The following is a 57,671-nucleotide window of genomic DNA, read 5'->3' as shown; positions in this document are numbered from 1 at the left end:
TCGGCGGGGACGTCGGCGGCCACGTCAGTCGAGCAGCCGGGAGACCGCGGCCAGCCGCGAGTCACCCGCCATCGACGCCAACCACGCCGACCAGCCCGGGCGACGGCGGACGGCGGCCAGCGCGGCGCGGGCGCCCTCCCGGTCGCCCCGGCGGGAGGCGGCCAGCGCGGCGTAGAGGTCGCGGGCGCCCTCCGGGGCGAACAGCGCCAGGGTGTCGTAGTCGCGCTCGTCGTAGGCCCGCTGCAGGTTGCGCAGCATCCGCAGCTGGGCGACCGGGTCGCCGGAGTCGTCGACGCGCAGGTCCATCCGCACGCCGTCGTCCTCCTCCGACGCGGGCTGCCCGCTCACCACGAGCAGCGCCGCCGACTGGCGACCGCGCAGGTCGCCGCCGGCGTCCTGCCCCGCGGCGAGCGCGGCCAGCAGCCGGTCGGGCAGCCCGCCCGCGGCGGCCTCGTAGGCCGCGGCCATCGCCGGGAGCACCTCCGGCGAGGCGAGCATGTTGCCCTGGACGCTCCAGCCCGCGCCGACGACGTGGCCGCTGACCGGGAACGACCCCGGGCCGGTGTCGGCGGCGACGGAACCGTCGGTCGCGAGGACGGCGATCTGCCGGTCGACGTCCTCCGCGGCGTGCGCGGCCCGGCGCACCAGCACCGCGGGCGCGGTGCCCTCGGCCAGCCCGCCGAGGAGCACGTGCCCGAGGCCGCGCGGGCTGCGCGCCTGGACGGCGACCACGCCGACGCCCGGGCGGGCGCTGGGCACCGCCCGGCCGACGGCGAGGATGCAGGACGAGACCGCGATGCCCATGTCCCCGGTGACCGGGTCGCGGGCGACGACCGAGAACGTCACCGGGGGAGCGGTGCCGTGGTCACGACGGGGTCAGACCGTGGCCGGCAGGGCCATCGTGGGCACGTCGCCGGGCACCGCCAGCGGGGCGCCGGTCTTCTCGACGACCTCGTCGGCGGTGACGCCGGGGGCGACCTCGCGCAGCACGAACCCCTCGGGCGTGACGTCGACGACGGCGAGGTCGGTGACCACCCGGTCGACGCAGGCCTTGCCGGTGAGCGGCAGCGAGCACTCCTCGACCAGCTTCGGCGACCCGTCGCGGGCCACGTGCTCCATCATGATGATCACGCGCTTGGCGCCGTGGACGAGGTCCATCGCCCCGCCCATGCCGTTGACCATCTTCCCGGGGATCAGCCAGTTGGCGAGGTCGCCGCGGGGGTTGACCTGCATCGCGCCGAGGATGGCGAGGTCCAGGTGCTTGCCGCGGATCATCCCGAAGCTCATGGCGGAGTCGAAGAAGCTCGCGCCCGGCAGGATCGTGACGGTCTCCTTGCCGGCGTTGATCAGGTCGGGGTCCTCGTCGCCCTCGAAGGGGTACGGGCCGACGCCGAGGACGCCGTTCTCGCTGTGCAGCACCACGTGCACGCCGTCGGGGACGTGGTTGGGCACCAGCGTGGGCATGCCGATGCCGAGGTTGACGTAGGAGCCGTCCTGCAGCTCCTGGGCCACCCGGGCGGCGAGCTGGTCGCGGGTCAGGGTCACTTGTCCTCCTCCATGCCCTCTTCGGTGGCCTCGTCGCCGCCGGCGGCGAGGGGGGCGGGGTCGGCGGCCGCGGCCGGGCGGGGGCGCGTGGTGCGCCGCTCGATCTTCTTCCCCTCGGCGCCGACGACGACCACCCGGTCGACGAAGACGCCGGGCAGGTGCACGTGCTCGGGGGTGATCTCGCCGGGCTCGACGAGCTCCTCGACCTCGGCGATCGTGACCCGCCCGGCCATGCCGGCCAGCGGGTTGAAGTTCATCGCCGACTCGTGGAAGACCAGGTTGCCGTGCCGGTCGCCGACCGCGGCGCGGACCAGGCCGAAGTCGGCGGTCAGCGCGGTCTCCAGCACGTACTCGGTGCCGTCGAAGACGCGGGTCTCCTTCGGCGCGGACGTCTCGACGACGGTCCCGTCGGCGTCGTAGCGCACCGGGATGCCGCCGTCGGCGACCATCGTGCCCACGCCGGTGGGCGTGTAGAAGGCGGGGATGCCGGCGCCGCCGGCCCGCAGCCGCTCGGCCAGCGTGCCCTGCGGGGTCAGCTCGACCTCCAGCTCGCCGGACAGGTACAGCCGGGCGAGCTCCTTGTTGCCGCCGACGAAGGAGCTGATCGTGCGGCGGATGCGGCCGGCGTAGAGCAGCACGCCGAGTGCCTGGTCGTCGACGCCGCAGTTGTTGGAGATGGTCGTCAGGTCCCGCGACCCCTTCTCCAGCAGCGCGTCGATCAGCGCCACCGGGACACCGCAGAGCCCGAACCCGCCCACGGCGAGGACGGCGCCGTCGCCGACGTCGGCCACCGCCTCCCGCGCGCTCGCGACGACCTTGTCCATCAGCTGACCACCGTCTCTCCCGGCGCGGTGGGGCGGCCGCCTCAGGCGGGCCGGCCCAGCTCGCGGATGCCCTCGATCCGGACGCCGAGCGTAGCGGTGACCCGTTCGGCCTCCGCCCGGCCGCGCAGGGCCGAGGGGTCGGGGTGCCGCACGAGCACGAGCGAGGCCCCGGCGGCCAGCGGCGCGAGCAGCCAGGCGACGGGCCCGGCCTCCTCCGCGGTCCGCTCGTCGACCAGCACCCGGTCCCCGGCCGCGAGGCCCAGCCGCCCGGCGAGCTCCTCCGCGGCCCCGGCCAGCGCGCCGAGGGTCAGCTGCAGGCCGCCGGCGGACAGTCCCGGGGAGGCCGGGTCGGGCTGCTGGTACGGGGTGAAGACGTCGCCGTGCCCGCGCACCTCGAGCGCGAAGTCGCGGGCCGGGCCCGCGTACCCGGTCATGCCCATCCCGAGCGGGTGCAGCGACAGGCCCATCAGGTCGGGGAGGTCCTGCTCCTCCAGTGGCGCGAGCCGGTCGTGCGCGGCGAGGACGACGTCGGCGGCGTCGAGGCGGCCGTCGTCCTCGGCGGCGGTGTCGAGCACCGCGGCGCCGCAGCTCCACACGCCGAGCAGCACCGCGGCGGTCTGCCAGTGCACCGGCAGGGCGACGGCGACCGTGCTGCCCGGGCCGACGTCGAACTCGTCCTGCAGCAGGTTCGCGGTCTTCGCCACCCAGTTCGCGAGCGTCGTGGCCGACAGCTCGACGCGCTCGCCGGTGGCGTCGTCGTAGGCGGTGACGAGGGGGGCGGAGGGGTCGCGGCGCAGCGCCGCGGCGAGCAGCCCGGCGGGGTCCGTGGGACGAGTGGGAGGCACGGGGACAGGGTGGCACCGGACCGGACCGGTTCGCCCCGGCGTCGTCCGCGCGCGGATACAGTCGGCCCCCGGAACGCCTGGGCACCTCTCGGGCGCAGCCGGGCCGGACGCGTCGACGTTGCGGACCCCCGATCCCACTGGCCCGCCGTGACCGTGAGCCGTCCGCGCCAGGGAAGAGAGCCGGAACGTGACCGCACACATCGTCGAGGACGCCCCGCCAGCGTCCGTGGCGGAGGTCGAGCCGACCGCGCCGACCGGCCGGTTCCGCCGGGCGCGTGTCGAACTCCTGACCTGGGGGGCCTACGTGGTGGCCCAGGTCGCCCAGCTGGCGGCTCTGCGGTCGCTGGACGCCAGGTTCTTCTGGCTCGACGACGCCCAGTCGCAGTTCGGTCCGATGACCTGGTGGCTCGGGCGCAACCTCGAGGGCGGCCGGCCGCCGCTGATGGACCCCGAGCAGGGGATGGCGGGCAACCTCGCCGCCGACATGCAGTACGGCGTCCTCGACCCGCTGCACTGGGGGTTGCAGGCCCTCGCCGCGCAGACCGACGACTTCCTGACCATGGCCTGGGGATTCGCGCTCCTGTGCGTGCTGCTGCTCGGCTCCGGCGTCCTCGCCCTGCTGCGCCACCACCGCGTCGCGCCGTGGCTGGCCGTCGCGGGCGCCCTGGGTGTGGCGTCGAGCGGCTTCTACCTCTGGTACGGCAGCTCCTGGTGGCCGCTGCTGTGGAGCGTCGCCTGGCTGCCCTGGTTCTGGTGGGCCCTGCAGCGGCGCGGCGTGCTCGGCCCGCTGGTGCTGGGCCTGGCCACCTGGGCGCTGCTCGCGTCGGGCAACCCCTACGTCCTCTTCTTCGCCGGCGCCGCCTACGTCCTGCACCTGGCGGAGCGCTTCCGGGACGGGGGGCTGCCCGCCGTGCTCGACCGGGACGGCTGGACGCACCTGGCCGCCGCCGTCGGCGGTCTGGTCCTGGCCCTGCCGACCCTGCTGACGACCGTGCAGATCTCCGGGGTGATCAGCCGGCTCGGCGCGGACCCGGTCGTCGGCAACGCCGGCTTCGCGGTGCCCAACCTGGTCGACGTGCTGCTCGGCGGCCCCACCCTGATGGCGCAGACCAACGCCTGGGGAGGCGACCTCGGCCTGGTCCCCGCGATGACGACCATGACCATCGCCGTCCCGGTGCTCGCGCTGGTCGACTGGCGGCGGGCGCTGCGTGCCCCGGGCGTGCTCACCGTGCTGGGCGTGGTCGTGCTCGCGGCGGTCTTCACCCAACTGCCGACGACGGTCTCAGTCTTCCGCTACCCGCTGCGCTACGTCGTCGTCCTGCAGGTGCTCCTGCCCGTCCTCAGCCTCGTCGCGGTCACCGCGGCGCCGCACCTGACGCGGCGGCGCTGGCAGCTGGCCGGGATCCTCGTCCTCGCCCAGGTGCTGCTCGCGTGCTTCCGCGCGCCGGTCTTCCTGCGCTGGCACGCGGTGGCCCTGGTCCTCGTGGCCGCGGCGCTGGCCGCGTTCGCGCTGCGGCTGCGGGCGCCGGGGCGGCGGGTCCGCGCGGCCGCGGCGGTCGCGCTCGTCGTCCTGACCTCGCTGCCGGTGCTGCTGGGGGAGCTGATGATGGTGTCGCTGCAGGACCGCGTCGACGTCCTGGAGTCGGCGGACCGCCCCGACGGGATGCCCTTCCGGGCGCTCTACCCGGGGTGGCAACTCGGGACGACCGTGGAGGAGTATCGCGACCGCTCGGTCCTCACCGACGGCTCGGCCACCGTGCTCACCTTCGACCTGCCCGAGGACCTCGGCTGGGCCGACGGCGTGCTGGCCGGCAACGGCAACCTGGCCGCCGACTTCCGGGCGGGCACCGGCTCCTTCGCCGTCTGGCAGCGCCACGTCAACGAGCACTGGTGCCAGGACTTCCGCGGCATCACCTGCGGTGACCCCGGGGAGCTCCTCGAGGTCGAGCCGACCACCGGCGAGGCCTGGATCGACCTGCTCGCCCAGGACACGGTCCTGCTCGACCGCGACGCCCCGGCCGCCCTGCGGGAGCACTTCGAGCGCGCGTGGACCCGCGTGGGGGAGGCAGGCGCCCACGTCGAGTACCGCCGTGACGACGACCTGCCCGGCCGCGTGACCAGCGCCGACGGCGTCGAGGTCAGCCAGCCGGAGGGTGGGTTCCGGCTCGCCTACGCGGACGAGCCGATGGACACCTACCGGGTCTCGACCGGCGCCGAGGGCGGGACCGTCGTCCTGCGCATCCCCGCGTGGCCGGGCCTGGAGGCCACGCTCGACGGCCGGACCCTCCCGCTCGACACCGTGGACGGAGCGGTGCTGCGGGTCGAGGTCCCGGCGGGCACCGACGCGGCCGAGCTCGTCGTACGATACCTGCCGGTCGGGCAGCGCATCCTCCTGCCCGCGGTGGCCATCGGTGCCCTCGCCGTCGTGGGGGCGGCCCTGGCGGCCGGCCGGTCCCGGCGGATGACACCGGCGACGGCGGCCCGCCCGGCGACGGCCGGGGGCGCCCGGTGAGCGGCGGCCGCGTGCGGCACCTGCTGCGGCAGGTGGTCCGCTTCCTCCTCGGCTCGTGCCTCGGCCTCGCCGTCGACCTGGGCGTCTTCGCCCTCGGCGTGCGGCTGGGCGCCTCGCCCGGCGTCGCCAACGTGGTCAGCGCCGCCTGCGCCGTGGTCGTCGTCTACCTGTTCGTGACGAAGTACGCCTTCGCCGCCGAGCGCTCGCGCACCACCTTCGCGCTGTTCGTCGGCTGGTACGCGACCTCGATCGTCGTCTTCTCGGTGCTCATCGAGCTCCTGCACGACGTCACGGGGTGGGACGCCTTCGTCTGTAAGTTGGTGTCGCTGCCGCCGTCGTTCGCGGCCAACTTCGTCGCCAGCAAGCTGCTGTTCCGCGGCCGCCCGGCGCCGCAGCCCGAGCGGGAGCCGGCGCGCGACGGGGCGGGGGCCTGAGGTGGCAGCACGACCGGGCACCGGGACCGACGCACTGGGGGGACCGAACGGCATGACGCGTCCAGGCGGGTCGGTGCAGGCCCTGCTCTTCGACCTCGACGGCACCCTCGTCGACACGCGCGAGGCCAACTACGCGGCCTACCGCGACGCGTTCGCGGAGTCCGGCCACGAGCTGACGCCCGAGCAGTTCGCCGGCACCTGGGGCCGCGACTCGCGCGACTTCATCCCCGACCTGCTGCCGGGCATCGACCCCAGCGGCGTCGACACGATCCGCGCGGCCAAGAGCCGGCTCTACGCCGAGGTCCTGCACGAGACCTCGGCCAACGACGCGCTCATCGCGTTCCTGCGGCTGGTCGCCCCGACCCACCGCACCGCGCTGGTGAGCACCGCCAAGTCCGGCAACGGCCGGCAGATCCTCGACACCCACGGGCTGACGCCGCTGTTCGACGTCGTCGTGTGGGGTGACGAGGTGACCCGCAGCAAGCCCGACCCGGAGGGCTACCTCAGGGCGCTGGAGCTGCTCGGCGCCGACGCGTCGGCGAGCCTGGCGTTCGAGGACTCCGAGACCGGGCGCCAGGCGGCCCTCGCGGCGGGGCTGATGGTCCTCGAGGTGCCGCACTTCTGATGGCTCTCCGGTACTCGCGCGGCCGGCTCGCGCTCATCGTCGTCGCGCTGCTCTCGCTCGCCGGCTTCGTCGTCCTCACCTGGGGCTCGCTCACCGACCTGGCCGACCGGCTGGCCTCCGGCCTGTCCGGCGGCGGCTGGGCGCTGCTGGGCCTGGCCGCCGCGGTGCAGCTGGGCGGGCACGTGCTGCGCGCCGCGCGCACCAAGGTGCCGATCGACAACGTGCGGCGGGGCAGCCTCGCCGGGCAGTTCCGGCACCTGTCGATCGGCTACCTGTTCAACCTCGTCTGGCCGCTGCGCGTGGGCGAGGTCGTCCGCTCCTACCTGGTCGCGAAGACGCTGCGGATCAGCTGGCTGTACACGCTGATGGCCGTCGTGCTCGAGCGGCTCATCGACGTCGTCCTCGTCTCGGTGGCGTTCCTGCTGGTGATCGCGCTGTACGGCGGCCCGATCGCCGGCATCGTGCCGTTCGCCGCCGTCGCCGCGCTGGTCGTCTCGCTGGTGCTCATCGGCTCGTTCGCCGCGCTCGTGCGCGAGAACGCCACGCTCATGCGGCTGGCCTGGCGGATGACGGCGTGGCTCAACACCGACCTCGAGAACCGGGCCCGGTTCAAGCTGTGGTCGGTCATCTTCGGCTTCCAGCGGTTCCTGCGGCAGCGCCGCCAGCTCGCCCGCTACGGCGTGCTGACGCTGGCCTCGTGGGCCTGCTACGTCGCCGCCGCCGCGGTCACCGTCGCCGTCGTCTTCCCGGCGCTGTCGAGCCGCGACGCCGTCATCACCACCGCGGCGCCCGCCGGCGTGGTGAGCCCGAGCATCGGCAACGGCGCCCCCGGCTCCTACGCCGACGGGATCCGCGACTTCGTCACCGGCAGCACCGGCCTGTCCGGCTCCGAGGTGCTGCTGTTCGCCGCCGCCTCCTGGGCGGTCGTGAACGTGCCGGTGATCGTCGTCGCCGTCGTCTCGCTGTTCGTCAACTGGGCCCGGCGCACCAGCGACCCGCTGGCCGGCGCCGAGCTCGCCCCGGCCGACCGGTACGTGAACAAGCTCGGCCGCGACCAGGACATCTCCGGGTCGATGACGCACTTCCTCGACGCCTACTTCCAGCGCCAGCACCTGAGCACGGTCATGCACCGGCTGGAGGTGAAGGGCAACGTCAGCCTGGTCCGCTTCTTCAAGGGCGGGTCGAACGCGGTGACGCTGCTGGCCACCAACGGCTCGGGTGAGCTGTTCGTGAAGAAGATGGTGCCCACCGAGTACGCGCACCGGCTGAAGAACCAGCACGACTGGCTGGCCGAGCGCGCCGACCACGACCAGCTGGTTACCGTGCTGCGCGAGGAGCACGCCGAGGACCACTACTCGATCGACCTCGAGTACCGGCCCAGCAGCGTGCCCCTGCACGAGTACGTGCACGAGAACCCGCTGGCCGAGGGCGCGGCCAAGCTCGCCGAGGTCTGGGACTACATGTACTCGCGGGTCTACCGGCTCGGCGGGCTCGAGGCGCGGCCGGAGCTGCGCGACGACTACGTCACCGAGCGGTTCGTGCTGCGCGTGCGCGCCGCCGCGGACTCGCATCCGGCGCTGGCGGAGGCGCTCAAGGGCGACCGCATCGTCGTCAACGGCACCGAGCTGGACAACTTCGACCGGATCCTCGCCCGTATCCAGGCCAACCCGGCCGCGTGGGAGGACCTGGCCACCTTCCGGGCGTCGTCGCACATCCACGGCGACCTGACGGTCGACAACATCCTCGTCGACCTGCCCACCGACCGGGTGCTGGTCATCGACCCCTCCGACGACAACCAGATCCGCGGCCCGGTCATCGACTTCGCCCGGCACATGCAGTCGCTGCTGTACGGCTACGAGTTCCTCAACGACGACGAGGACCCGGTCGTCCTCGGCGCCGCCGCCGACGGCACCCCGGAGATCACCTACCGCGACGCGCGGTCGGCCCGGTACGCCGAGCTCGCCGACTTCGTCTCCACCGAGGTCATGCCGCGGCGGCTGTCGCAGGCCGAGCAGCGCGCGGTGCTGTTCCACGTCGGGCTCTTCTACGGCCGGATGCTCACCCACCGGGTGGCGATCAACCCCGGCACGGTGCTCAAGTACTACGGCGTCTGCATCCAGGCGCTGAACCGCTTCCTGGAGCAGTACGAGCTGCCCGTGGCTGCCCAGGACGACGACGTCTTCGGCGATGCGCCGAGGGACGGGGAGGTCCTCGCACGGTGAGTCCGGAGCCGCAGAAGGTCGTTGTCGCCATCCCGGCGTACAACTGCGCCCCCCAGATCGGCCGGGTGCTCGACGAGATCACCGACCAGGTGGCCGCCCGGGTCGAGGAGATCTGGGTGATCGACAACCGCAGCACCGACGACACCCTCGAGCGGGCGGTCGAGTACCGGCGCTCGGGCCGGCTGCCGCAGCTGCGGGTGTTCCGCAACCGGCAGAACAACAGCCTCGGCGGCACCCACAAGGTCGCCTTCGAGCACGCCCGGGCCGCCGGGATGACCCACGTGGTGATCCTGCACGGCGACAACCAGGCGAGGAGCGACGAGGTCACGCTGCTGCTCGACCACGCCGCCGCCCACCCGGAGACCCAGACGGTGCTCGGCTCGCGGTTCAGCCGGCACTCGACGCTGCACGGCTACGACGCCAAGCGGGTCTGGGGCAACCGGGTGCTCAACGGCGTCTACAGCGCCGTGGCGCTGCGCTCGCTGCAGGACCTGGGCTCGGGGCTGAACCTGTTCGCGCTGCGCGACCTCGACCCGTCCCGGTACCTGCGCTTCGCCAACCACCTGACGTTCAACTACGAGCTCATCCTCGACCTGGTGGCCCGCAAGGTGCGCTTCGCGTACGTGCCGATCACCTGGCGCGAGGAGGACCAGGTGTCGAACGCGCGCAACTGGAACATCTTCCGGACGGCGCTGCGCAACCTGGCGCTGTGGCGGCTGGGCCGGCCGACGTCGGAGCCCGCGCCGGACCGCGACTACGAGTGGGACGAGGTCTCCTGATGACCACGCTGCAGGTGCTCATGCCGATGGGCGGGCTCGGCACGCGGTTCCGCAAGGTCGGGATCACCACGCCCAAGCCGCTCATCGAGGTCGACGGCGGCCCGATGTTCCAGCGGGCGCTGCGCTCGTTCGACCCGTGGACCGGGGACCAGACGGTCACCGTCGTCGTCCGGTCCGACGACGACGCCGAGCACGGGCTGGCCGAGAAGGTCCTCGCCGCCCAGCCCGACGCGCGGATCGTCATGCTCGACCACGACACCCGCGGCGCCGTCGAGACCTGCCTGGTGGCCCGCGACGCGCTCGACCCCGACCAGCCGCTGGTCATCATCGACTGCGACATCGCCTTCGACAGCGCCGAGTACTTCCGGGTGCTCGCCGACGCCGTCGAGCAGCAGAGCCTCGACGGGCTGCTGCTGTCGTTCTCGTCGGTCCTGCCGCGCTACAGCTTCGCCGAGGTCGGCCCCGACGGGCTCGTCGTCCGCACCGCGGAGAAGCAGGCGATCAGCTCCGACGCCCTCATGGGCGTCTACTCGTTCACCTCGGCGCGGGTGTTCCTCGAGGCCGCCGACCGGCTCATGGCCCGGCAGATCGACGCCGCCATGCCGGAGTACTACGTCTCGCTGGTGTTCAACGAGCTCATCTCGTCGGGCCGGCGCGTGGGCCTCGTGCGCGGCGACTTCTACTGCTTCGGCACGCCCGAGGAGCTCGAGGCCTACCAGCGGACCGGCCTGCCGGTCTGATCTCCCGCACGACCGACCCGGAGGCCCGGTGGCGAACGCCACCGGGCCTCCGCGCGTCCGGGGCGTCCCCGGAGGACGACGGCCCGGCCCGCCGGGAGTGGTGGCCGTGGCCGGCTCCCGGGGGAGGGCCAGCCCCGTGACGCCGGCCCCCGGACGGCACGACGCCCTCGGGCCCGGGTGGGCACGGGGGCGCCGTCGCGGCGTCGGATGGTCAGATGCGGGCGGCGACGAACTGCCCCAGCGACCGCGAGAACGTGGCCGTCAGGTGGCTGCCGTCGAAGTAGACCACGACCCCGCCGATCAGCTCGTGACAGGCCCGCTCGTCGCAGAAGGCATCGGTCAGGTCGAGCACGGACACCCGGTCGTCATGCATCGCGGCGGCGGCCTCGGCGAGCCGATCCGGGGTGAGCCGCACGTCCCGGGGGCCGGCGCACGGGTCGTCGACCGTCCCTGCGGCGGCGATGCAGTCGGGAGCGCTGACCTCGAGGTTGACCAGCTCGGCACCGGTCCGGACGCCATTGGTCGTCGGCACGGCCCGCAGCACGTGCACCTGCTTGCCCGCGTCCGCGAGCCGGTGCAGCGGCGCCTGCACCTCGGCCTGGGGGAATTCGTCGAGCAGGGCCCCCGACTCGTCGACCCACTTGTAGACGTCGGACCGGTAGCTCGTGAAGACACGCGTGATCTCCGGGTCCGCCGCCACCTGCGACAGCGCGTCCTCCTGCCACGCGGCACAGGCGGGAGGCTCCTCGAGCGGCATGTTCGCCCCCAGGAGGTGACCCTCGCCGAAGAGGGGGCAGCCGGCCTTCAGGTACGTGATGACGGCCCAGTCGCGGTCCTCGGCCACCTGCTCGAGTGCCTCGTACATGCTCGCGGTGTGCGAGTCGCCGAAGAGGGCGACCGTCTCCACCGGGTCCTCGCTGCCGAAGCGACAGGTCCGGACCTCGGTGTTCGAGCCGTCCTGCAGGCAGTCCATCCCGGCCGAGCGGTCGGACTTGGCGAAGGTGGTGTCGACGGTGCCGGCCCAGGCGAAGGGATCACCGCAGCCGCGGTCGGCGTCCATGGCGCCGGCCCCGAAGCAGGGGTCGCCGCCCGCCGCGAACTGCGCGGCCGCCGCCCGGGCCTCGTCGACCCGGTGCTGGACGACGAGCCACCCGCCGGCCGACATTGCGACCACCAGCGCCGTGGCCACGGCGGTCGCGAGGAAGGTCGCGCCGTCGCCGCGGCGGGCGAGCGGCGTGCCGGTGCGCACCGGGTCCTCGACCCAGACCTTGGTGGCCCAGGCCAGCCCGACCGTCGCCACCAGGACGGCGATCTTCGCCGTCGTGCCCATCTCGTGGCCCAGAGCGAAGGGCGCGACGACGACGAGGGGCCAGTGCCACAGGTAGGCCGAGTAGGAGACGTCGCCGAGGAAGCGCACCGGTCCGAAGTCGGCCAGCCGCGTGGGGCTCCAGTCCCAGCGCGGGGAGCCGGCCCAGATGACGGCGACCGTGCCCAGCACCGGGACCAGCGCGGCGGTGCCGGGGAACGGGGTGAGCGCGGTGAAGGCGAACGCCGACCAGGCGATGGCGCCGAAGCCGGCCCAGGAGACCAGCGTCCGCAGCGTCTCGCGCCCCTCCGGCGGCGTGGCGGCCAGGAGCGCCAGGAGCCCGCCGAGGCCGAACTCCCAGGCGCGGGCCGGGGTGGTGAAGTACGCGTCGGGCGGGCTCGAGGCCGTCGTCGCGAGCGAGTACAGGAACGAGCCCGCGGTCAGCGCGCCGAAGAGCACGCCGACGGCGAGGCGGCGGTGCATCCCGGACCGGACGGCCACCCAGGCAGCCGCGACGACCAGCAGCGGCCAGACGAGGTAGAACTGCTCCTCGGTCGACAGCGACCAGTAGTGCTGCGCCGGCGAGGCGGCGTTGGTGTGCGCCAGGTAGTCGACGGCGTCGCCGGCGAGCAGCCAGTTCTCGACGTACAGCGCCGACGCGCCGATCTCGCGCAGCCAGCCCTGCCAGTACGTCTGCGGCACCCACACCACGGTGGCGACGGCACTGGCCACGAGCACGAGCAGCGACGCCGGCAGCAGCCGGCGGGCCCGGCGGGCCCAGAACCGGCCGAGCCGGACCCGCCCGGTGCGCTCGACCTCGCGCAGCAGGTGCGCGGTGATGAGGAAGCCGGAGACGACGAAGAACACGTCGACGCCGACGTAACCGCCGGGCACCCGGAGCGGGACGACGTGGTAGAGGACGACCAGCGACATCGCCAGCGCGCGCAGGGCCTGGATCTCGACCCGGAGGCCGGACTGCCTCTCCGGTGGGGCCGGCGGGTGGGAGGTGGCGCCGGGCGGGGCGTCCGCCGACGGTGCCGGGACCGGACCGCCCGTCGTCATCGGTTCCATCGTCCCCAGTCGACCAGACACGCTGCTCTCTCCTGCATCCGGCGGCGCACGCGCGCCCACCCGTTCGGCCCAGGTCGGCGACACCGGCGACCGACGGACCGAATGTAACGAAACGAGTACTGAGAGGAACCGGTCCGACGCGCCCGTCAGCGACACTTGAGAGGTGTCGCGCATCCCCCGTCACAGCTGTCCCGGAACCGCGGTCGCGGTGGCCGCCGTGGCCGTGCTGCTCCTCGCAGCATGCACGTCCCCGGCCGGTCGTGGCACCTCACCGGCAGGGCCGGCGACCGCGGCCGGGAACCCCGCACCCGTGACCCGGTCGGTGCGCCTGGCCGCGGTCGGGGACTCCATCACCCAGGCCGACGGCGACGTGCCCGCCGGCGTCCTGGGCCGGGGTTCATGGTTGTCGACCGCGGTCGGCGGCGACGTCGTGTTCGCCGGCGGGTGGGCACGGGCCGGCGCGACGACGGCGGACATGCTGGACGCGGCGACGGCGGTCGACGCCGACGTCCTCGTGCTCCTGGCCGGTACGAACGACCCCGGCGCGGGACTGTCGGAGGGGCAGACGGCACAGCACCTCCGGGACATCGCCGACGTGGTCGGCGTCGACTCCGTCGTGCTGTCCTCCGTCCCGCCGCGCGACGCCGACCCGGGCGTGGCGGCGGCCACCAACCGGGCGCTCGAGGACCTGGCCGAGGACGAGGGCTGGCTGTTCGCGGACTCCGCGGCGGGCGTTCGGTCGGGGGACCGCTTCGCCTCCGGCATGGCCACCGACGGCCTGCACCCCTCGGAGGAGGGTGCGGCGGTCATCGGGGCGGCCCTGCGGGAGGCCGTCCTGGAGGCCGCGGGGGCTTGATCCCCGGTCGGGTGAGCGCCTTTCGTGACCGGGCGGGGGCTCTGCGTGAACGCCTACGCTCGGGACACATGGGCTCGGGACAGGTGGGGACGACCCGGGCGGCACTGGCCCGGGGTGAGGTGGCACTCCTCGGCGCCACCCGGCGGGCGCTCGGGCGCACGCCGGCGGTGCCGGTGGCGCGCGGGCTGTCGCTGTTCGGTGAGCACGCGGCCGGCTGGCTGCTGCTCGGTGCCGCCGGCTGGCTGCGCGGCCGCGACCGCCGCGACTGGGCGACGGCGACGCTCGGCGTGCTGCTGGCCCACGGCGCCGCGGTCGGCGTCAAGCGGGCCGCCCGCCGGTCCCGCCCGGTGCTCGAGGCGGTGCCCTCGCTGGTGCGCACCCCCAGCACGCTGTCGTTCCCGAGCGCGCACGCCGCCTTGACCGCCGCGGCCGCCGCCGGCTTCGGCCCGCTCGTCGGGCGGCCGGTGATGACCGCCGCCCTCGGCGCGATGGCGGTGTCCCGCGTGCTGCTCGGTGTGCACTGGCCCACCGACGTCGTCGCCGGCGCCGTTCTGGGTACGGCGGTGGCCTCCGGCGTCCGTCGCGCCGCGATCCCAGGGGAGGACCGATGACCAGCGGACCCGAGGCACGGCGGGCCGAGCGCGAGGCCGAGGTGCCGGCGCCCCGCGGCGCCACCGCCGACGCCGCCCTCCCGCCGCCCGGTGAGCTCCCGCCCCGCCCGCCCGGCGCCCGCGGGTCGCTGGCGGTCGGCCTGGTGCGCGCGGTCCGCCCGCGGCAGTGGGTCAAGAACGTGCTCGTCCTCGCCGCGCCGGCCGCGGCCGGGCGGCTGTTCGAGCAGGACGTCGCCCGGGCCACGCTGCTCGCGCTCGTCCTGTTCTGCGCCGTGTCCGCCGGCATCTACCTGGTCAACGACGTCGTCGACGTCGAGGAGGACCGCCGCCACCCGAAGAAGCGCTTCCGGCCGATCGCCGCCGGCATCGTCCCGCGGGGCCTGGCGCTCGGGCTGGCGATCGTGCTGTTCGCCGGGGCGCTGGTGCTCGGCTCGCTGTTCGCGCGCCCGGCCCTGGGCTGGGTGCTCGGCGTGTACGTCGTCATCCAGCTCGGCTACTGCCTGTGGCTCAAGCACCAGCCGGTCATCGACCTGGCGATCGTCGCCTCGGGCTTCCTGCTGCGCACGGTCGCCGGCGGTGTCGCGGCGGGCATCGCCATCTCGCAGTGGTTCCTGCTCGTGGCCGCGTTCGGGTCGCTGTTCATGGTCGCCGGCAAGCGGTACTCCGAGCTGGTCGTCCTCGGCGAGGAGGCCGCCACCCGCAAGTCGCTGCGCGAGTACTCGGCCAGCTACCTGCGCTTCGTGTGGAGCATGTCGGCCGGCGTCACGGTCACCGTCTACAGCCTGTGGGCCTTCGAGATCGGCCGCACCCAGGACGGCATCCCCTGGTCGACCATCTCGATCGCGCCCTTCGTCCTCGGTCTGCTGCGGCACGCAGTGGACCTCGACCGCGGCGCCGCCGGCGCGCCGGAGGAGGTCGTCCTGAACGACAAGGTCCTGCTGCTCATCGGCACCGTGTGGGTGGCCACCCTCGGCCTGGGGGTGTTCCTGTGACCGCCACGCTGCCCGCGCGCGAGGAGCAGCTGACCGGCTGGGGGCGCACGGCCCCCACCCGGGCCAGCGTCACCCCGGTCCGCTCGGTCGACGACGTCGCCGCGGTGGTCGGCGGCTCCGGCCCGCGCGGCGTGCTCGCCCGCGGCCTGGCCCGCAGCTACGGCGACGCCGCGCAGAACGCCGGCGGCGCCGTCCTCGACCTCACCGGCCTCGACCGCGTGCTCGCCGCCGACCTGGTCACCGGTGAGCTCGACGTCGAGGCCGGCGCCTCCCTCGACCGGCTCATGCAGCTGTTCGTGCCGCTGGGCTGGTTCGTCCCGGTCACCGCCGGCACCCGCTACGTGACCGTCGGCGGGGCGATCGCCGCCGACATCCACGGCAAGAACCACCACCGCGTCGGCAGCTTCGGCGCGCACGTCGCCTGGCTGGACCTGGTCACCGCCGACGGGCAGGAGCGGCGGATCGGCCCGGACACCGACCCGGACCTGTTCTGGGCCACGGTCGGCGGCATGGGCCTGACCGGCGTCATCGTCCGGGCCCGGGTGCGGATGAAGCCGATCGAGACCGCCCGCTGCGTGGTCGACACCGACCGCACGCCCGACCTCGACTCGCTGCTGGACCTGCTCACCACCACCGACCACCACTACGACTACTCGGTGGCCTGGATCGACTGCGTGGCCCGCGGCCGGCGGATGGGCCGCTCGGTGCTCACCCGCGGCCGGTTCGCCCGCCGCGACGAGCTGCCGGCCCGTGCGCAGCGCGACCCGCTGCGCTACCGCGGCGACGTGCTGCTCTCGGTGCCGCCGGTGATCCCGGGCGGCCTGCTCAACCGGCTGACGGTCTCGGCGTTCAACGAGCTCTGGTACCGCAAGGCGCCGCAGCGCAAGCGGGACCAGCTGCAGACCATCCCCACCTTCTTTCACCCGCTCGACGGCGTGGGGGAGTGGAACCGCGTCTACGGCCCCGGCGGGTTCGTGCAGTACCAGTTCCTCGTGCCGTTCGGGCAGGAGGACGCCCTGCGCGCCGCGCTCGAGCGGATCTCCGGCTCGGGCACGGCGTCGTTCCTCGCCGTCCTCAAGCGCTTCGGCGAGGGCGACCCCGGCTTCCTGTCCTTCCCGGCGCCCGGCTGGACGCTGGCGCTGGACATCCCGGTCGTCCCCGGCCTCGCCCGGCTGCTCGACGACCTCGACGAGCTCGTGGTCGCCGCCGGCGGCCGGATCTACCTGGCCAAGGACGCCCGCGTCCGGCCGGAGGTCTTCGCCGGCATGTACCCCGACCTCGACCGCTTCCGCGCCGTCCGCGCGCGGGTCGACCCCGACGGGGTCTTCACGTCCGACCTGGCCAGGAGGCTGTCCCTGTGATCGACGCGCTCGGTTCCGTCGGCTCCCTCCTGCTGTTGGGCGGCACGTCCGACATCGCGGTCGCCACCGCCCGCCGCTACCTGCAGGAGCGGCCGCTGCGGGTGGTCCTCGCCGCCCGCGACAGCCCCCGGCGCGCCGCCGTCGCCGAGGAGCTCACCGGCCTCGGCGCCACCGTCGAGGTGCTGACCTTCGACGCCGAGCACCTCGACGACCCCGCGGGCCTGGTGGCCGCCGCGGCCGCGGGCGGGGACGTCGACGTCGCCGTCGTCGCGGTCGGCCAGCTCGGTGACCAGGAGGCGCTGGCCGACGACCCGGTGGCCGCGGCCCGCCTGGCCCGCGTCAACTACGAGGCGCCGGTGGCCGTCGGCACCGCGCTGGCCGCGCACATGCGCCGGCAGGGGCACGGCGTGATCGTCGCGCTGTCCTCCGTCGCGGGGGAGCGGGCCCGGCGCTCCAACTACGTCTACGGCTCGACGAAGGCCGGCATGGACGCCTTCTTCTCCGGCCTCGGCGACGCCCTGCACGGCAGCGGGGTCTCGGTGCTCGTCGTCCGGCCCGGCTTCGTCCGCTCGAGGATGACCGAGGGGCTGCCCGAGGCGCCGCTGGCCACCACGCCCGAGGCCGTGGCCGAGGCGATCGTCGACGGCGTGCGCTCCGGGCGGCACACCGTCTGGGTGCCCGGTGCCTTCCGAGTGGTCATGAGCGGCCTGCGCCACCTGCCGCGCCCGCTCTTCCGCCGCCTGTCCATCTGAGGCGCGGGACGACCGAGGGCCCCTCTCCCGCGCGGGCGAGGGGCCCTCGGTCGTCGGGGACCTAGTTGATGCAGGTGGTGTCGGCGGCGGTGCGGGGCACCTCGGTGGGCGTCGCGGTCGACGGCGCCGGCGGCGTCGTCGCCTGCCCGATCCCGTTGAAGTCGGTGCCCAGGACCAGCTGCACCGTGCCGGTGGACGCGTCGTCGGCGACCTCGGTGGTGGCGCCGGGGATCTGCGCGGCGAGGGTGGTGGCCAGCGCCTCGTCGCCCGCGGCGTGGCGGATGACCGTCGTGTCGTAGTCGCTGGAGTCGGCGTTGCCGGTCGAGCTGACGACGAAGCCGGCGGTCTCCAGCGCGGAGGCGGCCTCGGCGGCCAGGCCGGGGGTGCCCGAGCCGTTGTAGACCTGCACCGTCACCTGCGCCGGCGCGACGGTGACCGGCGCCGCGGGGGCCTCGGCCGCGGGTGCCTCGGGCTCGGCGGACAGGTCCGCGAAGAACGCGTGCAGCTCGTCCTCGTCGGGCAGCTGCAGGATGGAGCGGCCCTGATCGTCGCGGTCGTCGCCGACGATCGGCACGGTCTGGAAGTCGATGCTGTCGGCGGTCACCGACTGCATCTGCTGGGCCAGGTCGAGCAGCACCAGGTCGCGGTCGATGGTCAGCGACTGCGACGCGGCCTCGACGAGCTGGCGCTGCTTGCCGAGGTCGAGCAGCACGTCGTCGGACAGCATCTTGCGCAGCACGCCGCCGATGAAGACCTGCTGGCGGACGATGCGGTCGAGGTCGCCGCGGGGCAGGCCGTGCCGCTGGCGGACGAACTCGAGGGCGTCCGCGCCGGCGATGACCTGCTCGCCCGCGGGGAAGACCGCGCCGGAGTACTCGGAGTCGTCGACGGCCTCGCAGAGGTTGACGGTCACGCCGCCGACCACGCTGGTCAGGTTGAAGAAGCCGAGCAGGTCGACCTCGGCGTAGTGGTCGATCTGCAGGCCGGTCAGCTGGCTGATGGTCTGCACGAGCAGCTGGGCCCCGCCGGCCTGGCGGTCGGCCTCGGGCGCGGCGTCGTCGACCTCGCTGTAGCCGTAGGCGTAGGCGGCGTTGAGCTTGTCCATGCCGTAGCCCGGGATCGACACATAGGAGTCGCGCGGGAAGGAGACGAACGAGGCGCGCGACCCGTCGGCCGGGATGTGCACCAGGATCATCGTGTCGGTGTTGATGCCGGAGTCGGCGCCGGCGGTGAGCTCGGCGAGCTGCTCGGGCGTCAGGGCGGCGCGGCTGTCGTTGCCGACCAGCAGCAGGTTCATCGCCTCGGGGGCGTCCCCGGCCTCGGTGTTGCCGGCCGACGGGATGGCGTCGGTGCGGTTCACCGTCGCCTCGGCCACGCGGCCGAGGTACCAGCCCCAGCCGCTCGCGCCGAGCAGGACGACGGACAGGACGGCGGCCACCCCGCGGGCGACGGCCGCGGCGCGGCCGTTGCGCCGGCGCGGGGCGCGCGGGGCGTCGGGGCCGCGCTCGTCCCGGGCGGCGCGGGGCGCGGCGTCCGCGGCGTCCCGGGTGCGGGGACGGGACGGGCGGCCGGCGCGCGGGTCGAGGCGCGCCGGGAGCGGCCGGCCCGAGGACGCGTCCTGCTCGTTGCGGTCTCGGCTCACGCGACCGAGGTTAGGTGCGGCCGGTGCGGCCGGGCGGCGAGCGACACGGGGGAACGCTCCGTCTCGCCGTCGCCCGCGCCCGTCTGGCACCGGCCGCCCGTCTGGTCGCGCACGACCCCATCCGCCACGGACGTCACACGCCGGGATGATGCCCCCGGTGTCGCCCGACAGGAGGATGTCGCCCATGCGCGTGCTCGTCACCGGTGGAGCCGGGTTCATCGGCTCCCACTACGTCCGGACCATGCTCACCGGCGGCTACGCCGGGTACGAGGACGCCGAGGTCACCGTCTTCGACAAGCTGACCTACGCGGGCAACCCCGCGAACCTGGCGCCGGTGGCCGACTCGCCGCGTTACCGGTTCGTCCAGGGCGACATCTGCCGCGCCGCCGACCTCGACGCCGCGCTGCCCGGGCACGACGTCGTCGTCAACTTCGCCGCCGAGTCGCACGTCGACCGGTCCATCAGCGGCGGGGCGGCGGACTTCGTGCTCACCAACGTGCTCGGCGCCCAGGAGGTGTTCGCGGCCTCGCTGCGCCACGGCGTCCGCCGGGTCGTGCACGTCTCGACCGACGAGGTCTACGGCTCGATCGACGAGGGGTCCTGGACCGAGGAGTCGCTCCTCGAGCCGAACTCGCCGTACTCGGCGGCCAAGGCCGGCGGGGACCTCATCGCCCGCGCCTACGCGCGGACCTACGGCCTCGACGTTTCGGTGACCCGCTGCAGCAACAACTACGGGCCCTACCACTTCCCCGAGAAGGTCATCCCGCTGTTCGTCACCAACCTGCTCGACGGGCAGCGGGTGCCGCTCTACGGCGAGGGCGCGAACGTGCGCGACTGGCTGTTCGTCGACGACCACTGCCGCGGCATCCAGCTGGTCCTCGAGAAGGGCCGGCCCGGCGAGTACTACAACATCGGCGGCGGGCGGGAGCTGTCCAACCGCGAGCTCACCGAGAAGCTGCTCGAGGCCACGGGGCGCGACTGGAGCTCCGTCGAGCACATCGTCGACCCGCGCGGCGGCGGCCACGACCTGCGCTACTCGGTCGACTACTCGAAGACGGCGGAGCTCGGCTACGCGCCGCGGATGTCCTTCGAGGAGGGGCTCGCCCTGACCGTGCAGTGGTACCGCGACAACCGCGCCTGGTGGGAGCCGCTCAAGGCGGCGGCCTGGCGGGCCGGGGCGTGAGCGCGCCGACCGCCTGGCTCGTCACCGGCGCGCACGGGCAGCTCGGCCGGGAGCTGACCGCCCTCCTGGGCGCCCGGTCCGGCGACGAGCTCACCGCCCTCGGCCGCGACCGGCTCGACCTCACCGACGAGGACGGCGTGCGCGCCACCGTGCGGGGCTGGCTGGCGGGCGCCCGCGCGGTTGGCCGCCGGCCGGTGCTGCTCAACGCCGCCGCCTACACCGCCGTCGACGCCGCCGAGACCGACGAGGACACCGCGCTCGTCGTCAACGGGTACGCGCCGGGCTGGCTGGCGGAGGAGCTGGCCGGCGCGGGGCGGCTGGTGCACCTGTCCACCGACTACGTGTTCGACGGGTCGGCCACCGAGCCCTACCCGGTCGACGCGCCGCTGGACCCGCGCTCGGCGTACGGGCGGACGAAGGCGGCGGGGGAGCGGGCGGTCGCCGCGGCCGGTGGCGACGCCACCGTGGTGCGCACCGCCTGGGTCTACAGCCGGCACTCCGCGAGCTTCGTGCGGACCATGGCCGGCCGCGCGGAGGCCGGGGCGGAGGTGTCGGTCGTCGACGACCAGGTCGGCTCGCCCACGTGGGCCGCAGGCCTCGCGGCGGGGCTGGTCGCGCTGGGGGAGCGGGACGAGCCGGCACCGCCGGTGCTGCACCGCACTGACGCGGGCGCGGTCAGCTGGTTCGGCCTCGCCCGCGCCGTCTACGAGGAGCTCGGCGCCGACCCGGCCCTCGTCTCGCCGACGACGACCGCGGCCTTCCCGCGCCCGGCGCCGCGGCCGGCGTGGTCGGTGCTCGACGGCGGCCCCTGGCTGGCCGCCGGGCTGCCGGAGCCGCTGCTGTGGCGGGAGGCGCTGCACCGGGCGCTGGCGGTGCCGGCGGGGGTCTGACCCCGGGGGAAGGGTGGGTCCGCTGTGACCGTTGGTGACGGGACGGTCCCGTCCCGTCACCGGTTCTGGCGCGTCGCCTCAAGGACGGACGGTGCCGTGCCGATGCTCGTGGCGGACAGATGCGCCCTCCTGGGGGCGCGGCCGCCACGACCCACCGGAGGTCCTCCCTCGTGCGCCGCCTACTCGCGGGAACCGCCGCCTTCGTCGCCATGACCGGCACCCTCCTGGTGCTGCCCGTCTACGCCGACCCGGGACCCGAGGCGGTGCCGGTCGAGACCTCGGCCGAGGAGGTGTCGCTCGGCTCGGTCGAGGAGCCCGCGGCCGCGGCCGAGGTGCAGGAGGGCACGACCGAGCCGGTGGCCGGGGTGCCCGACACCGCGCCGGCGCTGACGGTCACCCGCACCGGCGTCGACGAGTTCTCCCTCGTCGGCGTCACCTGGGCCGCCGACCCGGCGGTCCGCGACGTGCGCGCCCAGGTGCGCGTCCAGGACGCCGCCGGCGCCTGGGGTGAGTGGACCGAGCTCGGCGTCGAGGACGCCGCGGTGGGCACGGACGCGACCGCCGACACCGCGCAGCGGGCCGGCACCGCCCCGCTGTGGACCGGCCCGAGCACCGGCGTCGAGGTCGAGGTCGTCACCGTCTCCGGAGCCGCGCCGACCGACGTCCAGCTCGACCTGATCGGCTCGCCGGAGAGCCCGGCCGACGCCCTGCCGGGGACGCCGGACATCCAGGACACCGCGGACGCGGCGCTCGCGATGCCCGACGTCTACAGCCGCGCGCAGTGGGGCGCCGACGAGACCATCCGCAGCTGGGCGCCGGAGTACGCACCCACCATCAAGGCCGCCACGCTGCACCACACGGCGGGCTCCAACAACTACGCCCCCGAGGACGTCCCGGACATCCTGCGGACGATGTACCGGTACCACGCCAAGAGCCTGGGCTGGGGCGACATCGGCTACAACGTCATCGTCGACAAGTACGGCCGGCTCTGGGAGGGCCGCTACGGCGGACTGGCCAGCACCGTCGTCGGCGCGCACGCGGGCGGCTTCAACACCGGGACCTTCGGCGTCTCGATGATCGGCAACTACGACGTGGTCGACACGACGCAGCCGATGGTCGACGCGGTGGCGGCCATCATCGCCTGGAAGTTCTCGCTCTACAACGTCAACCCCAACGGCACGGTCCAGCTGACCTCCGGCGGCAGCACCTCGCGGTACCCCGCCGGTACGAAGGTGACCCTGCCGACGGTCTTCGGCCACCGGGATACGGGCAGCACCGCCTGCCCGGGCCGGTACGGCTACGCCAAGCTCCCCGAGATCCGCGGCAAGGTCGCCGCGCAGGTCGGCTCCGCGCTGCCGCTGGTCTCCCAGCGGTACGACACCGACGCCGCCGCCCGGGCGCTGCTCGGCGCGCAGACCACCGCCCCGACCCGCACCCCCGACGGCCGGGGCGCCTACGCCCACTACGCCAACGGCTCGATCTACGCCAGCGGCGCCACCGGCGCCCGCATCCTGCGCGGCCCGATCCGCGACAAGTGGGCCTCGCTCGGCTGGGAGAACGGCAGCCTCGGCTACCCGACCACCGACACGACCGCCACGCCCGACGGCCGCGGCCTCTACCAGCACTTCCAGAACGGCTCGATCTACTGGTCGCAGGCCACCGGCGCGCGCACGATCGGTGGCGCCATCCGCGACCGCTGGGCCTCCCTCGGCTGGGAGAACGGCAGCCTCGGCTACCCGACCTCGGACTGGACGACGACGCCCAATGGCCGCGCCCAGTACGTGCACTTCCAGAACGCCTCGGTCTACTGGTCGCAGGCCACCGGCGCCCGGGTCCTCGCCGGCCCCGTCCTCGAGGCGTGGGGGCGCACCGGCTGGGAGAACGGCCGCCTCGGGCTGCCGACGACCGACGTCACGGAGATCTCGGGCGGCGCCGGTCGTTTCGCGCACTTCCAGGGCGGCTCGGTCTACTGGTCCCAGGCCACCGGTGCGCACACCATCGGCGGGGCCGTCCGTGACCGCTGGGCGGCGTCGGGCTGGGAGAACGGCCCCATGGGCTACCCCGTGTCGGACTGGACGACGACCCCGAACGGCGCAGCGCAGTACGTGCACTTCCAGCGTGGCTCGGTGTACTGGTCGCAGGCCACCGGCGCGCGCTGGCTCGACGAGCGGATCTACCCCGCGTGGGCGGCGAGCGGCTGGGAGCACAGCTCCCTCGGCCTGCCCGTGTCCGACACGGCGGTGACGCCGGACGGCGGCGCCACCTTCGCCCACTTCCAGCGCGGGTCGATCTACGCGACCGCCGACCACGGCACCTCGGTGCTGAGCACCGACGTGGCCGCCGCCTGGGGCCGTAGCGGCTGGGAGCGGGGCCCGCTCGGCTACCCGACCGCCCCGCCCGCCGGGACCGCGGCCACCCAGCCGGCCGGCGTCACCATGCAGCGCTTCGAGGGCGGCACCGTCTACGCCACCGCGGACACCGGTGCCCATGCGGTGTCGGCCGAGTTCGAGGCTGCAGTCGCCGTCGGCGGCGGGACCGGCGTGCTCGGCTACCCGATCGCCGACGCGGGCTCCGCGCCCGACGGCCGTGGCCGCTACCAGCACTTCCAGCACGGCTCGGTCTACGGGACCCAGGCCACCGGGGCCCACGTCGTGCGCAGCTCGGTGTACGACCTCTGGGCCCGCACCGGCTGGGAGAAGGGGGCGCTGGGCTACCCCACCTCACCCAGCAGGGCGACCCCGGACGCGCAGGGGCTCTACGGGCACTTCGAGGGCGGATCCGTCTACTGGACCCGGGCGACGGGGGCGCACGTCCTCCGCGGCGCCGTCCTCGCGGCGTGGGCCGCACAGGGCTACGAGCGAGGCGCCCTGCGTTACCCGACCACCGACGTCACCACCACCCCGGACCGCAAGGGCAGCTACGCCTACTTCCAGGGCGGAGCCGTCTACAGCAGCGCCGTGGGCGGCACCCGCGTCCTGCGCGGCGCCGTCCTCGACGCCTGGGCCCGCACCGGCTGGGAGCAGGGCCGCCTCGGCTGGCCCACCTCGGACACCGTCGCGCAGCCCGGCGGCGGCACCCGCACCTCGTTCGAGCACGGGACGATCACCGTGTCCGCCTCCGGCGCGGCGACCGTGACCGTCCGCTGACCCGCTCGCCGTCCCCCGAACCGCCGACGAGCGCCCCGGCCGGGGCGCGGAGGAGAACCGTCATGACCCGTTCCACCACGACCCGCCGGACCCTCGCGGCGGTCGCTTTCGCCGCGGTCTGCGCGCTCCCGGCCTGCTCGTCGGGGGAGGGGACGGGCGAGGCCGGCGCGTCGACGTCGGCGACGAGTGCAGCCGCCGAGAGCCCGTCCGTCCCGGACGAGGAGGTCGCGGAGGTCACCGATGCGCCTGTCGAGGACGAGGACAGCGAGCCGGTGGCCACCGATGCGCCGGTCCAGGAGACCACCGTCGCGATCTCGAACGCCTACTGGGACCCGGCCGAGGCCGCGCTCTTCGCCGCAGGCTTCGTCAGTCCGGTCGTGGAGGACGGCGGCACCTGCACACTGCTGGTGTCGCGCGACGGCAGCACCGTCCGGGCGACCGTCGAGGGTGTCGCCGACGCCACCACCACCGTCTGTGACAGGCTGGTGCTGCCCGGCGACGAGCTCCGTCCGGGCACCTGGTCGGTCGTCCTGCAGTACGAGTCCGGCGCGACGTCCGGCGAATCGGCGGCGGTCGACGTCGAGGTGCCGGAGTGAGCCGCGCCCGCCGGGTCCTGGTCGCCCTCCTCACCGCCGCCTGCTGCGCGGCCGTCCTGGCCGGCGTCCTCACCACGTCCTCGGCGCCGCGGCTCCAGGAGGCCGCGGATCCGAGTCAGTTCCGCCCGGGCAACATCATCAGCGACCAGCTGTTCTTCGACGGCAACGCGATGTCGGCCCCGGCGGTGCAGACGTTCCTCAACCAGAAGAACCCGAACTGCGTCGTCGGGTCCGCGGGGCTGCCCTGCCTCAAGGACTACCGGCAGGACACCTGGACGCGGCCCGCCGACGCGAACTGCCCCGGCACGTACGTCGGCGCCCCCGGGGAGACCGCCGCGACGATCATCGCCAAGGTCGGCCAGGCCTGCGGGATCAGCCAGCGGGTGTTGCTCGTGCTGTTGCAGAAGGAGCAGAGCCTCGTCACCGGCACCCGGCTCACGGCCAGCCAGTACCAGAAGGCGACGGGCTACGCCTGCCCGGACACGGCACCCTGCAACGAGCAGTACTTCGGGTTCTTCAACCAGGTGTACATGTCCGCTTGGCGCTACAAGTGGTACGCCGCCCGCCCCGGCTACCTCGGCCGAGCGGTTGGTGCCACGGTCAACATCCAGTGGAGCCCGAACGCGTCGTGCGGCAGCGCCCGCGTCCTGCTGGAGAACCAGGCCACCGTGGGGCTGTACAACTACACGCCCTACCAGCCCAACGCGGCGTCGTTGGCCGCCTACCCCAACCAAGGCGATGGTTGCTCGAGCTACGGCAACCGCAACTTCTGGTTCCAGTTCACCAACTGGTTCGGCTCCACGCAGGTCCCCGGTGCCAGCGAGGTGACCGCCCGGTACGCCGAGACCGGTGGGCCGTCCGGTCGGCTGGGCGCGACCCGGGGAGACGTCGTCTGCGGACTGCGCAACGGCGGCTGCATGCAGAATTACACGAACGGCGCCATCTACTGGTCCCCGGCGACCGGGGCGCGCGTCGTGTGGTTCGGCGCCGTCAACGACAAGTGGGCCTCCTACCGCTGGGAGGGCGGCCCCGTGGGTTACCCCGTCGGCGACGGCCTGTGCGGGCTCGCCGGTGGCGGGTGCTTCCAGGCCTTCGAGGGCGGCTCGCTCTACTGGTCGCCGGCCACGGGGGCGCACTTCATCACCGCCGTGATCCGGGACAAGTGGGGGGCGCTGGGCTACGAGTTCGGCTCCCTCGGCTACCCCATCAACGACCAGACCACGACCCCGAACGGCGCCGCCCAGTACGTGCACTTCCAGCGCGGCTCGATCTACTGGTCGGCGGCCACGGGGGCGCACGTCCTCTCCGGCGCCGTCTACGACCGGTGGGCGGCGAGCGGCTGGGAGAACAGCCCGATCGGCCTGCCCGTGAGTGACGTGGCCACCACGCCCGACGGCGTCGGGACCTTCGCCCACTTCCGGTCCGGGTCGATCTACTCGACGTCGGCCACCGGCGCCCGCGTCATCCGCGGCGAGGTGTACGCCAGGTGGGCGGCGAGCGGCTGGGAGAACGGCCCCCTGGGTTACCCGATCAGCGACCAGGCGACCACCCCCGACGGGGCCGCGCAGTACGTGCACCTCCAGCGGGGCTCGATCTACTGGTCGGCCGGGACGGGAGCACATGTCCTGTCCGGTGAGGTGTACGACGCGTGGGCCGCCGCCGGCTGGGAGCGCAGCGCGCTCGGGCTGCCCACGAGCGACGTGGCCACCACCCCGGACCGGCGGGCGAGCTACGCTCACTTCAAGGACGGGTCGGTCTACGTCACCTCGTCCGGCACGTGGACGCTGCCTTCGACGGTCGTCGCCGTCTGGTCCCGCGCCCGCTGGGAGCACGGCGACCTCGGGTTCCCGACCGGAGCCGCGCAGACCACCGACGGCGTGACCACCCAGCCGTTCGAGGGCGGCCGGGTCGTCGCCGACGGAACCGAGGGCGGCGCGGTGCTGACGGCGCTGCTGCCCGCGTACGAGGCGGCCGGCGGGCCCGCGGGGGCGCTCGGGGTCCCCACCTCGGCCACCGGGACGACGCCGGACGGCAGGGCGCGCTACCAGCACTTCCGCGGCGGTTCGCTGTACGCGACCGGCACCGGCACCCATGTGCTCCCCGCTGCGGTCATCACCGCCTGGGGGCGCAGCGGCTGGGAGCGGGGCCCGCTGGGCTACCCGGTCGCCGCCGCACAGCTGACGGGGGACGTCACCGCACAGCGCTTCGAGGGCGGCGTCGTCTACGCCACCGCGAGCGGGAGCGGCGCGGTCACGACGCCGATGGTCGCCGCCTACGACGCGGCCGGCGGCCCGGCGGGCACGCTCGGCCTGCCGACGTCGGCCACCGGCCGGACCCCGGACGGGAAGGCCACCTACCAGCACTTCCAGGGCGGGTCGGTCTACGTCACCGCCACCGGCCCCAAGGTGCTGCCGACGGCGGTCGTCGCGGTGTGGGCGCGCAGCGGCTGGGAGGGCGGCTCGCTCGGCTACCCGACCGGGGCGGCCCAGACGGCCGGCGGCGTGACGTCGCAGGCGTTCGAGCGCGGCACCGTCTACGTCTCCGGCGGGCGCGGGTTCGCCGTGCAGGCCGCGCTGGCGGGCGCCTACCAGGCGGCCGGCGGCCCGGCCGGGACGCTCGGCGTGCCGGTCTCCGACACCGGGCGGACCCCGGACGGGAAGGCCACCTACCAGCACTTCGAGGGCGGCTCGATCTACTCGACCGCCACCGGCGGTGCGCGGGTCCTGCCGACGGCGTTCCGCGACGCCTGGGCGCTGAGCGGCTTCGAGCGCGGCCCGCTGGGCTACCCGGTCGCCGACGTCCGGACGACGCCGGACGGCCTGGGGGAGTACCAGCACTTCGAGGCCGGGTCGGTCTACCGGACGCGGGCCACCGGCGCCCACTTCCTGTACGGCACGGTGCTCGAGGCCTGGGCCCGCGGCGGCTGGGAGACCGGCGTCCTCCGCTTCCCCACGACCGACGTCACCGTCACCCCCGACGGGCAGGGCCGCTACGCCTACTTCCAGGGCGGCGCGGTCTACAGCAGCCCGGCGGGCGGGACGCGCGTCGTCCGCGGCGCGGTGCTCGACGCGTGGGGGGCCACCGGCTGGGAGCAGGGCCGCCTCGGCTACCCGACCGGTGACGCGCAGGCCGTGGCCGGCGGCACCCGGCAGACCTTCCAGAACGGCACGATCACGGTGAACGGCGCGACGGGTGAGGCGACTGTGCAACCCCGTTGAGATGTGACGGACGGGTCGCCCCGGGGCAGCACTGCGCTCCCCGGGGCGATCTGCGTCCACAGGTAGCGTGGTCGCCATGACTGCGACGGCCGCCCCCGGCGTGCGCAGCTGGCGCAGGGCCGTCGACGACCTGTCGGACGGGTGGCGGCAGCGCCAACTGTGGGGCCACCTCGGCTGGCAGGACATCCGCCAGCGCTACCGCCGATCCGTCCTCGGACCGGTGTGGATCACGATCAGCATGGCGGTCACCGCCATCGCGCTGGGCATCCTGTACTCGGGCCTGTTCGACATCGAGCTGGCCCGGCTCCTCCCGCACGTCCTCGTGGGCTTCGTCGTCTGGAACTTCATCAGCGGCTGCATCAACGAGGGCTCCGAGGTCTTCATCGCGAACGAGGGCCTCATCAAGCACCTGCCCTCGCCGCTGTCGGTGCACGTGTACCGGCTGGTGTGGCGGCAGATCCTGTTCTTCGCGCACAACCTGCTCGTCTACGTCGTGATGCTGGTGGTCTTCCCCCAGCCGCTGAAGTGGACGGTCGTCTACGCGATCCCGGCCTTCGTCCTGCTGGCGCTCAACGGCGCCTGGGTGGCCCTGGCGGTCGGCACGATCACGGCCCGCTTCCGCGACATCCTGCCGATCACGCAGAGCATCGTGCAGCTGGCGTTCTTCCTGACGCCGATCGTCTGGATCTACGACGAGCTCGTGAACAGCCCCAACCCGGCGATCGCCGAGCGGGCGCGGCTGGCGGAGTTCAACCCGTTCCTGCACTTCGTGGAGATCATCCGCCGACCGCTCCTGGGCCAGGACCAGGTCTGGCGGCACTGGATCGTCGTCCTCGTCATCACCGTGGTCGGCTGGGCGCTGACGATGCTCGTCCTGCGCCGCTACCGGTCCCGCGTCTCCTACTGGGTGTGAGCGTGTCAGAGAGCCCGAACAGTCCGATCGGCATCGTCACCAAGGACGCGTGCGTCGACTTCCCGATCTTCGACGCCAAGAGCCGGTCGCTGAAGAAGACCGTCGTCGGCCTGGTCGGCGGCAACGTCGACAGCAGCCGCAAGGTGCCGGTCATCGAGGCGCTGCGCGACATCACGGTCTCCCTCGAGCACGGCGCCCGTGTCGGCCTCGTCGGCCACAACGGCGCCGGCAAGTCCACGCTGCTGCGGCTGCTGTCGGGCATCTACGAGCCCACCCGCGGCATCGCCGAGGTCCGCGGCCGCGTGGCCCCGGTCTTCGACCTGGGCGTCGGCATGGACCCCGAGATCTCCGGCCTCGAGAACATCATGATCCGCGGCCTGTTCCTCGGGATGACCCGCAAGCAGATGCAGGAGCGGGTCGACGACATCGCCGAGTTCACCGAGCTCGGCGACTTCCTGCACATGCCGCTGCGCACCTACTCCACCGGCATGCGGGTGCGCCTCGCCCTGGGCGTCGTCACCAGCATCGACCCGGAGATCCTGCTGCTCGACGAGGGCATCGGCGCCGTCGACGCGGCGTTCCTCGAGAAGTCCAAGCAGCGGCTGGTGTCCCTGGTCGAGCGCTCGGGCCTGCTCGTCTTCGCCTCGCACTCCGACGAGTTCCTCCGCGAGCTGTGCGACACCGCCATCTGGATGGAGCACGGCCGGATCAAGCAGCAGGGCACCCTCGAGGACGTGCTGCGGGCCTACAAGGGCCTCCCGGCGTGACGGCGGCCGCCCCGGCCGCCGGCGAGCGCGTCGTCGCCGTCGTCGTCACCCGGCACCGCCGCGAGCTGCTCGCCGAGAGCCTGGCGGCGCTGGCGGCGCAGAGCCGGCCGGTCGACCACGTCGTCGTCGTCGACAACGGGCCGGACGAGTCGGCCGCCGACGTCGTGGCCGCCAGCGGCCTGCCCGCCACCCACCTGCCCAGCGAGCGCAACCTCGGCGGGGCCGGCGGCTTCGCCTACGGGATGCTGCACGCCCTCGCCCTGGGCGCTGACTGGGTCTGGTGCGCCGACGACGACGGCCGCCCCGCCGACGGCACCGTGCTCGCCACCCTGCTCGACGCCGCGCGGCGGCACGGGCTGGCCGAGGTCAGCCCGCTGGTCACCGACATGGCCGACCCCGACCGGCTGGCCTTCCCGCTGCGCCGCGGGCTGCGCTGGCGGTGGCACCGCAGCGACTTCGCGGGCCTGGACCTGCTGCCGAGCTACGCCTCGCTGTTCAACGGGGCGCTGTTCCGGGCCGAGGCGCTCGACGTCGTCGGCGTGCCCGACTACCGGCTGTTCTTCCGCGGCGACGAGACCGAGATCCACCGCCGGCTGCTGCGCGCCGGGCTGCCGTTCGGCACCTGCACGCAGGCCGCCTACCTGCACCCCGAGGGGACGACGGAGTTCGCGCCGATCCTCGGCGGGCGCCTGTCGGCGCAGTACCCGGCCAACGAGGTCAAGCGGTTCTTCACCTACCGCAACCGCGGCTACCTCATGGCCCAGCCCGGCATGCGCTGGCTGCGGCCGCTCGAGACCGTCCGCTTCGGCTGGTTCTTCCTCGTCTCCCGCCGCGACCCGGCCGGCTGGAGGGAGTGGCGCCGGCTCACCCGCGCCGGCCGCCAGGAGCGGCTGACCCGCCCCGCGTAGCCCCCGGCGCCACCGCACGACGGCGCCACCGCACGCCGGGGCCACCGCACGGACGAAGGGCCCCGACCGGATCTCCGGTCGGGGCCCTTCGTCGTCGTGCCGGGGACTACACCCGCTCGTAGCCCCACTGCTCGAAGGCGCTGCTCCAGCTGTCCATGGAGGTCAGGTCGCCCGCGGCCTCCTGGTAGCGGCGCTGCAGCTCCGGGAACTCCGCCGACATCCGCCGCAGGTACCGCGCCGACGTCGCCGCCAGCCGGCGGAACGTGGCCGGGTCGCGACGGCGGAAGGTGACGCCGCGGCCGTCGGCGGTGCCCACGGTGGCGCTGTCGAGCCGGGAGAGCAGGAACCAGCGGGCGTCCTGGAACGCCAGGTTCAGCTGCGGGGTCTCCAGGTTCGCCTCGTCCACCGGCCGGGCGTTGTGCACCAGGCCCTTGACCAGGGTCTTCGCGATCGACACCGGCGACACCGGGATCTTGCGGAAGCGCACCGCCTTCGCCGTCGGCATGGACGGCAGCGGCAGGTCGGCCGAGGAGGGCAGCACCTGGCCGTCGGAGTGCGTCGCGCGCACCTCGCGGGCCCGGACCACCGACTGCGGCATGCCGCCGAACAGCCCCTCCGGCCCGGCGAGGAAGTCGCGGTAGGCCAGGTGGTGCAGCTCGACGGTCGAGTACTGCAGGTTGATCAGGAACCGCAGGTCGGCCTTGAGCATCTCGCGGAACAGCTTGCCGCCGTGCTTGTGCGGCGAGTGCAGCGCCGCGGCGACCAGCCGGTTGCGGATGTGGAAGTACGCCTGCCAGTCGCTGGCGTCGTCCTTGTCACCCCAGGAGAGGTGCCAGATGGCCGTGCCGGGCAGCGACGCCGTCGGGAAGCCGGCGGCGAAGGCGCGCAGGCCGTACTCGGCGTCGTCCCACTTGATGAACACCGGCAGCGGCATGCCGATCCGCTCGGTGACGGCGCGGGGGATCAGGCACATCCACCAGCCGTTGTAGTCGACGTCGATGCGCCGGTGCAGGTCCGGCGACTCGCGCAGCGACTCCTTGCCGAAGTCGTGGTGGTACTCGGTGTTCGGCGCGTTGGTCCAGAAGAACGTCTCGCGGTCGACGATCTCGCCCATGCTGTGCAGGATCGAGCGGTTCTGCAGGGCCAGCATCTGCCCGCCGACGAGCATCGGGCTCTTCGCGTAGGCGGCGAAGGCGCGGGCCCGCAGCAGGCTGTCGGGCTCGATCATGATGTCGTCGTCGAGCAGCACGACGTGCGTGGCGTCGCTGCGGGTGAAGGCCTCGTGCATGGTGCGCGCGAAGCCGCCGCTGCCGCCGAGGTTGGGCTGCTCGACCACGCGCAGCCGGTCGCCCAGGGACGCCTTGACCTCGGCGTAGCCGGCGGCGTCCTTGACGTGGTTGTTGCCCTGGTCGGCGATGGTGACCAGCGCGAGCCGGTCGAGCACCGCGGCGTCCTCGACCAGCGCGCGGGCGGCGGCCAGGGCGTCGACCGGGCGGTTGTAGGTGCAGATGCCGACGGCCAGCCGCGGCTCCTCGGCCGGCGCCTGCGGGGCGTACCAGCCGGCCTCGCGGACGACGGTGTCGGAGTCGGCGGTGACGTCGAACCAGTACCAGCCGCCGTCGATGAACGGTGCCAGGTCGAGCTCGAACTCGAGCGTCCGCTCGTCGTCGCCCTCGTGGGAGACGCCGGTGACGTGCATCGACTCGCCGTCGGCCTTGGAGCGGTGGACGTCGATGCGGCAGCTGCCGGCGACGGTCACCCGCAGCACGATCGAGCCGAGCACGCTCCAGCGCCGCCAGTAGCTGGCCGGGAAGGCGTTGAAGTAGGTGGCGAAGGAGACCTCGGAGCCGGCGGTGATCGTGCCGGAGTGGCGGCCGTCCTGCCGCACGCGGACCGGCGCGTTCTCCTCGTCGAGGTAGAGGCTGCGGACCTTCAGCGGGTCGGCCGGCCGCGGCATGAGGACGCGCTGGACGAGCGTGACGGCCTTGTCCGGCGTGAGGTCGGTCTCGGCCGGCTCGCTCACGGCGTCGGGCTTGACCGGCGCGTCGGCGACCTGGGGTGCGGTGGTCGTCATGGGGGAGTAGTCCTCTGTGTCGACGTCGGAGCGGTCAGTCGTCGAGGCGGCCGTCGAGCGAGCCGCCCTCGTCGAAGAACGGCCGGATGCGGTTGTCGAACATGCTCAGCGCCGAACCGATCGCCATGTGCATGTCCAGGTACTTGTAGGTGCCCAGCCGGCCGCCGAAGAGCACACGCTTCTCCGCGGCCTCCTGCTTGGCCAGCTCCCGGTAGCGCTCCAGCTTGGCGCGGTCCTCGGGGGTGTTGATCGGGTAGTACGGCTCGTCGCCGGACTCGGCGAAGCGCGAGTACTCGCGGACGACGACCGTCTTGTCCTCGGGGTAGGACCGCTCGGGGTGGAAGTGCCGGAACTCGTGGATCCGGGTGAAGGGCACGTCCTCGTCGGCGTAGTTCATGACCGAGGTGCCCTGGAAGTCGCCGATCGGCAGGACCTCGGTCTCGAAGTCCAGCGTGCGCCAGCCGAGCTCGCCGGCCTCGTAGTCGAAGTACTTGTCGATCGGGCCGGTGAAGACCGTCGGCACGTCGGCCGGCAGCTCGTCGCGGACGTCGAAGTAGTCCGTGGAGAGGCGGACCTCGATGTTCGGGTGGTCGGCCATCTTCTGCAGCCACGCCGTGTAGCCGTCCTTGGGGAGGCCCTCGTACGTGTCGTTGAAGTACCGGTTGTCGAACGTGTACCGCACCGGCAGGCGGGCGATGACGGCGGCGGGCAGCTCGGTCGGGTCGGTCTGCCACTGCTTCTTCGTGTACCCGCGGATGAACGCCTCGTAGAGGGGGCGCCCGATCAGCGAGATCGCCTTCTCCTCGAGGTTCTTCGCCTCGGCGGTGTCGATCTCGCCGGCCTGCTCGGCCACGAGGGCCCGGGCCTCGCCGGGGGAGAAGCTCTTGCCGAAGTACTGGCAGATGGTGGCCAGGTTCATCGGCAGCGAGTACGTCTGCCCCTGGTAGATCGAGTACACCTTGTGCTGGTAGCCGGTGAACTCGGTGAACTGGTTGACGTACTGCCAGACCCGCTCGTTGGACGTGTGGAAGAGGTGGGCGCCGTACCGGTGGATCTCGATGCCGGTCTCGGGCTCGGGCTCGGAGTAGGCGTTGCCACCGATGTGGTCACGTCGGTCGAGGACGAGCACGCGCTTGTCCAGCTGGCTGGCCACCCGTTCGGCAACGGTCAGTCCGAAGAAGCCGGAGCCGACGACGACGAGGTCAGGTCTCGCTGAGGTCACGGGGACCGACGGTACCCGGGAGGTCGCCCGCAGCCACGTCGACGGATGTGGTGTCGGGGGCGTCGGTTACGGATGTGACGAACCCGTCCGGTCTGGGTGACGGTCAGGGCGCCACGAGGGAGAACGAACCCGACCCGCGCCACGCGGAGGTCACCGGCCAGTCGCCGTCGGGGCGCCCGCCCTCGTACACCAGCGCCCGGTCCGGCTCGGCCGCCGGCGGCCGGTCGAGGTTGGCGAAGTTCAGCCGCAGCAGCAGCCGCATGACCGTGCCGGCCTCCTCCTGCCGCTGGTCGATCTGCGGCAGCAGCGTCCCGCGGTCGGAGAACGGGTCGACGATGTCGCACCGGCACGCGTAGGCCAGCGTGCCGATCTCCCCGGGGCTGCGGACGACGTCGTCGCCCACCTCGGCGCGCAGGTCCTCGCCGATCGCCAGGTACTGCTCGGCGGTGGCCCAGTTGGTGGTGATCGGCGTCATCTCCCACGGCACGCCGCGCTGCAGGGCGAAGGCGGCGTCGACCAGGAGCAGCGCGGCCGCCACGGCCGCGGCCAGCAGCGCCACGGGCCGGCGCCGCGCGGGGGCGGGGGACCCGTCGGCCGCGGGGGCCGGCCGGCGCCCGGCGGCCGCGGCGCCGAGGAAGGCCGCGGTGACGGTCAGCGCGCCGACCGAGGGCGCGTAGTACCAGTGGAACGGCGGCGGGGCGAGCAGCGAGTAGGCCACGGCGTGCAGCACCCCGGCGGCGCCGAGCGCCACGACCGGGCCGAGACCCGCCCAGCGGGCCCGGCGCCGCACGAAGGGCCAGACGACGAGCGCCAGCAGGCCGGCCAGCGCCGGGATCGCGGCGAGGACCGTCGCCGCCGGGTAGCGCTCCAGGTAGAGCTGCCAGCCGTTGGCGAAGTCCCACGGCCCCCACGCGCCGGTGGACACCGTCTTGATGACCAGCGTGTCGGGGACCAGCGCGCCCAGGGCCACCCAGCTGAAGACGTACCAGGGCGCGGCCACCAGCAGCGCCGTGCCGAGGACGACGTGCGTGCGGCGCAGCAGCCCCGGGGTGGCCAGCAGCAGCACCAGCGGGACGACGGCGAGGTCGACGCGGGTGAGCACCAGCAGGGCGGCCAGCGCGCCGAACAGGACGGGCCGCCGCTCGGCCGCGGCCACCGTCGCCCAGACCGCCAGCGTGAGCGCCAGCGTCATCTCCATGCCGACGATCGCGAGGAACAGCGGGGACAGCAGCAGCAGCGCCGTCGCCGCGACCGCCGCGCCGCGGGAGAGGTCCAGCCGCCGGGCCAGCCGGGCCAGGCCCAGCGCCTGCAGCGCGGTCAGCACGACGAACACCACGCCGAGGCCCCACACCGGGTCGCGGACCACGAAGGCGGCCAGGCCGAGGACCAGCACGTTCAGCGGCGAGGTGGCGCTGTTCGCCGTGCGGAACGGGGTCAGCCCCCAGTGGAACTCCTCGGCGAGGTTCCGCGCGTAGGACAGCGTGATGTAGGCGTCGTCGATGAGGCTGGCGCGGACCAGCAGGAAGCACAGCGCCGCGACGACGGCGGCCCCGCCGGCCAGTAGCAGGTCCGGCCGTTCGGTGCGCCGCCGCCGCAGCGGGGCGGGCGCTGTCGCGGACGAGGCTCCCGCCTCGGACGTCTGCACGGAGAGCTCCTCGGGACGCACGCGTGCCCAGGACCGGTGGTCGCCGGTGCGTCGTGGGCCGGACGTGCCGACCCTACGGGGAGTCGGCCACCCCACGCTCGGGTGCTCCCGCCGCAGCGGGGGCACGAGGATGCCGTGCCGTCCGTCGCGCTCCCCGCGACCGCGGGGCCGCGGCGGTACCCTCGGTGTCCGGCGGTGACACGGTGCGCATGCGGGCACACCGGGCGTCGTGAGGCCTCCCGTGTCCGACCCGGGAGCCCGACGGCCGCCGAGTGCGGGAGGGTGATCCACGCCGCCCGCGCCGAGGAACGGAGTTGCCGTGTCGAGGTCTGCCCTCAGGCCGGGCCGGGTGCCGGTCCCGTGACCGCCGTCGAGATCCCCACCGAGCCCTCGACCGGGGCGGGGGCAACGGCCCGGCACCCCCTCGCACGGCCGTCGAGGGTAGTCGCGCCGGTCGCCGTCTACTGGGTGGTCCAGATCGCCCAGATCGCGGTACTGCACCGCCTGGTGCCGCGGTTCTTCTGGCTGGACGACTCGCAGGCGCAGTTCGGCCCCATGGCGTGGTGGCTCGGCAGGAACGCCCAGGGCGGGGTCCCGCCGCTGGCCGACCCGGACCAGGGCCTCGGCGGCAACGTCACCGCGGACATGCAGTACGGGTCGTTCGACCCGCTGCACTGGTCGCTCGCGTGGGTCCTGTCCCGGTTCGACGACGTGCTGACCATGGCCTGGGTGTACGGGGCCGTCTGCATGCTGCTCCTGGGCACCGGGGTCCTCGCCCTGGCGCTGCACCACCGCGTCCGGCCGGCCCTCGCCGTCGCCGGCGCCCTCGGCGTCGCGTCGAGCGGCTTCTTCCTCTGGTACGGCAGCTTCTGGTGGCCGTTGATGTGGGGGTCGGCCTGGTTGCCCTGGCTGTGGCTCGGGCTGTCCGTCCGCGGTGCACGGGGGGTCCTCCTGACCGGCCTGGCGACCTGGGCCGTCCTCGCGTCGGGGAACCCCTACTCGGTCCCCTTCGCCGCCGTCGTCGTCCTGGCCCAGCTCGGCGAGTACCGCCGGCGCTCCGGGAGCTGGCGGGAGCTCGTGCGGGACCGAGTCGCCCGGGCACAGACCGGCGCCCTCGCCGGAGGCGCGGTGATCGCCCTGCCGACGCTCCTGAACGGCGTCCAGATGGCGGGCTGGGTCGACCGGCAGGACCCCGAGCCCGTCCTCGGCAACGCCGGTTCCGCGATCCCCAACCTCCTCGACGTCGTGCTGGGCGGCCCGACCCTGCTCGGGCAGACCAACGCCTTCAACGGCCCCATCGGGCTCGTGCCCGCGACCTCGACGTTCCTCCTCGCCGTCCCCCTGCTGGCGCTCGTCCGGTGGCGCGAGGCGCTGCGGCGGCCGGGCGTGCCGACGGCCCTCGCGCTGACGGTGGCCGGCGTGCTGGCGACCCAGCTCCCGACCGTCGTCGGGTTGTTCCGCTTCCCCTTCCGGTACCTGGTCGTGGTCCAGATCGCGCTCCCGCTCCTGGCGCTGCTGGCCGTGACGGCGGCCCGGTCGACATCGCGGACCCGCGTCGCCCTGGCGGCAGGCCTGGGGCTGTCCCAGGTGGTGCTGGCGGTGCTCCGGGCCCCGGCCCTGTGGCCCTGGCACCTCGCGGGCCTGCTGCTCGTCAGTTTGGCGCTGACCGCCCTGCTCGTCCGCGTCCGGGCGACGCGGCGCCTGGTCGCCGCCGGGGCCGCCGCAGTCCTGGTCCTGCCCTCCGCAGCGGCGGTGGTCGTCGCCGAGCGGATGATGGTCGACGTCCAGGTCCGGGTCACCGCCGAGCGCGGGCTGGCCGGCTCGCCCTCGCTGCCCTACCGGGACATCGGCGCCCCCGGGTTCTCGGGTGCCGAGGCGATGGGGCGGACGGTCGCGGAGTACCGGGACCGGTCCCTATTCACCGGGCGGACCGTGACCGTCTACGCCTTCGGGAGCTTTCTGGGCGTCTTCGGGCCGGACCGCGGGTGGAGCGCCGGCTTCTTCGCCGGCAACGGCAACTTGCTGGCCGACGCCAGGGTCGGGACCGGCTACGTGACGTCCCTGCACCGGGGACTGGGGCCGGTGTTGTGCACGAGCTACGTCGGGTCAGTCGGGTGCCCGGACACGTCCCGGGCGCTGGCCACCGTGCCGGGGACCTCACGGCCCTGGATCGACGTGCTGGCCTCGGACACCGTCTATCTCTCCGAGGGCGCACCCGAGGAGGTCCGCGCCTGGTTCGACCGGGAATGGGACCGCGGGCAGGGGACGGGGCCGTGGTCGGTCTACGAGCGGCCGGCTGACGAGCGGCACCCGGGACGCGTGGCGGAGGCGGACGGCGTCGAGGTGGCCGACACGGGCTGGACGTCGGACCTTGCCCGGATCGGCCGGCCCCAGGACAGCTACGTCGTGAGCACCGGGGACGAACCCGGGACGGTCCTGCTGCGCGTGCCCTACTGGCCGGGCTACCGGGCCACCGTCGACGGCCGCCCCGTGGAGGTCCGCGCCCTCGAGGACGCCCTGGTACAGGTGTCCGTCCCGGCCGGTGTGCGGTCGGGTCGCCTCAACGTCGTCTTCGCGCCCGTCGGTGTGCGCCTGCTGTGGCCCGCGCTCGCCGCGGGCGTCGTGATCGTCGTCCTCGACGCGTCGGCGCTGTGGTGGGTGTCCCGGCGCAGGCGAGCTGCGCACGGCCCGGCGGCCAGCTAGGGAACGCGCTCCAGGTAGATGGTGGCCGGCCCGGTGGCGGGGGAGTCGGTGGGCCAGGTGATCGCGCCGTCCGGCACCGGGCCCTGCGTCCAGCGCAGCCGCCACTCGGGCGTCAGCGGCCGGTCGCCGCGGTCGAGGCGGGCGAAGTTGGCGTCGAGCAGCGCGCGCATGAGCGGCCCGGCCTGCTCGGTGCGCTCCTCGACGAGCCCGACGGCGATGCCCCGGTCGGAGAAGTAGTCGACCATCTCGCAGCCGCACGCGTAGGCCAGCGTGCCGATCTCCCCGGGCGCCTCCACGGTCTCGTCGCCCACGATCGCGGCGACCTCCGCGCCGATCTCCCGGTACTCCTCGGGCAGGGCCCAGGCGCCGAAGTAGACGGGGCGGTCCCACGGCACCGGGCGGTCGCCGGAGGTGACGGCCAGCAGGGCGACGGCCAGCGCGGCCAGGCCCAGGGGGACGGCGTAGCGGACGGCGCGCACCCGCGGCGCGGGCAGGAACAGCGCCGCGCCGAGGACCCCGGCGGTGGCCAGCGCGACCGTCGTCGGCACGTAGTACCACTGGTACGGCGGCACCTGGAGCAGCGAGTACGCCGCGTACCAGGCGAGCCCGCCCACCACGAGTCCGGCCAGCGGGCCGGCGACGCCCGGGTGCCGGCGGCGCACCCGCGGCACGGCCAGGGCGACCGCGACGGCGAGACCCGCGAGCGCCGGGACGAACGCCAGCGACAGGTGCAGCACGCCCCGGTCGAGCCAGAGGGTGAACGGGCCGTTGGCGAAGGTGAAGTCGCCGAACGAGCGCTGCAGGGTCTTGATGACGAAGGTGTCGGGGATCGCCGAGCCCAGGACCGTCCAGCTGAACGCGAACCAGGGCAGCACCACGGCGGTCGCCAGGACCGGCGCGCGCCAGCCGCGGACGGCCGGGGTGAGCAGGAACACCGCGGCGACGATCACGCCGAGGTCGAGCCGGGTGAGCACCAGCACGCCGGCGAGCAGCCCGAACGCGACGGGACGCCCGGCCACCGCCGCCCAGGTCAGCCCCGCGAGCAGGGCGGCGATCGGCAGCACCTCGAGGCCGATCGCGGAGTTGACGAACGGGTTGGCGAGCACCACGGCCAGCAGCGCCACCGACCACGCCCCCGAGCGGCCCAGGCGGCGTGCCGTGGCGGCGGTGGCGCCGGTGAGCAGCGCGCACCAGGCGACGGTGGCGATCCCCAGGCCCAGCACCGGCCGCACGTCGCCGGTGACCAGCGACACCAGCCAGGTGACCGCCGCCAGCGACAGCACGTTGAACGGCGAGGTGGCGCTGTTGGCCGTCTCGGTGGGGATCAGGCCCCAGTGCAGGTCGGCCGCCACGTTCCGGACGTAGGAGAGGGTGATGTAGGTGTCGTCGATCAGGGCGCGGGAGACCACCAGGAAGAACAGGCCGCCGGCCACCGCCCCGACCGCGGCCCAGCCGAGCACCGGCCGCCGGTCCCGCCGGCCCGCAGGGGGTGCGGCGGACGCGTCCCCGGTGCGCTCGTGCTCGGTCGGCGGCGCGCTGCTGGCCACGCTGGTCCCCTCGGTCGGTCGTCGTCGTGTCGCGCGTGCCCTGTTCCCTGTGCACCCCGGGTGTCGGGCCGACCCCGGAGCTCGGCCTCTAGTGTCGGGGACATGAGCGCCGAGCACGCGGGGCCGCTGCGCGTCGTCGCCGTCACCTACTCCCCGGGCGAGGCGCTCGAGGGGTTCGTCACCTCCCTGGCCGAGGCCACCACCCGGCCGGTCGAGGTCGTGCTCGCCGACAACGGCTCCACCGACGGCGTCCCCGAGGACGTCGCCGCGCGCCACCCGCAGGTGCGGCTGCTGCGCACCGGCGGCAACGTCGGCTACGGCGCGGCGGTCAACGCGGGCCTGGCCGGGGCGGCGGGCCGCTACGCCCTGGTCGCCAACCCCGACGTCCGCTTCGAGGCCGGCGCCGTCGACGAGCTGCTCGCCGTCGCCGCCCGCTGGCCGCGCGCGGCCACCGTGGGCCCGGCCATCCGCACCCCCGAGGGGGAGCTGTACCCGTCCGCGCGCGACCTGCCGCGGCTGTCCACCGGCGCCGGGCACGCGCTGCTCGGCTGGGCGTGGCCGGGCAACCCGTGGACGGCGCGCTACCGCCGCGAGCGGGAGGCGCCGCGCGAGCGCACGGCCGGCTGGCTGTCGGGCTCGTGCTTCCTCGTCGACCTCGAGGCGTTCCGCGCCGTCGGCGGCTTCGACCCCGGCTACTTCATGTACTTCGAGGACGTCGACCTCGCCGAGCGCCTCGGCCGCGCCGGCTACCTGCACGTCTACGCGCCGTCGGCGGTCGTCGTCCACGAGGGCGGGCACGCCACCCGCCGCGAGCCGCACCGCATGCAGCGGGTGCACCACACCAGCGCGCTGCGCTACCTCGCCGGGCAGTACCCCGGCCGCCGCAACGCCCCGCTGCGGGCGGCCCTGCGGGCCGGGCTCGGCGGTCGCATGCTGGTCAGCTACGTGAGCGGCCGGGTGGCCGCCGGGGCTCGGTTCCAGCGCCGGGCCGACGACGTCGGCCGCGGGACGAGGAGGAACGGCACGTGAGGCACGCGGTCATCATGGCCGGCGGCTCGGGCACGCGGCTGTGGCCGCTGTCGCGGGCGGCCCGGCCCAAGCAGCTGCTCGACGTCGTCGCCGAGCCCGGCGGAGGGGCGCACAGCCTGCTCGCCGAGGCGTTCGAGCGGCTGGAGGCGGTGCTGCCGGCCGAGCGGATCTGGGTGTGCACGGCGGCGCGCTACGGCGAGCAGGTGCGCGCGGCGCTGCCCCGGCTGCGCGCCGACCGGCTGGTCCTCGAGCCGGTCGCCCGCGACACCGCCAACGCCGTCGGGCTGGCCGCCGCGCTGGTGGCCGAGGCCGACCCCGATGCCGAGCTCGCCGTGGTCAGCGCCGACCACGTCATCCGCCCGGTCGAGCGCTTCGCCGCCACGCTGAGCACCGCCTTCGACGCGCTGGCCGCGCGGCCGCGGGCGCTGGTCACCCTCGGCATCACGCCGACCGCCCCGGCCACCGGCTTCGGCTACGTCCGCCGCGGCCCGGCGACCGAGGTGCCCGGCGTCGCCGAGGCCGCCGCGTTCAAGGAGAAGCCCGACCGCGCCACCGCGGAGGGCTACCTGGCGTCGGGCGAGTACCTGTGGAACTCCGGCATGTTCGTCTGGCGGGCGCGCACCGTGCTCGACGCGCTCGCCGACCACCTGCCCGCCTCCGCCGAGGGGCTGGCCCGCGTGGTGGCCGCGCCGGCGGGGCCGGAGCGCGACGCCGTCCTCGCCGAGGTCTTCCCGACGCTGCCGAAGACCAGCGTCGACTACGCGGTGCTGGAGCCCGCGGCCACCGAGCCCGGCCGGGTGCTCGTGGCGGACCTGGACGTCGAGTGGCTCGACGTCGGCTCGTGGCCGGCCCTGGCGCAGACGCTGGCGGTCGCGGGCGACAACGCCGTCTCCGGCCTCGCGGTCGCCCTCGACAGCGCGGGCAACATCGTGCTGAGCGACGAGCCCGACCACCTGGTCGCGTTGGTCGGCGTCCGCGACAGCGTCGTCGTCGCGACCCGCGACGTCACGATGGTCTGCCCGGTGTCCGACGCCGAGCGGGTCAAGCAGCTCCTCGCCGCCGTCGAGGAGCGCTTCGGTGCCCGTTTCAGCTGAGCGACTGCGCTGGTGACGTGCGGATGCGGCGCACTCCGCTGACGGGATGCGCCGTCACCGCACATCACCGCGCCGGCACGCGCGCGCGTGTGCGCGGACGCCGGATCCCCACTCCCGGACTGTGGCGTCCGCGCACACACTCGGCACGCAGGGCCGCGGGCACCCGGTGCCGGGTCCGCGCCGCCGCGTGGTGGGATGCCGACATGCAGAGCTTCGACGTCGCAGCTGTCGTGTCCGGCGGGGCCTCGGGCCTCGGGGAGGCCACCACCCGCGCGCTCGCCGCGCGCGGTGCCGCGGTCACCATCGCCGACCTCAACGAGGAGCGCGGGGCCGCGCTGGCCGGCGAGCTGGGCGGGCACACGACGTTCGTGCGCACCGACGTCACCGACGAGGCCCAGGTCGCCGCGGCCGTGGCCGACGCCACCGGCAAGGACCGGCCGCTCCGGATCGCCGTCAACTGCGCCGGCATCGGCTGGGCGCAGCGCACCGTGGGCAAGGGCAACACCGCCCACGACCTCGAGCCGTTCCTCCGCACGGTCCAGGTGAACCTGGTCGGCACCTTCAACGTGCTCCGCCTGGCCGCCGCGGCGATGGCGGCCACCGAGCCGGAGGAGGACGGCGAGCGCGGCGTCGTCGTCAACACCGCCTCCATCGCGGCCTTCGACGGCCAGATCGGCCAGATCGCCTACGCCGCGTCGAAGGGCGGCATCGTCGGCATGACCCTCCCGGCGGCGCGCGACCTGGCCAGCGTCGGCGTGCGCGTGTGCACGATCGCGCCGGGCCTGGTGGACACCCCGCTGCTCGGCAGCCTGCCCGAGGAGGCGCGGACCGCGCTGGCGGCCGGCATCCCCTTCCCGAAGCGCCTGGGCCGCCCCGACGACTTCGCCCGGCTGGCGCTCGGCATCATCGAGCACGGCTACCTCAACGGCGAGACCATCCGGATGGACGGCGCCCTGCGCATGGCGCCCCGCTGACGGGGGCCGCTGCTCCTCTCCCTCTTCCCCGGAGAACCGCGTGACCACAGCACTGCCGGCCCCGACCCCGCCGGCGCACCACCCCGCACCGGCCCCCGCCGGCGCGGCTCCCGCCGATGCGGCCCCGACCGGCGCCGACTTCGCCGACTGCTGGCGGCCGGACTGGACCTTCGACCTGAAGGCCGTCCTCCGCCCGCACCAGCGCAGCGCGAGCGACCCGACGATGCGGTGGGACGGCGACGCCGTCTGGCGCACGACCACCACGCCCTGCGGGCCGGCGACCGTCCGGATCACGCACCGCGGCGGCGAGGTGCAGGTGCTGGCGTGGGGACCGGGCGCGGAGTGGGCCGGGACGGCGGTGCCCGGGTGGCTCGGCGCGCAGGACGACCCGGCCGGTTTCGACCCGAGCGGCCACCCGCTGCTGCGCGAGATCGCCCGGCGCACGCCCGACCTGCCGCTGAGCCGCACCGGCCGCACCTGGGACGCCCTCGTCCCCGCCGTGCTGGAGCAGAAGGTCACCGTCATCGAGGCGCACCGGGTGTGGCGGGCGCTGCTGCGGCTGGCGGGCGAGCCCGCCCCCGGCCCGGCGCCTGAGGGCATGCGGGTGCTGTTCTCGCCGCGCCGGATGCTGGAGATCCCCGACTGGGAGTGGCACCGCGCCGGCCTCGACGGCGCGCGGCGGCGGGCGCTGCGGCACGTCGCCTCGGTGGCCCACGCCCTGGAGCCCGACGGCGGCTGCGACTCCCCGACGCTGCAGCGGAGGCTGCGCACCGTCCCCGGCATCGGCGTGTGGACGGCGGCCGAGGTCGTGCAGCGCACGCTCGGCTGCCCCGACACCGTCAGCTACGGCGACTACCACCTCAAGAACCTGGTGGGCTGGTCGCTGGCCGGCCGCAAGACCGACGACGACGGGATGATGGTGCTGCTCGAGCCCTGGCGCGGGCACCGGCAGCGGGTCGTCCGGCTGCTGCACCTGGGCGGCAGCATGCCGCCCCGCCGCGGCCCCCGGACGGCGCCGACGGACTACAAGCGGATCTAGCGGTCCTCGAGCAGGCGGAGCAGGTAGTCGCCGTAGCCGCTCTTGCCCAGCGGCTCGGCGGCGCGGCGCAGGCCGTCGTCGTCCAGCCAGCCCTGCCGCCAGGCGACCTCCTCGATGCAGCCGATCTTGAGGCCCTGCCGCTCCTCGACCACCGAGACGAACTCCGTCGCCTGACGCAACGAGGCGAAGGTCCCGGTGTCCAGCCAGGCCGTCCCGCGGTCCAGCACGGTGACGGTGAGCCGGCCCTCGCGCAGGTAGTGCTCGTTGACGGCGGTGATCTCCAGCTCACCGCGGGCGCTGGGCCGGATCGAGCGGGCCACCTCGACCACCGAGGACTCGTAGAAGTACAGGCCCGGCACCGCGTAGGAGCTCTTCGGCCGGGCCGGCTTCTCCTCGATGGACAGCACGCGACCCGACGGGTCGAACTCCACGACGCCGTAGTCGGCCGGGTTGGCCACGTGGTAGGCGAACACGTGCCCGCCGTCGGGCTCGGGCAGGCGGCCCAGCGCCGTCCCGAGGCCCGCGCCGTAGAAGATGTTGTCGCCGAGGACCAGCGCGACCGCCTCGTCCCCGACGAAGTCCGCGCCGATGAGGAACGCCTGCGCGAGGCCCTCGGGGCGCTCCTGCACCGCGTACTCGATCCGCATCCCGAGCCGGCCGCCGTCGCCGAGCAGGGCGCGGAACGCCACCTGGTCGCCGGGGGTGGTGATCACCAGCACCTCGCGGACGCCGGCCATCATCAGCGTCGAGAGCGGGTAGTAGACCATCGGCTTGTCGTAGACGGGCATCAGCTGCTTGCTGACCGCCTGCGTGATCGGGAACAGGCGGCTGCCGGTGCCCCCGGCCAGGATGATCCCCCGCATGACGGCGGACGCTACCGAGAGCGGGCTGGTCAGGCGCGCGGGGAGCCCAGCCACAACCTCCCGACGAGGGAGGAGCCGCCCGGCGTGCCCACCGGCTCCCAGCGGGTCGACCAGCCCTCGGCGTGCAGCTGGACGACGACCGCGCCGACCAGCGCGCCGAGGTTGAGCGCCGCCGTCGTGGTGGCGCGCTCGGTCAGGTGCACGTCGACGGCACCGTCGCCCTCCCCGCCGTGCCGCAGCACCACCGGGAACTCGGGCAGCGCGGCGCTGGCCACCCGGAACGCCTCGGCCACCGCCTCGCGGTCGCCGGGCCGCGGCACCAGGTCGGCGGCCGGCCGGCGGGTGGCCACCAGGTCGCGGCTCCCGTAGGGGAACAGGTCGCCGGGACCGAGCCGGACCAGCGGCCGGGTGCCGGCGTCGTCGGCGGGCCGCGCGAACGGCAGCCCCCGGACGACGGCGACCGGCACCCCGCCGAGCTTGCCCTTCACCAGGTCGGCGGCCGAGGCGAGCTCGTCGACGACGGCGACCTGCGTGGTCTCCAGCCGGTTGCCGTGCGCGTCGACGTCGCCGCGGTGGTCGGTCAGCGCGGCGATCCCGGCCGACCCCACCGCGACGTCGGTGAGCCCCTCCCGCCAGGTGCGGCCGAAGGTGTCACTGACGACCACCGCCACGTCGACGCCGAGCAGCTCCCGCAGCCGGGCGCGCAGGCCGCGGGCGGAGGCGTCGGCGTCCTCGGGGAGCAGGACGAGGGAGTCGCCGGGCACGTTCGAGGCGTCGATGCCGGCCGCGGCCACCACCCAGCCGTGCCGGGTCTCGACGATCTTCAGCGGCCCGCGCCGGGCCACCACCCGCACGGTCTCCTCGTCGATGGCCCGCTGGCGCACCGCCTCGCGGTCGGCGCCCGGGGGCACCGGCACCACCCGGCCCTCGACCTTCGACACGACCTTCGACGTCACGACGACGACGTCGCCGTCGGCCAGCCACGGCGCGGCGGCGGCCACGGCGCCGGCCAGGTCGTCACCGGCGGTGAACTCGGGCAGCCCCGGGACTGGGTGGACGGAGATGCCGACCGTCCCCTCCGCAGGGACCCGTCGCGCGCTCGCCGGCGGCGGGGGGCGGAGGGGTCCCTCGTCAGACACCCGCGGCGTCCAGGGCGGCGCGGGCCATGGCGGCGGTGGTCTCCGGGGAGTCCATGAGCAGCGGGACGGCGCGCACGTCGACGCCGGGCACCTCGGCGCGGTCGCCGGTGTGCACCAGCCAGGCGTCGAGCAGGCCGCCGTCGGAGCGGGCGCCGTAGTGCCGGCCCACGCCCTCGGCGCTGACCTCGACGCCGACCACCGGCAGGCATCGGTCGGCCATCCCGCGCACCACGGCGCCGCCGACGATCGGGGACAGGCCGACGATCCGGCCCGGGGTGGCCAGCAGGGCCTCGCGCAGGCCGGGCACGCCCAGGATCGTGCCGATCGAGACCACCGGGTTCGACGGCGCCAGGAGGACGGCGTCGGCGCGGGCCAGGGCCTCGGCCACGCCCGGCGCCGGGCGCGCGCGCTCGGCGCCGACCTGCACGAACGCGTGCGCGTCGAGCTGCGCGCGGTGGCGCACCCACCACTCCTGGAAGTGGATGGCGCCGCGGCGGCCGGTGGCGGGGTCGTCGACGACGACGTGCGTCTCGACGCGCTGGTCGCTCATCGGCAGCACCGTGACGCCCGGCTCCCAGCGGGTGGCCAGCGCGGCGGTGACGTCGGAGAGGGGGTAGCCCGCGTCGAGCATCCGGGTGCGCACGAGGTGGGTGGCGAGGTCGCGGTCGCCGAGGCCGAACCAGGTGGGCTCGGCGCCGTAGGCGGCCAGCTCCTCCTTGACCGTCCACGTCTCGCCGGTGCGGCCCCAGCCACGCTCCGGGTCGATGCCACCGCCCAGCGTGTAGACCACGCTGTCGAGGTCGGGGCAGATCCGCAGGCCGTGCATCGTCACGTCGTCGCCGGTGTTGACCACCGCGGTGACCGACCCCGGCGGTGCCACGTCCCGCAGTCCGGTGAGGAAACGGGCTCCTCCGACACCTCCGGCGAGGACGACGATCTCCACGAAAGTCATCGTGCCCCATGGGCACTTGTCCACTGTTCGACGGGCGTGTTGCGTAGGTGCACGAGAACTGACGAACGATCCGTGACGCGTGGGACGGGTGTGGTCAACCGCTTACACCGGGCGATGTTGACGCTCGGGCAACGACACGCGTGTAATTCCGGCGGTGTGAGGCGCAGGGAGCGCCGGGAGGAACCCGGTGACCCGCGCTCCGGACGACAGCGAGAGGGGACGCATCGTCATGGCAGAGGTCTCGTGGCTGAGTGACTACGTCAGCGGAGCCGAGCGGCCCGGCCGGGGTGCCGGCGCCGCCGACCAGGGTCTGATGGGCATGCTCGGCATGGGCCTGACCGACGACATCGCGTCCTGGCAGGAGCGCGCGCTGTGCGCCGAGACCGACCCGGAGGCGTTCTTCCCCGAGAAGGGCGGCTCCACCCGCGAGGCGAAGAAGATCTGCACCGGCTGCGAGGTCAAGGCCGAGTGCCTCGAGTACGCGCTGGCCAACGACGAGCGGTTCGGCATCTGGGGCGGGCTCTCCGAGCGGGAGCGCCGCCGCCTGCGCCGTCGCGCCATCTGACGAAGGACCTCCCTGCCCCCCACCGCTCGCGAGCTCGCGGCGGGCCCCTGCAGGGAGGCCGTTCCAGCCCCTCACCGGCCCCCGGCGGCACCGCCGCCGGGGGCTGCGGCGTCCCTGTGGTCGGATGAGCGGGTGGGGGACGCGCACACCCGGGTCACACGCGGCCGGGCGGAGGTCGTGCGCGAGCTGCACGCCGCCGTGCCGCTGGCCCGCGACCTCCGGGCGCCGCTGACCGCCTCGGCGCCCTGGCTCACCACCGTCCTGTCGGTGCAGTCGGCGCACCGCCGGCCCCGGCTGACGCCCGTGGCGGTGGTCGCCGGGCCGCGCGGGTCCGGCGGCCCCGACGGGCTGGCGCTGCTGGCGCTGGCGACCGCGGGCCCCGTGGTCACCGCGACGCTCCTCGGCGACGGGCTGCCCGTGCCCGGCGGCCGCCCCGCCGCCCGGCTGCTGGCCCGCGACGACGACGCCGCCGACCGGCTCGCCGCCGGGATGCTCGGCGTGCTCACGGCGCTGCGCCGGCCCTGGCGGATGCGCCTGACCGGGCTGCCGCTCGGCGACCCGACCGTGCGCGCGCTGGTGCGGCGGCGGCCCGACGCCGTGGTGGCCAGCGCCCGCAGTGCGCGCCTGGTCGACGACCTCGACGCCCTGCCCGCCGATGCCCTGCCCACCGGCGGCCTCGTCCGCAGCCGGGACGCCCGCGACCTCGACGCCGCCCTGCCCGGACTGCTCGCCGGGGTCCGCGACCGCCGCACCACCGACCTGGTCCGCGCCGCCGCCCGGCTGCACGCCGCGGCCGGCCGGCTCGAGGTGGCCACCGTCCGCGACGGCGGCCGGCTGCGCGCCGGGCTGCTCACCCTCCTCGACGGCGGCGACCGGCTGCCCTGGTGGGGACGTTCCGAGGTCGGCGGGCTGCGCGAGGAGCGGGGCGCGCCGCTGGTCGGCGTGTCGCTCACCGGCCGCGGCAGCGTCGTCCGGGCGGTCGTGGACCGGGTGGTCCCGCTGCTGCCCGGGGGCTCTCCACCCGCCCGGCCCCTCAGCCGGCCGGCCGGAACCGGCTGAGCAGCGGGTCGGGCAGCGAGTCCGCCCGCTCGGTGCCGAGGAACAGCGTGCCCTCCGCCGGCGCCTCGCCGTCGCGCGGCGGCCCCGCCGGGGCGACGGTGACGCTCAGGTCGTAGACCCGCCCGGTGTAGGCGGGCGGGGTCCCGGTGGGCCGCGTGTAGGTGGGGAAGCGGCCGGTCAGCCGGAGGGCGTCGCCGTCGCGGGTGACCCCGAGCGCCGGCGTCGGCAGGTCGGCGTACTCGACGCCGGTGGCCGCGCAGCCGGCGGCGGCCGGGTCCTCCGGCGCGGTGCTCCCCAGGCAGTTCCAGGTGACCAGCCGCAGGTGCGCCAGCGCCGCGCCGCTCTCGCCCGCGGTGACGCTGACGGCCGGGTAGCCGACGCTCACGCCGACCGCGCGCCGCTCGAGCACCAGGCCGCCGAGGGCCAGCCGGGCGCTGACGCCGCCCTCGCCGAGGGGCACCGACCGCGCGGCGAGCAGGCCGGCGCCGCGCTCGCCGGGCAGCGGGTCGGCCGGCGGGAGCGGCAGGTCCGGCGCGGCCGGGGCGGGCGCCGGCGGCGGGGGAGCGGCCGTCGCGACCGGCGGGGGAGCGGCCGCGGGGGCGGGGTCCTCGCGGGCGGCCAGGGCCACGCCGGCCAGGACGGCGACCAGCGCCAGCGCCGCCGCGGCCAGCGCGGCCACCGCGCGGCCCGCGTCGCCGTCGTCGTCCGGCCCGGCGAGCGGCGGCTCGGGCGGCGCGGCCACCGGCGGCCGGGGCGTCCCGGGCGGCGCCTCGTGGAAGGCGGGGAGGTCGTCCTGCGCCCAGCGGGAGGCCGGGGCGGGCGCGGGCGCGGCCGTGCGCTGGGCCGGGCGGCCCGCCGGCCGGGTGCGCGCCAGGAGCACCGCGGCGGCGGCCAGCCCCGCCAGCGCCAGGCCCAGCACCAGCCAGGCGGCGACCGGCGCGGTGGACTCCATCCCGCAGAGCATCGCAGGGCGCCGCGGCCGGATCAGCCATCGCGGCCGGGCGGGGCGCCTGACACGATCCCGCTGTGGCAGACAACGGATCGACGTCGTCCGGTGTCCGCGACCGCGTGACCTCGCTGCTCGCCGAGCTGGGGGTGACCCAGCCCGTGACCGCGGTCGCCGACCTCAGCGCCCGCCTGGGCGTGGTGCAGGGGGTGCTCGCCGACCGCGTCCTCGACCTCGCCGTCACCGAGAGCGGCCGCCGCCGGCTGCGGGCGGAGCTGCGCGGCCGGCGCTGGGCCGAGGAGCGGCAGGTCGGCGTCCCCGAGGTGCTCGCCGCCGCCGACGACGGCCGCTGGCTGCTGTCCCGCCGCGTGCACCCCGGCGTCTCCGGCGGCCAGCATTGGACGGCCGCGGCGGTGGAGACCGCCGTCCGCATCGCGCCGCTGCCCGTCCCGCCGGGACAGCCGTGGTCCCCGCCCGCGGGGCCCGCGCTGCGCCGGGCGCGCGCCACCGTCGGCGACACCGGCCGGCTGCTGCGCGGCGGCCTGCGGATGGGGGAGCTGCGGGCGGTCCGCGCGGCCGCGGCGCAGCTGCCGCTGTCGGAGGTCGGGCACGGCGACTACCGCGCCGCGAACGTCGTCCTCGACGCCGACGGCGCCGACGAGGGGGACCGGGTCGTCGTCCTCGAGTGGTCGGGCGTGCGTGCGGCCCCGCGGCACCGCGACCTGCTCACCCTGTGGGCGACCACTCCCGACGCGCAGGACCGTGCGCAGGTCGGCGAGGTGGTGCTCTCGCGCACCGCCGGCTGGGAGGAGCCCGACGTCGGCCTGCTGTGGCACGCCGTCGCGCTGGAGCAGCTGGTCGCGCGGCTCACCCGCGCCGACCGCGGCGACGGGCTCGACGCCGCCTTCGCCCGCGCCCGCCTCGACGAGGCGCGCGGGATGGCCGAGGAGCTGGGCAGCCCGGTCGAGCGCTGACCGCCGGGGCCTCAGCCGGTGGGGTCGATCTCCTCGGGGTCGCGGCCCAGCAGCACCGCCACCTGGTCGACGACGACGTCGCGGACGAGGTCGGCCAGGTCGTCGCGGTCGTGCGCCCGGATCTCCAGCGGCCGCCGGTAGACGACGATCCGCGGCGGGACCTCCCGGCCGTCCTCGCGGTGCGCCGGCAGCACCCGGGCCAGCGGCACCGTCCCGTCGTCGAGGACGTCGGGGTCGAGCACCACCTCGTCGGGGCTGGTGTGGTCGACCCACGGCACGTCCTCGACGGCGAACTCGACGCCGGCGAGCTCGCGCTCCCAGCGGCGCTCGATGTCCTCGACCGCGTCGAGCACCAGGTCGTCGAACTGCTCGGCGCGGCTGCGCGAGAGCGGGACCTCCTCGGGCACGAGGCGCCCGCGCAGGCCGCGGCCGTGGCGGTCGCGGCGGGAGCGGGATCGGCCGGGGGAGGGTCGCGGGGCGGGTCGGCTCATGGCGCGCCGAGCGTACGGCGCGCCCGCGGGGGCGGGCAGCGCGCGCGGGACACGGCGCGCGGGACACGGCGCGCGGGACACGGCGCGGGCCTGCGCCGACCCGGTCCCGGGGCGCGCGGGGACGTCGGGTTGGATGGGAGAGGTGGTGCGCCGGGCCGGTGCGCCTGCTCGCCGGACCCCGCGGGCGCGGCTACTGTGCCTCGCGTGAGGAACCGGTGGTGAGGCAGTCACGTCGCTGCTCGCGCAGCGGCTGCGCGCAACCGGCGGCGGCGACCCTGACCTACGTGTACGCCGAGTCGACCGCCGTCGTGGGTCCGCTGGCGACGTACTCGGAGCCGCACAGCTACGACCTCTGCGAGTTCCACGCCGAGCGGCTGACCGTGCCGCGCGGCTGGGAGGTCGTCCGGCACGAGATCGACGTCGAGGACTCCGGCCCGACCGGCGACGACCTGCTCGCGCTGGCCGACGCGGTCCGCGAGGCCGCCCGTCCCGAGCCCCCGCGCAACCCGGCCGACGACGGCCGCGGCACCCGGCGCGGACACCTCCGGGTGCTCCCCGACCTCGACTAGGCGCGTTCGCCCGGGGCTCCGGATAGGGTCGTCCGGCACCGGGGTCGGCCCGGGGCGAGGCCGGCGCGAGGGTGGGCTGTGGCGGATCTGTCGTCGATCATCAAGGCCTACGACGTCCGGGGCGTGGTCCCGGACGAGTGGGACGAGGACGTGGCGCGGCGCATCGGCGCCGCCTTCGCCGAGTTCGTGGTCACCGAGAGCGGTGCCACGACCGTCGTCACCGCGCACGACATGCGCCCCTCGTCGGTGCCGCTGTCGCGCGCCTTCGCCGAGGGCGTCCTGTCCCGCGGCGTCGACGTCGTCGAGGCGGGGCTCGGCTCCACCGACCTGCTCTACTTCGCCGCCGGCTCGCTCGACGTGCCCGGCGCGATGTTCACCGCCAGCCACAACCCGGCGCAGTACAACGGCATCAAGCTCTGCCGCGCCGGCGCCGCCCCCGTGGGGCAGGAGTCCGGGCTGGCCACCATCCGCGAGTGGGCCGAGGTCGACTCCTACGACCGCGACCCCGGCCGCACCGGCGGGGTCACCCAGCGCGACCTGCTGGCCGAGTACGCGGCCCACCTGAACCGCCTGGTCGACCTGTCGGCCGTCCGGCGGCTGCGGGTCGTCGTCGACGCAGGGAACGGCATGGGCGGGCACACCGTCCCGGTCGTGCTCGACGGGCTGCCGCTCGACGTCGTCCCGCTGTACTTCGAGCTCGACGGCACCTTCCCCAACCACGAGGCCAACCCGCTGGACCCGGCCAACCTGGTCGACCTGCAGGCGGCCGTCGTCCGCGAGGGCGCCGACATCGGGCTGGCCTTCGACGGCGACGCCGACCGCGTGTTCGTCGTCGACGAGCGCGGCGAGCCGGTGAGCCCCTCGGCGGTGACCGCGCTGGTCGCCGTCCGGGAGCTGGCCAAGGGCCACGGGACGACGGTGATCCACAACCTGATCACCTCGCGCGCGGTGCCCGAGATCGTGCGCGAGCACGGCGGGCAGCCGGTGCGCACCCGCGTCGGCCACTCGTTCATCAAGGCCGAGATGGCCCGCACCGACGCCGTGTTCGGCGGCGAGCACTCCGCGCACTACTACTTCCGCGACTTCTGGCGCGCCGACACCGGCATGCTCGCCGCGATGCACGTGCTGGCCGCGCTCGGCGAGCAGTCCCGGCCGCTGTCGGAGCTCACCGCCGCCTACAGCCGGTACGCCGCCTCCGGGGAGATCAACTCCCGGGTCGACGACGCCGCCGGGCGCACCGCGGCGGTCCGCGAGGCGTTCGAGGCCGAGGGCGCGACCTTCGACGAGCTCGACGGGCTCACCGTCGACCTGCCCGACGGCTCGTGGTTCAACCTGCGGGCGAGCAACACCGAGCCGCTGCTGCGGCTGAACGTGGAGGCGCCCGACGCGGCGCGGATGGCAGAGCTCCGGGACCGGGTGCTCGGGATGGTGCGCGCATGACGCAGGGGACGACCCAGGGGCCGCTCGGCCTGGACCCGGTGCTGCTGGGGATCCTCGCCTGCCCCGACACCCACCACGCGCCGCTCACCGTCGACGAGGCGGCGGGCGAGCTGCTGTGCACCGAGTGCGACCGGGCCTTCCCCGTGCGCGACGGGATCCCGGTCCTGCTGCTCGACGAGGCGCGCCACCGCGGGGGGAGCGGGGGAGCATGACCTCGCCGGAGCTGGCCGAGGAGGTCCTCGACGACCTCGACGTGCTGCGCGCCCGCGACCCGCGCGGGCTGCTGCCGGCCGTGGCCGGCGCCGGCGCGCAGGTGCGGGAGACCTCCCGGCTGGTCGACGAGGCGGGCCTCGGGCGGGTCGCCGGCGGCGGCCGTCCCCGCGGGCTGGTGGTCGTCGCCCGGCGCGAGGGCGCGGTCGCGGCGTCGGTGCTGCGCGCGCTGCTCGGCCCGGCGAGCCCGGTCACCGTCGACGTCGTCCCCGGCCCGGACCTGCCGGTGTGGACCGGCCCGGCCGACATCGCCGTCGTCGCCACCCGCACCGGCGCCGGCCGGTACGCGGTGACCCCGGCCTACGAGGCCGCGCGCCGCGGCGTGACGCTGCTCGGCATCGGCGCCGAGGACGCGCCGCTGCGGGCCGCCTGCTCGACGGCGCGGATGCCCTACGTCCCGCTGCCGGGTACGCGGGTCCGGCACACGACGCTGTGGTCGCTGCTCACGCCGATGCTGCGGCTGGCCACCGAGCTGGAGCTGGTCCGGCCCGAGGTGGCCGACCCCGAGGCGATCGCCGCCGCGCTCGACGAGGTCGCCGTGGAGTGCGGCCCGGCGCAGGAGTCCTTCGTCAACCCGGCGAAGACCCTCGCCCTCGAGCTGCTCGACGCCCTGCCGGTCATCGCCGCCGAGGGCCCGATGGCCGACACCGCCGCCACGCGCTTCGCCGACCAGCTGGCCACCCTCGCGGGCCTGCCGACCAGCGGGTTCCGGCTGCCCGACCAGCGGGTGGCGGCCTGCGCGGTGCTCGGCGGGCCGCTGGCCACCCCCGACGCCGACGACTTCTTCCGCGACCGCGCCGAGGACACCGGCCGGCGGCTGCGGCTGCTCACCATCCGCGACACCGACGCCGCCTCGCACGACGGCGCGGGGGAGCGGGAGCCGCGCTCGGCGCCGGAGGCCCTGGCCGAGGTGCTGCGCACCGCCGCGGCGAACAACGTGCCGGTGAGCGGGCTGGCCGAGCACGGCGAGCCGGAGCGCTGGGGCCGGCTGCCGCGCCTGGCCCGCCAGCTCGCCGTCGCCGACTTCGCCGCCGTCTACCTGGCGCTGGCGCTGGACCAGGAGCGCGCGCAGCGCCGGTGACGTCCACCGGCCCGTGTCCCCGGCGCCCGGCCGGGGTACCGGCTCGCGATCGACCGTGCAGCGCACCCGACTGCTGACCGACTGGAAGGACCTCCCGTGGCCGGTGGACTCGTGGCCCTGTTCGACGACGTGGCGCTCATCGCCCGCGCCGCCGCCTCCTCGATCGACGACGTGGGGGCCGCGGCGGGCAAGGCGAGCATGAAGGCCGCCGGTGTCGTCGTCGACGACACGGCCGTCACGCCCCAGTACGTGCAGGGGATCAGCGCCGAGCGCGAGATCCCGATCATCCGGCGCATCGCGATCGGGTCGCTGCGCAACAAGCTGCTGATCATCCTCCCGGCGATCCTGCTGCTCAGCGAGTTCCTGCCGTGGCTGCTCACCCCGATCCTCATGGTCGGTGGCGCCTACCTCTGCTACGAGGGCGCCGAGAAGATCTGGCACCGGCTGCGCGGCCACTCGGCCGCGCACGGCGACGCGGAGAACCACCCGCCGGACGAGGACACGCTCGTGCGCGGCGCGGTGCGGACCGACCTGATCCTGTCGGCGGAGATCATGGTGATCTCGCTCAACGAGGTGGCGAGTGAGGGCTTCTGGTCCCGGGCGGCGATCCTCGTCGTCGTCGCCGTGCTCATCACCGTCCTCGTCTACGGCGTGGTCGCGCTCATCGTGAAGATGGACGACGCCGGGCTGCGGCTGTCGCGGTCGGACAGCCGGGGCGTCGCCGGCTTCGGCCGGGGCCTGGTCAAGGCGATGCCGCGGCTGCTGGCGGCGCTCACCGTGATCGGCACGGTGGCGATGCTGTGGGTCGGCGGCCACATCCTGCTGGTCGGCACCGACGAGCTCGGCTGGCACGCCCTCTACGACGTCGTCCACCACTGGGAGGAGGCCGCGCACGAGGCGACCGGCGCCCTCGGCGGCGTCGTCGGCTGGCTGGTGAACACCCTGGCCAGCGCGGTCGTCGGTCTCGTCGTCGGGGCGGTGGTCGTGGCCGTGCTGAGCCTGACGCTGCACCGCCGGAAGGGTCACGGGGCCGAGGGCGCGGCCGCCCACTGAACGGGTGGCGCGTCACCCAGCCCGACCGGGTGATGTGGCGGGAGAGACGGGTGGGACGGGCCGATCCGGGCCGGTCCGCCGCTAGCCTGCTCGGTGATGTGGCAGCTGAGCAGCGCGGTCCGGAACTACCCCTGGGGTAGCCGCACCGTCATCCCCGAACTCCTGGGCCGGCCCAGCCCGGCCGCGCAGCCCGAGGCCGAGCTGTGGATGGGCGCGCACCCCGACCAGCCCAGCGTGCTGCCCGACGGCAGCCCGCTCGACGCGGCGATCTCCGCCGACCCCGAGCGGCTGCTCGGCCCCCCGGTGGTCGAGCGCTTCGGCGCCCGGCTGCCGTTCCTCATGAAGGTGCTGGCCGCCGACGCGCCGCTGTCGCTGCAGGCGCACCCGACGATGGCGCAGGCCCGGGCGGGGTTCGCGGCCGAGGAGGCGGCCGGGATCCCGAAGGACGACCCGACGCGGACGTTCAAGGACCCGTGGCACAAGCCCGAGCTGCTGCTCGCGCTCACCACCTTCGAGGCGCTGTGCGGCTTCCGGCCGATCGAGGAGTCGCTGCACTGCCTGGCCAAGCTGCAGCTGCCCGACCTCAAGCCGACGATCGCGGCGCTGGCCCGCGGCGGGCTGCAGGCGGCCATCCCGCAGCTGCTGGCCCTGTCGGGCAAGCGGCGCACACACCTGGTGGAGGTGGTGGCCGAGCGCGCCGCCGGCTTCGTCGCCGCGCACGACCCGGAGTTCATCAACACCTACCGGTGGGCCGCCACCCTCGCCGAGGCCTACCCCGGCGACCCGGGCGTCGTCATCTCGCTGATGTGCAACCACCTCAAGCTCGCTCCCGGTGAGGCGGTGTTCCTGCCCGCCGGGAACCTGCACGCCTACCTGTCCGGGGCCGGCGTCGAGGTGATGGCCAGCTCGGACAACGTGCTGCGCGGCGGCCTGACCAGCAAGCACGTCGACCTCGCCGCGCTGATCGAGGTCCTCGACTTCTCCGACGGCAAGATCCCGGTCCTGCACCCGGTGCTCGGCCCCGGCGGGCTGCGCTACCCGGTGCCCGTCGACGACTTCGACCTCACCCGCGTCCAGCTCGACGAGCAGGCCGGCCCGCTCACGACCCGCGGCCCGCAGGTCGTGCTGTGCACCGAGGGCCGCGCGGTGCTCGCCGGTGCCGACGGCGAGGTGGTGCTCGAGCGCGGCTCGTCGGCGTTCGTGCCGGCCGGCGCCCCGGTCACCGCCCGAGGCCCCGCCGTGCTCTACCGGGCGACGACGAACCTGCGCTGACGCGACAGGACCTGCGCCGACGACCGGCTGACCGGGGCCGCGTGTCGCGGCGGGGGAGGGTCCGCCGGCCGACGTAGCGTCGGTCGTGCCCTCCCCGTCGTCCCGCCGCGCGCTCGCCGCGCTGGGCGTCGCGGTGGCCCTGACGTCGGGCTGCGACCTGGTCACCGGTGCCGCGCCCGCCCCGGTGACCGGCCTGCCGGGCAGCGCCCTGGAGACCCTCGCGACGGTCGACGTCCGCGGCCGCGGCCCCCGGACCGGCTACGAGCGGGACGAGTTCGGCGACGGGTGGGTGGACGCCGACCGCAACGGCTGCGACACCCGCAACGACGTCCTCGCCCGCGACCTCACCGGCGAGACGTTCGTGCCGGGCAGCCGCGACTGCGTCGTCGCCACCGGCACCCTCGACGACCCGTACTCCGGTCGCACCATCGCGTTCCGCCGCGGCGAGGGCACCAGCGAGGCGGTGCAGATCGACCACGTCGTCGCCCTGTCCGACGCCTGGCAGAAGGGCGCCCGGCAGTGGGACGACGCGCGCCGGACGCAGTTCGCCAACGACCCGCTCAACCTGCTCGCCGTCGACGGCCCGCTCAACATGCAGAAGGGGGACGGCGACGCCGCCACCTGGCTGCCGCCGGACCGCTCCTACCGCTGCGCCTACGTCGCCCGGCAGGTGGCGGTGAAGGCCACCTACGGCCTGTGGGTGACCCAGGCCGAGCGCGACGCGATGGCCGCGGTGCTCGGCACCTGCCCCGGCGAGCCGCTGCCGGGCGGGCAGCCGCTGCCCGCGCAGGAGACGCCGCAGGGGCCGTTCCCCGACTGCGCCGCGGCGGGGGGGGGCGGGGCCGCGGCCCCCCCCCCGGCCGCGCCGGGCGGGCGCCCCCCCCACCACTCCGACCGCCACGGGGGCGCCTCGGAGTCCTTACCCGCGCGCT

50 protein-coding genes (1 of these 50 running past the window's edge) are annotated in these 57,671 nt (G+C 75.0%); 34 read left to right on the top strand and 16 right to left on the bottom strand.

Going from position 1 to position 57,671, the window contains the following annotated elements; genetic code table 11:
* The 5 genes in view from ACI78R_RS11665 to ACI78R_RS11645 are tightly spaced (at most 41 nt apart) and all read right to left on the bottom strand, a layout consistent with a single transcriptional unit that may run on beyond the window.
* Positions 1-23, bottom strand: the 5' portion of a protein-coding gene (locus ACI78R_RS11665) for a GtrA family protein (RefSeq protein ID WP_073421522.1). 421 nt of this gene lie to the left of the window's left edge; the window shows 23 of its 444 coding nt (coding positions 1-23); its start codon is at positions 21-23; its stop codon lies beyond the left edge, outside the window.
* Between the two features lies 1 nt (position 24).
* Positions 25-846: a DUF1028 domain-containing protein gene (locus ACI78R_RS11660; protein WP_073421523.1), complete on the bottom strand. Its 822-nt coding sequence runs from the start codon at positions 844-846 to the stop codon at positions 25-27.
* Positions 847-876: 30 nt separating this feature from the next.
* Positions 877-1,545 carry a CoA transferase subunit B gene (locus ACI78R_RS11655; protein WP_336027924.1) on the bottom strand — a complete coding sequence of 223 codons (669 nt, stop codon included), beginning with the start codon at positions 1,543-1,545 and terminating at the stop codon, positions 877-879.
* A complete protein-coding gene (locus ACI78R_RS11650) occupies positions 1,542-2,369 on the bottom strand; it encodes a CoA transferase subunit A (protein ID WP_457040839.1) in 828 nt (275 codons plus the stop codon). Before ACI78R_RS11650 ends, ACI78R_RS11655 begins: the two co-directional genes overlap by 4 nt.
* Positions 2,370-2,410: 41 nt before the next feature.
* On the bottom strand, positions 2,411-3,214 hold the full coding sequence (locus tag ACI78R_RS11645) for a TIGR03089 family protein (RefSeq protein ID WP_457040838.1): 804 nt from the start codon (positions 3,212-3,214) through the stop codon (positions 2,411-2,413).
* Between the two features lie 187 nt (positions 3,215-3,401).
* On the opposite strand from ACI78R_RS11645, the gene ACI78R_RS11640 reads away from it, so the two are divergent.
* The 6 genes from ACI78R_RS11640 to ACI78R_RS11615 are packed head-to-tail and all read left to right on the top strand — an operon-like array spanning position 3,402 to position 10,526.
* A complete protein-coding gene (locus ACI78R_RS11640; protein WP_457040837.1) occupies positions 3,402-5,726 on the top strand; it encodes a hypothetical protein in 2,325 nt (774 codons plus the stop codon).
* The gene (locus tag ACI78R_RS11635) at positions 5,723-6,160 is read left to right on the top strand and encodes a GtrA family protein (protein WP_457040836.1); all 438 of its coding nucleotides are present in this window, start codon (positions 5,723-5,725) and stop codon (positions 6,158-6,160) included. The genes ACI78R_RS11640 and ACI78R_RS11635 overlap by 4 nt, the downstream gene beginning before the upstream one ends.
* Positions 6,161-6,212: 52 nt before the next feature.
* On the top strand, positions 6,213-6,785 hold the full coding sequence (locus ACI78R_RS11630; protein ID WP_336027915.1) for an HAD family hydrolase: 573 nt from the start codon (positions 6,213-6,215) through the stop codon (positions 6,783-6,785).
* Entirely contained in the window at positions 6,785-9,007 is a 2,223-nt protein-coding gene (locus tag ACI78R_RS11625) for a lysylphosphatidylglycerol synthase transmembrane domain-containing protein (protein WP_457040835.1), read from the top strand. Before ACI78R_RS11630 ends, ACI78R_RS11625 begins: the two co-directional genes overlap by 1 nt.
* On the top strand, positions 9,004-9,786 hold the full coding sequence (locus tag ACI78R_RS11620; protein WP_457040834.1) for a glycosyltransferase family 2 protein: 783 nt from the start codon (positions 9,004-9,006) through the stop codon (positions 9,784-9,786). The genes ACI78R_RS11625 and ACI78R_RS11620 overlap by 4 nt, the downstream gene beginning before the upstream one ends.
* Positions 9,786-10,526, top strand: coding sequence for a glycosyltransferase family 2 protein (locus ACI78R_RS11615; protein WP_457040833.1), 741 nt, complete (start codon positions 9,786-9,788; stop codon positions 10,524-10,526). Before ACI78R_RS11620 ends, ACI78R_RS11615 begins: the two co-directional genes overlap by 1 nt.
* Positions 10,527-10,737: 211 nt before the next feature.
* On the opposite strand, the gene ACI78R_RS11610 is transcribed toward ACI78R_RS11615, so the two are convergent.
* Positions 10,738-12,894, bottom strand: coding sequence for an acyltransferase family protein (locus ACI78R_RS11610; protein ID WP_457040832.1), 2,157 nt, complete (start codon positions 12,892-12,894; stop codon positions 10,738-10,740).
* 319 nt (positions 12,895-13,213) lie between these two features.
* Between ACI78R_RS11610 and ACI78R_RS11605 the strand changes: the two genes are divergently transcribed.
* From ACI78R_RS11605 to ACI78R_RS11585, 5 genes are all read left to right on the top strand, one after another.
* Positions 13,214-13,759: an SGNH/GDSL hydrolase family protein gene (locus ACI78R_RS11605; protein WP_457040831.1), complete on the top strand. Its 546-nt coding sequence runs from the start codon at positions 13,214-13,216 to the stop codon at positions 13,757-13,759.
* A gap of 68 nt (positions 13,760-13,827) precedes the next feature.
* The gene (locus ACI78R_RS11600; RefSeq protein WP_457040830.1) at positions 13,828-14,370 is read left to right on the top strand and encodes a phosphatase PAP2 family protein; all 543 of its coding nucleotides are present in this window, start codon (positions 13,828-13,830) and stop codon (positions 14,368-14,370) included.
* Entirely contained in the window at positions 14,367-15,362 is a 996-nt protein-coding gene (locus ACI78R_RS11595) for a decaprenyl-phosphate phosphoribosyltransferase (RefSeq protein ID WP_083628804.1), read from the top strand. Before ACI78R_RS11600 ends, ACI78R_RS11595 begins: the two co-directional genes overlap by 4 nt.
* Positions 15,359-16,723, top strand: a complete 1,365-nt coding sequence (locus ACI78R_RS11590; RefSeq protein WP_073421534.1) for an FAD-binding oxidoreductase — start codon at positions 15,359-15,361, stop codon at positions 16,721-16,723. The genes ACI78R_RS11595 and ACI78R_RS11590 overlap by 4 nt, the downstream gene beginning before the upstream one ends.
* On the top strand, positions 16,720-17,475 hold the full coding sequence (locus ACI78R_RS11585; protein ID WP_457040829.1) for a decaprenylphospho-beta-D-erythro-pentofuranosid-2-ulose 2-reductase: 756 nt from the start codon (positions 16,720-16,722) through the stop codon (positions 17,473-17,475). The genes ACI78R_RS11590 and ACI78R_RS11585 overlap by 4 nt, the downstream gene beginning before the upstream one ends.
* Positions 17,476-17,536: 61 nt before the next feature.
* Here the strand turns inward: ACI78R_RS11585 and ACI78R_RS11580 are convergent, their stop codons facing one another.
* Positions 17,537-19,117: an LCP family protein gene (locus ACI78R_RS11580; protein WP_457040828.1), complete on the bottom strand. Its 1,581-nt coding sequence runs from the start codon at positions 19,115-19,117 to the stop codon at positions 17,537-17,539.
* Positions 19,118-19,301: 184 nt separating this feature from the next.
* On the opposite strand from ACI78R_RS11580, the gene rfbB reads away from it, so the two are divergent.
* The 8 genes from rfbB to glfT1 all read left to right on the top strand — a co-directional run bounded on the left by rfbB (position 19,302) and on the right by glfT1 (position 30,738).
* The gene (rfbB, locus tag ACI78R_RS11575; RefSeq protein WP_073421537.1) at positions 19,302-20,300 is read left to right on the top strand and encodes a dTDP-glucose 4,6-dehydratase; all 999 of its coding nucleotides are present in this window, start codon (positions 19,302-19,304) and stop codon (positions 20,298-20,300) included.
* Entirely contained in the window at positions 20,297-21,190 is an 894-nt protein-coding gene (gene rfbD / locus ACI78R_RS11570; protein WP_457040827.1) for a dTDP-4-dehydrorhamnose reductase, read from the top strand. Before rfbB ends, rfbD begins: the two co-directional genes overlap by 4 nt.
* Positions 21,191-21,399: 209 nt before the next feature.
* Complete coding sequence (locus tag ACI78R_RS11565; protein WP_457040826.1) at positions 21,400-24,336, top strand: N-acetylmuramoyl-L-alanine amidase; 2,937 nt, start codon at positions 21,400-21,402, stop codon at positions 24,334-24,336.
* 62 nt (positions 24,337-24,398) lie between these two features.
* The gene (locus ACI78R_RS11560) at positions 24,399-24,932 is read left to right on the top strand and encodes a hypothetical protein (protein ID WP_457040825.1); all 534 of its coding nucleotides are present in this window, start codon (positions 24,399-24,401) and stop codon (positions 24,930-24,932) included.
* Positions 24,929-28,150: a hypothetical protein gene (locus ACI78R_RS11555; protein ID WP_457040824.1), complete on the top strand. Its 3,222-nt coding sequence runs from the start codon at positions 24,929-24,931 to the stop codon at positions 28,148-28,150. The genes ACI78R_RS11560 and ACI78R_RS11555 overlap by 4 nt, the downstream gene beginning before the upstream one ends.
* Before the next feature lie 76 nt (positions 28,151-28,226).
* Positions 28,227-29,063 carry a galactan export ABC transporter permease subunit Wzm/RfbD gene (gene wzm / locus ACI78R_RS11550; protein WP_073421972.1) on the top strand — a complete coding sequence of 279 codons (837 nt, stop codon included), beginning with the start codon at positions 28,227-28,229 and terminating at the stop codon, positions 29,061-29,063.
* Positions 29,064-29,065: 2 nt separating this feature from the next.
* Positions 29,066-29,830: a galactan export ABC transporter ATP-binding subunit Wzt/RfbE gene (wzt, locus tag ACI78R_RS11545; protein WP_245794688.1), complete on the top strand. Its 765-nt coding sequence runs from the start codon at positions 29,066-29,068 to the stop codon at positions 29,828-29,830.
* Positions 29,827-30,738 carry a galactofuranosyltransferase GlfT1 gene (gene glfT1 / locus ACI78R_RS11540; protein ID WP_457040823.1) on the top strand — a complete coding sequence of 304 codons (912 nt, stop codon included), beginning with the start codon at positions 29,827-29,829 and terminating at the stop codon, positions 30,736-30,738. Before wzt ends, glfT1 begins: the two co-directional genes overlap by 4 nt.
* A 106-nt stretch (positions 30,739-30,844) precedes the next feature.
* On the opposite strand, the gene ACI78R_RS11535 is transcribed toward glfT1, so the two are convergent.
* From ACI78R_RS11535 to ACI78R_RS11525, 3 genes are all read right to left on the bottom strand, one after another.
* Positions 30,845-32,812, bottom strand: a complete 1,968-nt coding sequence (locus ACI78R_RS11535) for a glycosyltransferase (protein ID WP_457040822.1) — start codon at positions 32,810-32,812, stop codon at positions 30,845-30,847.
* A gap of 34 nt (positions 32,813-32,846) precedes the next feature.
* The gene (gene glf, locus ACI78R_RS11530) at positions 32,847-34,034 is read right to left on the bottom strand and encodes a UDP-galactopyranose mutase (protein WP_139253018.1); all 1,188 of its coding nucleotides are present in this window, start codon (positions 34,032-34,034) and stop codon (positions 32,847-32,849) included.
* Between the two features lie 103 nt (positions 34,035-34,137).
* Positions 34,138-35,679 carry a hypothetical protein gene (locus ACI78R_RS11525; protein WP_457040821.1) on the bottom strand — a complete coding sequence of 514 codons (1,542 nt, stop codon included), beginning with the start codon at positions 35,677-35,679 and terminating at the stop codon, positions 34,138-34,140.
* 468 nt (positions 35,680-36,147) lie between these two features.
* Between ACI78R_RS11525 and ACI78R_RS11520 the strand changes: the two genes are divergently transcribed.
* Positions 36,148-38,382, top strand: a complete 2,235-nt coding sequence (locus ACI78R_RS11520; RefSeq protein WP_457040820.1) for a hypothetical protein — start codon at positions 36,148-36,150, stop codon at positions 38,380-38,382.
* Here ACI78R_RS11520 and ACI78R_RS11515 read toward each other — a convergent pair.
* Entirely contained in the window at positions 38,379-39,929 is a 1,551-nt protein-coding gene (locus tag ACI78R_RS11515) for a hypothetical protein (protein ID WP_457040819.1), read from the bottom strand. The genes ACI78R_RS11520 and ACI78R_RS11515 overlap by 4 nt on opposite strands.
* 102 nt (positions 39,930-40,031) lie before the next feature.
* Between ACI78R_RS11515 and ACI78R_RS11510 the strand changes: the two genes are divergently transcribed.
* From ACI78R_RS11510 to ACI78R_RS11495, 4 genes are all read left to right on the top strand, one after another.
* Positions 40,032-40,958: a glycosyltransferase family 2 protein gene (locus ACI78R_RS11510; protein WP_457040818.1), complete on the top strand. Its 927-nt coding sequence runs from the start codon at positions 40,032-40,034 to the stop codon at positions 40,956-40,958.
* The gene (locus tag ACI78R_RS11505; protein WP_457040817.1) at positions 40,955-42,052 is read left to right on the top strand and encodes a mannose-1-phosphate guanylyltransferase; all 1,098 of its coding nucleotides are present in this window, start codon (positions 40,955-40,957) and stop codon (positions 42,050-42,052) included. Before ACI78R_RS11510 ends, ACI78R_RS11505 begins: the two co-directional genes overlap by 4 nt.
* Positions 42,053-42,255: 203 nt before the next feature.
* Entirely contained in the window at positions 42,256-43,026 is a 771-nt protein-coding gene (locus tag ACI78R_RS11500) for an SDR family NAD(P)-dependent oxidoreductase (RefSeq protein WP_454554377.1), read from the top strand.
* A gap of 40 nt (positions 43,027-43,066) precedes the next feature.
* Positions 43,067-44,065: a DNA-3-methyladenine glycosylase family protein gene (locus ACI78R_RS11495; RefSeq protein ID WP_457040816.1), complete on the top strand. Its 999-nt coding sequence runs from the start codon at positions 43,067-43,069 to the stop codon at positions 44,063-44,065.
* Here ACI78R_RS11495 and rfbA read toward each other — a convergent pair.
* From rfbA to cofD, 3 genes are read right to left on the bottom strand one after another with little or no spacing between them, the layout of a single operon-like run.
* Positions 44,062-44,928, bottom strand: coding sequence for a glucose-1-phosphate thymidylyltransferase RfbA (rfbA, locus tag ACI78R_RS11490; protein WP_457040815.1), 867 nt, complete (start codon positions 44,926-44,928; stop codon positions 44,062-44,064). The two genes, ACI78R_RS11495 and rfbA, sit on opposite strands and share 4 nt — an antisense overlap.
* Positions 44,929-44,957: 29 nt before the next feature.
* The gene (locus ACI78R_RS11485; RefSeq protein ID WP_457040814.1) at positions 44,958-46,067 is read right to left on the bottom strand and encodes a coenzyme F420-0:L-glutamate ligase; all 1,110 of its coding nucleotides are present in this window, start codon (positions 46,065-46,067) and stop codon (positions 44,958-44,960) included.
* Positions 46,060-47,019 (bottom strand): 2-phospho-L-lactate transferase, encoded by a 960-nt coding sequence (gene cofD, locus ACI78R_RS11480; RefSeq protein ID WP_336027862.1) that lies wholly within the window; start codon positions 47,017-47,019, stop codon positions 46,060-46,062. Before cofD ends, ACI78R_RS11485 begins: the two co-directional genes overlap by 8 nt.
* Before the next feature lie 313 nt (positions 47,020-47,332).
* Here cofD and ACI78R_RS11475 point away from each other — a divergent pair, with 313 nt between their 5' ends.
* Positions 47,333-47,584, top strand: a complete 252-nt coding sequence (locus ACI78R_RS11475) for a WhiB family transcriptional regulator (protein WP_175562932.1) — start codon at positions 47,333-47,335, stop codon at positions 47,582-47,584.
* A gap of 177 nt (positions 47,585-47,761) precedes the next feature.
* Positions 47,762-48,643, top strand: a complete 882-nt coding sequence (locus tag ACI78R_RS11470; protein WP_457040813.1) for a GNAT family N-acetyltransferase — start codon at positions 47,762-47,764, stop codon at positions 48,641-48,643.
* Here the strand turns inward: ACI78R_RS11470 and ACI78R_RS11465 are convergent.
* On the bottom strand, positions 48,618-49,595 hold the full coding sequence (locus ACI78R_RS11465) for a hypothetical protein (RefSeq protein WP_457040812.1): 978 nt from the start codon (positions 49,593-49,595) through the stop codon (positions 48,618-48,620). The two genes, ACI78R_RS11470 and ACI78R_RS11465, sit on opposite strands and share 26 nt — an antisense overlap.
* 74 nt (positions 49,596-49,669) lie before the next feature.
* Here ACI78R_RS11465 and ACI78R_RS11460 point away from each other — a divergent pair, with 74 nt between their 5' ends.
* Positions 49,670-50,563: a hypothetical protein gene (locus tag ACI78R_RS11460; RefSeq protein WP_457040811.1), complete on the top strand. Its 894-nt coding sequence runs from the start codon at positions 49,670-49,672 to the stop codon at positions 50,561-50,563.
* An 11-nt stretch (positions 50,564-50,574) separates the two neighbouring features.
* On the opposite strand, the gene ACI78R_RS11455 is transcribed toward ACI78R_RS11460, so the two are convergent.
* Positions 50,575-51,054: a metallopeptidase family protein gene (locus tag ACI78R_RS11455; protein WP_073421555.1), complete on the bottom strand. Its 480-nt coding sequence runs from the start codon at positions 51,052-51,054 to the stop codon at positions 50,575-50,577.
* A 158-nt stretch (positions 51,055-51,212) separates the two neighbouring features.
* Between ACI78R_RS11455 and ACI78R_RS11450 the strand changes: the two genes are divergently transcribed.
* The 7 genes from ACI78R_RS11450 to ACI78R_RS11420 form a co-directional block, all read left to right on the top strand.
* A complete protein-coding gene (locus ACI78R_RS11450) occupies positions 51,213-51,623 on the top strand; it encodes a DUF3499 domain-containing protein (protein WP_336027857.1) in 411 nt (136 codons plus the stop codon).
* Positions 51,624-51,701: 78 nt separating this feature from the next.
* A complete protein-coding gene (locus ACI78R_RS11445) occupies positions 51,702-53,063 on the top strand; it encodes a phosphomannomutase/phosphoglucomutase (RefSeq protein ID WP_073421557.1) in 1,362 nt (453 codons plus the stop codon).
* Positions 53,060-53,275, top strand: a complete 216-nt coding sequence (locus tag ACI78R_RS11440; RefSeq protein ID WP_073421558.1) for a Trm112 family protein — start codon at positions 53,060-53,062, stop codon at positions 53,273-53,275. Before ACI78R_RS11445 ends, ACI78R_RS11440 begins: the two co-directional genes overlap by 4 nt.
* Complete coding sequence (locus ACI78R_RS11435) at positions 53,272-54,414, top strand: SIS domain-containing protein (protein WP_457040810.1); 1,143 nt, start codon at positions 53,272-53,274, stop codon at positions 54,412-54,414. Before ACI78R_RS11440 ends, ACI78R_RS11435 begins: the two co-directional genes overlap by 4 nt.
* A 96-nt stretch (positions 54,415-54,510) precedes the next feature.
* Entirely contained in the window at positions 54,511-55,467 is a 957-nt protein-coding gene (locus tag ACI78R_RS11430) for a DUF808 domain-containing protein (protein WP_457040809.1), read from the top strand.
* Positions 55,468-55,563: 96 nt separating this feature from the next.
* Positions 55,564-56,739 (top strand): mannose-6-phosphate isomerase, class I, encoded by a 1,176-nt coding sequence (gene manA / locus ACI78R_RS11425; RefSeq protein WP_073421561.1) that lies wholly within the window; start codon positions 55,564-55,566, stop codon positions 56,737-56,739.
* 85 nt (positions 56,740-56,824) lie between these two features.
* Positions 56,825-57,671 (top strand): HNH endonuclease family protein (locus ACI78R_RS11420; protein WP_457040808.1); only part of this gene is annotated, 847 nt, incomplete at its 3' end.

The organism is Geodermatophilus sp. SYSU D01106 (assembly GCF_054049995.1).
This window is presented reverse-complemented; position numbering and strand designations above follow the sequence as displayed.

What these genes read in the sequence shown, in the direction of transcription:
- ACI78R_RS11650 (WP_457040839.1), bottom strand. Translation starts at nt 2,369, where the DNA reads ATGGACAAGGTCGTCGCGAGCGCGCGGGAGGCGGTGGCCGACGTCGGC.
- ACI78R_RS11630 (WP_336027915.1), top strand. Translation starts at nt 6,213, where the DNA reads ATGACGCGTCCAGGCGGGTCGGTGCAGGCCCTGCTCTTCGACCTCGAC.
- ACI78R_RS11625 (WP_457040835.1), top strand. Translation starts at nt 6,785, where the DNA reads ATGGCTCTCCGGTACTCGCGCGGCCGGCTCGCGCTCATCGTCGTCGCG.
- ACI78R_RS11615 (WP_457040833.1), top strand. Translation starts at nt 9,786, where the DNA reads ATGACCACGCTGCAGGTGCTCATGCCGATGGGCGGGCTCGGCACGCGG.
- ACI78R_RS11610 (WP_457040832.1), bottom strand. Translation starts at nt 12,894, where the DNA reads ATGACGACGGGCGGTCCGGTCCCGGCACCGTCGGCGGACGCCCCGCCC.
- ACI78R_RS11600 (WP_457040830.1), top strand. Translation starts at nt 13,828, where the DNA reads ATGGGCTCGGGACAGGTGGGGACGACCCGGGCGGCACTGGCCCGGGGT.
- ACI78R_RS11595 (WP_083628804.1), top strand. Translation starts at nt 14,367, where the DNA reads ATGACCAGCGGACCCGAGGCACGGCGGGCCGAGCGCGAGGCCGAGGTG.
- rfbB (WP_073421537.1), top strand. Translation starts at nt 19,302, where the DNA reads ATGCGCGTGCTCGTCACCGGTGGAGCCGGGTTCATCGGCTCCCACTAC.
- ACI78R_RS11565 (WP_457040826.1), top strand. Translation starts at nt 21,400, where the DNA reads ATGACCGGCACCCTCCTGGTGCTGCCCGTCTACGCCGACCCGGGACCC.
- ACI78R_RS11560 (WP_457040825.1), top strand. Translation starts at nt 24,399, where the DNA reads ATGACCCGTTCCACCACGACCCGCCGGACCCTCGCGGCGGTCGCTTTC.
- wzm (WP_073421972.1), top strand. Translation starts at nt 28,227, where the DNA reads ATGACTGCGACGGCCGCCCCCGGCGTGCGCAGCTGGCGCAGGGCCGTC.
- ACI78R_RS11535 (WP_457040822.1), bottom strand. Translation starts at nt 32,812, where the DNA reads ATGACGACCACCGCACCCCAGGTCGCCGACGCGCCGGTCAAGCCCGAC.
- ACI78R_RS11510 (WP_457040818.1), top strand. Translation starts at nt 40,032, where the DNA reads ATGAGCGCCGAGCACGCGGGGCCGCTGCGCGTCGTCGCCGTCACCTAC.
- ACI78R_RS11500 (WP_454554377.1), top strand. Translation starts at nt 42,256, where the DNA reads ATGCAGAGCTTCGACGTCGCAGCTGTCGTGTCCGGCGGGGCCTCGGGC.
- rfbA (WP_457040815.1), bottom strand. Translation starts at nt 44,928, where the DNA reads ATGCGGGGGATCATCCTGGCCGGGGGCACCGGCAGCCGCCTGTTCCCG.
- cofD (WP_336027862.1), bottom strand. Translation starts at nt 47,019, where the DNA reads ATGACTTTCGTGGAGATCGTCGTCCTCGCCGGAGGTGTCGGAGGAGCC.
- ACI78R_RS11475 (WP_175562932.1), top strand. Translation starts at nt 47,333, where the DNA reads ATGGGCATGCTCGGCATGGGCCTGACCGACGACATCGCGTCCTGGCAG.
- ACI78R_RS11465 (WP_457040812.1), bottom strand. Translation starts at nt 49,595, where the DNA reads ATGGAGTCCACCGCGCCGGTCGCCGCCTGGCTGGTGCTGGGCCTGGCG.
- ACI78R_RS11455 (WP_073421555.1), bottom strand. Translation starts at nt 51,054, where the DNA reads ATGAGCCGACCCGCCCCGCGACCCTCCCCCGGCCGATCCCGCTCCCGC.
- ACI78R_RS11440 (WP_073421558.1), top strand. Translation starts at nt 53,060, where the DNA reads ATGACGCAGGGGACGACCCAGGGGCCGCTCGGCCTGGACCCGGTGCTG.
- ACI78R_RS11435 (WP_457040810.1), top strand. Translation starts at nt 53,272, where the DNA reads ATGACCTCGCCGGAGCTGGCCGAGGAGGTCCTCGACGACCTCGACGTG.
- manA (WP_073421561.1), top strand. Translation starts at nt 55,564, where the DNA reads ATGTGGCAGCTGAGCAGCGCGGTCCGGAACTACCCCTGGGGTAGCCGC.